This is a genomic window from Candidatus Borreliella tachyglossi, assembly GCF_003076595.1.
Lineage (GTDB): Bacteria > Spirochaetota > Spirochaetia > Borreliales > Borreliaceae > Borrelia > Borrelia tachyglossi.
Window position 1 is genome coordinate 350,482 of the sequence record NZ_CP025785.1, and the last position, 51,906, is coordinate 402,387.

At 30.5% G+C, this 51,906-nt stretch carries 48 protein-coding genes; 18 read left to right on the forward strand and 30 right to left on the reverse strand.

Annotated elements, in window-relative coordinates:
• Nucleotides 1–132 precede the first annotated feature (132 nt).
• The 4 genes from CR532_RS01710 to CR532_RS01725 are packed head-to-tail and all read left to right on the forward strand — an operon-like array spanning nucleotide 133 to nucleotide 3,979.
• Nucleotides 133–1,053, forward strand: coding sequence for an ABC transporter permease (locus CR532_RS01710; RefSeq protein ID WP_108729117.1), 921 nt, complete (start codon nucleotides 133–135; stop codon nucleotides 1,051–1,053).
• A 12-nt stretch (nucleotides 1,054–1,065) separates the two neighbouring features.
• Nucleotides 1,066–2,118 carry an ABC transporter permease gene (locus CR532_RS01715; RefSeq protein WP_108729118.1) on the forward strand — a complete coding sequence of 351 codons (1,053 nt, stop codon included), beginning with the start codon at nucleotides 1,066–1,068 and terminating at the stop codon, nucleotides 2,116–2,118.
• Between the two features lie 10 nt (nucleotides 2,119–2,128).
• Complete coding sequence (locus CR532_RS01720; protein ID WP_108729119.1) at nucleotides 2,129–3,001, forward strand: ABC transporter ATP-binding protein; 873 nt, start codon at nucleotides 2,129–2,131, stop codon at nucleotides 2,999–3,001.
• A complete protein-coding gene (locus tag CR532_RS01725; RefSeq protein WP_108729120.1) occupies nucleotides 3,002–3,979 on the forward strand; it encodes an ABC transporter ATP-binding protein in 978 nt (325 codons plus the stop codon).
• Between the two features lie 35 nt (nucleotides 3,980–4,014).
• Here the strand turns inward: CR532_RS01725 and CR532_RS01730 are convergent, their stop codons facing one another.
• Nucleotides 4,015–4,776 carry an early set domain-containing protein gene (locus CR532_RS01730; protein WP_108729121.1) on the reverse strand — a complete coding sequence of 254 codons (762 nt, stop codon included), beginning with the start codon at nucleotides 4,774–4,776 and terminating at the stop codon, nucleotides 4,015–4,017.
• Nucleotides 4,777–4,899: 123 nt separating this feature from the next.
• Between CR532_RS01730 and eno the strand changes: the two genes are divergently transcribed.
• Nucleotides 4,900–6,201: a phosphopyruvate hydratase gene (gene eno, locus CR532_RS01735; protein WP_108729122.1), complete on the forward strand. Its 1,302-nt coding sequence runs from the start codon at nucleotides 4,900–4,902 to the stop codon at nucleotides 6,199–6,201.
• 46 nt (nucleotides 6,202–6,247) lie between these two features.
• On the opposite strand, the gene rpsI is transcribed toward eno, so the two are convergent.
• The 9 genes from rpsI to CR532_RS01780 all read right to left on the reverse strand — a co-directional run bounded on the left by rpsI (nucleotide 6,248) and on the right by CR532_RS01780 (nucleotide 15,125).
• On the reverse strand, nucleotides 6,248–6,658 hold the full coding sequence (gene rpsI / locus CR532_RS01740) for a 30S ribosomal protein S9 (RefSeq protein WP_108729123.1): 411 nt from the start codon (nucleotides 6,656–6,658) through the stop codon (nucleotides 6,248–6,250).
• Nucleotides 6,655–7,119, reverse strand: a complete 465-nt coding sequence (rplM, locus tag CR532_RS01745) for a 50S ribosomal protein L13 (RefSeq protein WP_108729124.1) — start codon at nucleotides 7,117–7,119, stop codon at nucleotides 6,655–6,657. The genes rpsI and rplM overlap by 4 nt, the downstream gene beginning before the upstream one ends.
• Nucleotides 7,120–7,200: 81 nt before the next feature.
• Nucleotides 7,201–7,986: a hypothetical protein gene (locus CR532_RS01750; RefSeq protein ID WP_108729125.1), complete on the reverse strand. Its 786-nt coding sequence runs from the start codon at nucleotides 7,984–7,986 to the stop codon at nucleotides 7,201–7,203.
• Complete coding sequence (gene gatB / locus CR532_RS01755; RefSeq protein ID WP_108729126.1) at nucleotides 7,979–9,439, reverse strand: Asp-tRNA(Asn)/Glu-tRNA(Gln) amidotransferase subunit GatB; 1,461 nt, start codon at nucleotides 9,437–9,439, stop codon at nucleotides 7,979–7,981. The genes CR532_RS01750 and gatB overlap by 8 nt, the downstream gene beginning before the upstream one ends.
• Entirely contained in the window at nucleotides 9,429–10,874 is a 1,446-nt protein-coding gene (gatA, locus tag CR532_RS01760; RefSeq protein ID WP_108729127.1) for an Asp-tRNA(Asn)/Glu-tRNA(Gln) amidotransferase subunit GatA, read from the reverse strand. Before gatA ends, gatB begins: the two co-directional genes overlap by 11 nt.
• An 11-nt stretch (nucleotides 10,875–10,885) precedes the next feature.
• Nucleotides 10,886–11,161, reverse strand: coding sequence for an Asp-tRNA(Asn)/Glu-tRNA(Gln) amidotransferase subunit GatC (gatC, locus tag CR532_RS01765; RefSeq protein WP_108729128.1), 276 nt, complete (start codon nucleotides 11,159–11,161; stop codon nucleotides 10,886–10,888).
• 9 nt (nucleotides 11,162–11,170) lie between these two features.
• Nucleotides 11,171–13,264 carry an ATP-dependent helicase gene (locus tag CR532_RS01770; RefSeq protein WP_108729129.1) on the reverse strand — a complete coding sequence of 698 codons (2,094 nt, stop codon included), beginning with the start codon at nucleotides 13,262–13,264 and terminating at the stop codon, nucleotides 11,171–11,173.
• Nucleotides 13,264–14,463: a helix-turn-helix domain-containing protein gene (locus CR532_RS01775; protein ID WP_108729130.1), complete on the reverse strand. Its 1,200-nt coding sequence runs from the start codon at nucleotides 14,461–14,463 to the stop codon at nucleotides 13,264–13,266. Before CR532_RS01775 ends, CR532_RS01770 begins: the two co-directional genes overlap by 1 nt.
• A gap of 11 nt (nucleotides 14,464–14,474) precedes the next feature.
• Nucleotides 14,475–15,125: a LolA family protein gene (locus CR532_RS01780; RefSeq protein WP_108729131.1), complete on the reverse strand. Its 651-nt coding sequence runs from the start codon at nucleotides 15,123–15,125 to the stop codon at nucleotides 14,475–14,477.
• 165 nt (nucleotides 15,126–15,290) lie between these two features.
• Here CR532_RS01780 and CR532_RS01785 point away from each other — a divergent pair, with 165 nt between their 5' ends.
• From CR532_RS01785 to amrB, 3 genes are all read left to right on the forward strand, one after another.
• Entirely contained in the window at nucleotides 15,291–16,733 is a 1,443-nt protein-coding gene (locus CR532_RS01785) for an NFACT RNA binding domain-containing protein (protein WP_108729132.1), read from the forward strand.
• Nucleotides 16,734–16,809: 76 nt separating this feature from the next.
• Nucleotides 16,810–18,243 (forward strand): pyruvate kinase, encoded by a 1,434-nt coding sequence (gene pyk, locus CR532_RS01790; protein ID WP_108729133.1) that lies wholly within the window; start codon nucleotides 16,810–16,812, stop codon nucleotides 18,241–18,243.
• 17 nt (nucleotides 18,244–18,260) lie between these two features.
• Nucleotides 18,261–19,001, forward strand: a complete 741-nt coding sequence (amrB, locus tag CR532_RS01795) for an AmmeMemoRadiSam system protein B (protein WP_108729134.1) — start codon at nucleotides 18,261–18,263, stop codon at nucleotides 18,999–19,001.
• Between the two features lie 10 nt (nucleotides 19,002–19,011).
• On the opposite strand, the gene rpmB is transcribed toward amrB, so the two are convergent.
• Both rpmB and CR532_RS01805 read right to left on the reverse strand, forming a co-directional pair.
• Nucleotides 19,012–19,290: a 50S ribosomal protein L28 gene (gene rpmB / locus CR532_RS01800; protein WP_108729135.1), complete on the reverse strand. Its 279-nt coding sequence runs from the start codon at nucleotides 19,288–19,290 to the stop codon at nucleotides 19,012–19,014.
• Nucleotides 19,291–19,299: 9 nt separating this feature from the next.
• Entirely contained in the window at nucleotides 19,300–20,859 is a 1,560-nt protein-coding gene (locus CR532_RS01805; RefSeq protein WP_511261631.1) for a DUF5312 family protein, read from the reverse strand.
• 138 nt (nucleotides 20,860–20,997) lie between these two features.
• Here CR532_RS01805 and CR532_RS01810 point away from each other — a divergent pair, with 138 nt between their 5' ends.
• On the forward strand, nucleotides 20,998–22,113 hold the full coding sequence (locus tag CR532_RS01810; protein ID WP_108729136.1) for a hypothetical protein: 1,116 nt from the start codon (nucleotides 20,998–21,000) through the stop codon (nucleotides 22,111–22,113).
• Nucleotides 22,114–22,115: 2 nt separating this feature from the next.
• Here CR532_RS01810 and CR532_RS01815 read toward each other — a convergent pair whose 3' ends face one another.
• Genes CR532_RS01815 through CR532_RS01840 form a run of 6 tightly spaced genes read right to left on the reverse strand, consistent with a single transcriptional unit; the run spans nucleotide 22,116 to nucleotide 28,171 of the window.
• Nucleotides 22,116–23,909, reverse strand: coding sequence for a hypothetical protein (locus CR532_RS01815; RefSeq protein ID WP_108729137.1), 1,794 nt, complete (start codon nucleotides 23,907–23,909; stop codon nucleotides 22,116–22,118).
• Between the two features lie 18 nt (nucleotides 23,910–23,927).
• Nucleotides 23,928–24,869: a hypothetical protein gene (locus CR532_RS01820; RefSeq protein ID WP_108729138.1), complete on the reverse strand. Its 942-nt coding sequence runs from the start codon at nucleotides 24,867–24,869 to the stop codon at nucleotides 23,928–23,930.
• Nucleotides 24,870–24,898: 29 nt separating this feature from the next.
• On the reverse strand, nucleotides 24,899–25,384 hold the full coding sequence (locus tag CR532_RS01825; RefSeq protein ID WP_108729139.1) for a CarD family transcriptional regulator: 486 nt from the start codon (nucleotides 25,382–25,384) through the stop codon (nucleotides 24,899–24,901).
• Between the two features lie 48 nt (nucleotides 25,385–25,432).
• Nucleotides 25,433–26,026, reverse strand: a complete 594-nt coding sequence (locus CR532_RS01830; RefSeq protein WP_108729140.1) for a hypothetical protein — start codon at nucleotides 26,024–26,026, stop codon at nucleotides 25,433–25,435.
• Nucleotides 26,019–26,747 (reverse strand): 16S rRNA (uracil(1498)-N(3))-methyltransferase, encoded by a 729-nt coding sequence (locus CR532_RS01835; RefSeq protein ID WP_108729141.1) that lies wholly within the window; start codon nucleotides 26,745–26,747, stop codon nucleotides 26,019–26,021. The genes CR532_RS01830 and CR532_RS01835 overlap by 8 nt, the downstream gene beginning before the upstream one ends.
• A complete protein-coding gene (locus CR532_RS01840) occupies nucleotides 26,744–28,171 on the reverse strand; it encodes a S41 family peptidase (protein ID WP_108729142.1) in 1,428 nt (475 codons plus the stop codon). Before CR532_RS01840 ends, CR532_RS01835 begins: the two co-directional genes overlap by 4 nt.
• A 504-nt stretch (nucleotides 28,172–28,675) precedes the next feature.
• Here CR532_RS01840 and CR532_RS01850 point away from each other — a divergent pair.
• Genes CR532_RS01850 through CR532_RS01860 form a run of 3 tightly spaced genes read left to right on the forward strand, consistent with a single transcriptional unit; the run spans nucleotide 28,676 to nucleotide 32,823 of the window.
• Nucleotides 28,676–29,809 carry a P-loop NTPase gene (locus tag CR532_RS01850; protein WP_108729144.1) on the forward strand — a complete coding sequence of 378 codons (1,134 nt, stop codon included), beginning with the start codon at nucleotides 28,676–28,678 and terminating at the stop codon, nucleotides 29,807–29,809.
• Between the two features lie 10 nt (nucleotides 29,810–29,819).
• Complete coding sequence (lgt, locus tag CR532_RS01855) at nucleotides 29,820–30,779, forward strand: prolipoprotein diacylglyceryl transferase (protein WP_108729145.1); 960 nt, start codon at nucleotides 29,820–29,822, stop codon at nucleotides 30,777–30,779.
• 52 nt (nucleotides 30,780–30,831) lie between these two features.
• A complete protein-coding gene (locus tag CR532_RS01860; RefSeq protein ID WP_108729146.1) occupies nucleotides 30,832–32,823 on the forward strand; it encodes an EAL domain-containing protein in 1,992 nt (663 codons plus the stop codon).
• Nucleotides 32,824–33,118: 295 nt separating this feature from the next.
• Here CR532_RS01860 and CR532_RS01865 read toward each other — a convergent pair whose 3' ends face one another.
• On the reverse strand, nucleotides 33,119–33,721 hold the full coding sequence (locus tag CR532_RS01865) for an LA7/P22 family lipoprotein (RefSeq protein ID WP_108729147.1): 603 nt from the start codon (nucleotides 33,719–33,721) through the stop codon (nucleotides 33,119–33,121).
• Nucleotides 33,722–33,834: 113 nt separating this feature from the next.
• On the opposite strand from CR532_RS01865, the gene CR532_RS01870 reads away from it, so the two are divergent.
• Both CR532_RS01870 and CR532_RS01875 read left to right on the forward strand, forming a co-directional pair.
• Complete coding sequence (locus CR532_RS01870; RefSeq protein WP_108729148.1) at nucleotides 33,835–35,211, forward strand: aminopeptidase; 1,377 nt, start codon at nucleotides 33,835–33,837, stop codon at nucleotides 35,209–35,211.
• A gap of 6 nt (nucleotides 35,212–35,217) precedes the next feature.
• Nucleotides 35,218–35,511, forward strand: a complete 294-nt coding sequence (locus CR532_RS01875) for a PTS sugar transporter subunit IIB (protein ID WP_108729149.1) — start codon at nucleotides 35,218–35,220, stop codon at nucleotides 35,509–35,511.
• Here the strand turns inward: CR532_RS01875 and CR532_RS01880 are convergent.
• Genes CR532_RS01880 through CR532_RS01905 form a run of 6 tightly spaced genes read right to left on the reverse strand, consistent with a single transcriptional unit; the run spans nucleotide 35,508 to nucleotide 43,701 of the window.
• A complete protein-coding gene (locus CR532_RS01880) occupies nucleotides 35,508–36,554 on the reverse strand; it encodes an NAD(P)H-dependent glycerol-3-phosphate dehydrogenase (RefSeq protein WP_108729150.1) in 1,047 nt (348 codons plus the stop codon). The genes CR532_RS01875 and CR532_RS01880 overlap by 4 nt on opposite strands.
• Before the next feature lie 16 nt (nucleotides 36,555–36,570).
• Nucleotides 36,571–38,856, reverse strand: coding sequence for an AAA family ATPase (locus tag CR532_RS01885; protein WP_108729151.1), 2,286 nt, complete (start codon nucleotides 38,854–38,856; stop codon nucleotides 36,571–36,573).
• Between the two features lie 11 nt (nucleotides 38,857–38,867).
• A complete protein-coding gene (gene tyrS / locus CR532_RS01890; protein WP_108729152.1) occupies nucleotides 38,868–40,085 on the reverse strand; it encodes a tyrosine--tRNA ligase in 1,218 nt (405 codons plus the stop codon).
• On the reverse strand, nucleotides 40,082–41,419 hold the full coding sequence (locus CR532_RS01895) for a glycine--tRNA ligase (RefSeq protein WP_108729153.1): 1,338 nt from the start codon (nucleotides 41,417–41,419) through the stop codon (nucleotides 40,082–40,084). Before CR532_RS01895 ends, tyrS begins: the two co-directional genes overlap by 4 nt.
• A gap of 29 nt (nucleotides 41,420–41,448) precedes the next feature.
• Nucleotides 41,449–42,921, reverse strand: a complete 1,473-nt coding sequence (gene gltX / locus CR532_RS01900) for a glutamate--tRNA ligase (protein ID WP_108729154.1) — start codon at nucleotides 42,919–42,921, stop codon at nucleotides 41,449–41,451.
• 12 nt (nucleotides 42,922–42,933) lie between these two features.
• Nucleotides 42,934–43,701, reverse strand: a complete 768-nt coding sequence (locus CR532_RS01905; protein ID WP_108729155.1) for a hypothetical protein — start codon at nucleotides 43,699–43,701, stop codon at nucleotides 42,934–42,936.
• A gap of 127 nt (nucleotides 43,702–43,828) precedes the next feature.
• Between CR532_RS01905 and CR532_RS01910 the strand changes: the two genes are divergently transcribed.
• The 4 genes from CR532_RS01910 to CR532_RS01925 are packed head-to-tail and all read left to right on the forward strand — an operon-like array spanning nucleotide 43,829 to nucleotide 47,348.
• Complete coding sequence (locus CR532_RS01910) at nucleotides 43,829–44,968, forward strand: HD-GYP domain-containing protein (RefSeq protein WP_108729156.1); 1,140 nt, start codon at nucleotides 43,829–43,831, stop codon at nucleotides 44,966–44,968.
• An 11-nt stretch (nucleotides 44,969–44,979) separates the two neighbouring features.
• Complete coding sequence (locus tag CR532_RS01915) at nucleotides 44,980–45,693, forward strand: 5'-methylthioadenosine/adenosylhomocysteine nucleosidase (RefSeq protein WP_108729157.1); 714 nt, start codon at nucleotides 44,980–44,982, stop codon at nucleotides 45,691–45,693.
• Nucleotides 45,694–45,705: 12 nt separating this feature from the next.
• Nucleotides 45,706–46,878, forward strand: coding sequence for a methionine adenosyltransferase (metK, locus tag CR532_RS01920; RefSeq protein WP_108729158.1), 1,173 nt, complete (start codon nucleotides 45,706–45,708; stop codon nucleotides 46,876–46,878).
• Nucleotides 46,875–47,348 (forward strand): S-ribosylhomocysteine lyase, encoded by a 474-nt coding sequence (locus CR532_RS01925; protein WP_108729159.1) that lies wholly within the window; start codon nucleotides 46,875–46,877, stop codon nucleotides 47,346–47,348. The genes metK and CR532_RS01925 overlap by 4 nt, the downstream gene beginning before the upstream one ends.
• Here the strand turns inward: CR532_RS01925 and CR532_RS01930 are convergent.
• From CR532_RS01930 to CR532_RS05420, 5 genes are all read right to left on the reverse strand, one after another.
• Nucleotides 47,345–48,004 (reverse strand): hypothetical protein, encoded by a 660-nt coding sequence (locus CR532_RS01930; protein WP_108729160.1) that lies wholly within the window; start codon nucleotides 48,002–48,004, stop codon nucleotides 47,345–47,347. The genes CR532_RS01925 and CR532_RS01930 overlap by 4 nt on opposite strands.
• A gap of 27 nt (nucleotides 48,005–48,031) precedes the next feature.
• Nucleotides 48,032–48,451 (reverse strand): HIT family protein, encoded by a 420-nt coding sequence (locus CR532_RS01935; protein ID WP_199911299.1) that lies wholly within the window; start codon nucleotides 48,449–48,451, stop codon nucleotides 48,032–48,034.
• Nucleotides 48,452–48,488: 37 nt separating this feature from the next.
• A complete protein-coding gene (mgtE, locus tag CR532_RS01940; protein WP_108729162.1) occupies nucleotides 48,489–49,850 on the reverse strand; it encodes a magnesium transporter in 1,362 nt (453 codons plus the stop codon).
• A gap of 51 nt (nucleotides 49,851–49,901) precedes the next feature.
• Nucleotides 49,902–51,326, reverse strand: coding sequence for an MGH1-like glycoside hydrolase domain-containing protein (locus CR532_RS01945; protein WP_108729163.1), 1,425 nt, complete (start codon nucleotides 51,324–51,326; stop codon nucleotides 49,902–49,904).
• A gap of 306 nt (nucleotides 51,327–51,632) precedes the next feature.
• On the reverse strand, nucleotides 51,633–51,906 hold a 274-nt coding region (locus CR532_RS05420; protein WP_234416409.1), incomplete at its 5' end, for a BMP family ABC transporter substrate-binding protein.

Consider the following 51,906-nt stretch of genomic DNA (forward strand, 5'->3'; position numbering starts at 1 on the left):
GAGAAATTATTAATTTTAACTTGCAAAATAACACATTATATTTAATAATATTCAACATTATTAAATATAATGTGTTAAAATAATCAATTATATAGGTTTGAAAAACCTATATAATTGATATAAGGAGCAATTATGTTAAGGTTTACCGTGCAAAAATTACTAGAAACAATCCCAACTTTAATCGCAATAACATTTTTATGCTTTTTGATAATGAGACTTGCTCCCGGAAATCCATTTGATTCTGAGAAACCTATTGATCCTCAAGTAAAAGAAAAACTCATGCAAAAATACCATCTTGATAAACCTTTTTATATTCAAGCTTACTATTACATCACTGGTGTTTTAAGGGGAGACCTTGGGCCATCATTGAAGAAGAAAGACTTAACTGTCAATCAATACATAACATTAGGATTCCCTAAATCACTGACAATCGGAATAGTAAGCTTAATAATCTCACTAATGCTTGGAACTCTGTTAGGTACATTAGCGGCAATTAAAAAAAACACTCGTACCGATTATATAATAAGAATAGTAGCAATATTCGGAATTTCTGTACCAACCTTCGTAACTGGTCCTATTTTGCAATATTTTCTATCTGTAAAGTTAGGATTATTTTATACTTCTGGGTGGATTTCAGAACGCGGTGGTCTTTCAAATTTAGTTATGCCTATATTAACAATGAGTTTGCCGTATACAGCCATTTTTACACGAATACTTAGAGGTTCTATGTTGGAAATATTAAAAAGCGACTTTGTAAGGACAGCAAGGGCTAAAGGCCTAAGTTTTCATGTAATAATCAGAAAGCACGTGTTGGTAGGCGCAATACTTCCTCTAGTGAGCTATATAGGTCCTGCATTTGCTGGCATAATTTCTGGTAGCATGGTTATCGAACAAATATTTAGAATTGCTGGGATGGGTATGTTTACAGTAGAAGCATCCTTAAACAGGGATTATCCACTATTAATGGGTTCAATTTTAGTATACTCAACATTATTACTTATTTCTATTTTAGCATCTGATATTACTTATAAAAGACTTGACCCAAGGACATAGGAGAATAATAAAATGAGTGAATATGAAAAAAAAGACCTCTCATGTGAATTACATACATCTCGCAAAAGAGCTTGGTTAAGGTTTAAGGAAAACAAACTTGCATTTATGAGCATATTTGTAATTGGTTTTTACGTACTCATTGCAATATTTCAACCAATACTGCCAATACACAAATACTATACGCAAGTAGTAGAACATGCTGATTTACCTCCATCTTTTAGACATGCTGGAGAGCTTTGGTATGAAAAGGAACTTTATTTTATAAAAAAATTATCAGAAAAAGAAAAACGAGGAATAAATGAAGAAGAACAGGCAAAGCTAAACGAAATAAAAAGAAAGATAGAAACTGAAGTCCAACAAATTGACGGAAAAGAAGTTCAAATACACAAAAGAGTATACTTACTAGGAACAGACAGTCTTGGACGAGACTTGCTTGCAAGAATAATACAGGGAAGTCAAATATCAATATCTGTAGGATTTATTGGAGCATTTATAGCAATGATAATAGGTTCCATAGTAGGTGCAATTGCAGGATTTTTTGGTGGAATCCTAGACAGAGTAATAACCAAAATAATAGAAGTTCTTTATATTTTACCCACTTTACTTGTCATAATCACATTAATGACTATTATGGAAAGGAATATTATAGGACTATTTATAGCAATCAGCATTATGTCATGGCTAATAATTGCTAGAGTCGTGAGAGGGCAAGTACAATCACTTGCAAAATCTGAATTTATACAAGTAGCTAGAACACTAGGCGCAACGAATAGAAGAATGATACTTAATCATTTAATTCCTAATAGCTTGGGTATGATAGTAATACTTACAACAATGAATGTACCATCATTTATCATGCTTGAATCATTCTTGTCATTTCTAGGTCTTGGAATATCAGCACCAATGACTAGCTGGGGAGAATTGGTAAAAAATGGAATTCCTACATTTGTTGAATACCCATGGAAAATTTTTATTCCAGCAACAGTCATGACAACATTCTTATTGTTTATGAACTTTTTAGGTGACGGATTAAGAGATGCATTTGATCCGAAAGACAACCTTTAGGAGCAATCAAATGAAAGAAGACTACATACTGGACATAAGAAATTTATCAGTTGAGTTTAAATTAAAGCATACGACAATATATCCTGTAAACAATATAAACTTAAAAATTAAAAAAGGCGAAATTAGGGCCATTGTTGGAGAATCTGGTAGTGGAAAATCTGTAACAAGCATGGCAATATTAAAACTATTACCTGAACTGACAACAATATACAAAAACGGAGAAATACTATTTGAAGATCAAGATTTGCTGAAGCTTAGCGAAAAAGAGCTTCAAAGTATTAGAGGTAATAAAATAGCAATGATATTCCAGGATCCAATGACTTCTTTAAATCCATATTTAAGAGTATCTACGCAAATTGAAGAGACAATAATGCTACATCAAAAATTAGATAAAAACACAGCAAAGAAAAAAGCAATAGAAATGCTAAAAACCGTTGGGGTTGTAAACGCAGAAGAAAGAATAGAGCATTACCCGCATCAATTCTCAGGGGGAATGAGACAAAGGGTTATGATTGCAATGGCTTTAAGTTGTCATCCATCACTATTAATCGCAGATGAACCTACTACAGCTCTTGACGTTACAATTCAGGAACAAATATTACTACTTATTAAAAGTTTATCTAAAAAGTTCAATACTTCAACAATACTAATAACTCATGACTTGGCTGTAGTTGCTGAAATTTGCGATACAGTATCTGTAATGTACCAAGGCAACTTTGTAGAAGAAGGCACAGTAGAAGCGATATTTAAAAACCCTCAACATCCATACACAATTGGTCTTTTAAAATCAATACTTACTCTAGACCAAAATCCAAATGAAAAACTTTATTCAATTAAAGAAAATCCTATTGAAATAACTACAAGTAACATTGAGGAGCATTAAATGAACAATGGACAAGATATAATTCTTAAAGTAGAAAACTTAGTACAAACATTCACAATTGGAGAAGACTTCTTATTTTGGAAAAATAAACGCAAGGTAAACGCTGTAAACGATATTAGTTTTGAAGTTGAACGCAATAAAACATTAGGTCTTGTTGGTGAGTCGGGATGTGGTAAATCAACAACTTTAAGATCCATAATGCAACTCTATACACCAACATCTGGGAGTATATATTTCAATGGTAAAGATATTACTCAACTTTCAAGAAGAGAACTTCTTAAAACAAAAAAAGACATGCAGATGGTATTTCAAGACCCACATACATCTCTTAATCCAAGAATGACAATAAGAGAAATAATAGCAGAACCATTAATTATATACAACGAAAATAAAATTCTTCCAAGGACAAAAAAAGAAATAGAAAAGAGAGTAGATGAACTGATGGACATTACTGAACTGGAAAAAAGTATGCTATCTAGGTATCCACACGAATTTTCAGGCGGTCAAAGACAGAGAATAGGAATAGCCAGAGCACTTGCTCTTAATCCTAAACTTTTACTTCTAGATGAAGCTGTATCTGCGTTAGATGTATCCATTCGAGCTCAAATTCTAAATCTACTTAAGGATTTACAAAAAGAATTAAATTTGTCTTATCTTTTTATCTCACACGACTTAGCAGTAGTAAAATACATGAGCGATAAAATTGCTGTAATGTATCTGGGAGTCATCTTAGAGATTGCGCCTAGAGAAATTTTATTTTCAAATCCTATACATCCATACACCAAAACATTAATAGCATCTATTCCCGAAATTGATCCTGAAAAAAGAAAAAACAAAACTATCAAACTTGATGAACCTTCTTTGGCAAACATGCGAAACACAACCTTAACAAAAAATGCACCACTTGAGGAATTGGAAAAGGATCATTTTGTGTCTAAGTATCTTTTTGATGAAATGCATAGCCTACTTAATACTTAGTTTTTGCTATTAAACATCAATTCTTATTTTGCTAATTATTTATTATCAAAATAAGAAACTTCGAAATCTATTTTGTTGTCGATACCTTGAACAAAATAAAGATTAATTCTATTAATATTATTCTTATCTATAACTTTATTTCCAGAATCAACAAAATAATAATAAATCCTACCTCTAGGAAGATCCTTAAGCTTAATAGTATACACTCCTTTATTATGTTCCTGCTCAATTAATCTATTTAAAAATGGATTAAAATTATTGAAGTTACCCGCTATTGTAACAATCTGACCAGGGCGCCCTATGTAAAAAATTTCAACTTCTCTACTGTCATAAGAACCAATTGGATTTCGTAAAGAAACATAACTAGATTTTATTCCTAAAATATCAATTATAGAAAATGGTATTAAATCTTTATCATAAACTACATTCTTATTATATTCATCATTTGTCCAAACACCATCTATAACAAGTCTATACTTGATTTTATCAAGTCCATGCGGAAGACTTACCTTTACAAAAAAAAGTCCATACTGATTCTTTTGAAATAAGTACTTTTTTGAATAGCCGTCAAAATCAAAAGCAGCGAAAATCTTAAGAATTCCCTTATCAGGCGGATAAAACATAATGACTCTCTTAGAGTCAACAACTGGAGTCAAATTATCCTGTCTTGTTGAAACCTCTAAAAATTCACTTAAAGATAAATCAAAATTTTTAACTACATAACTTTCTGAATAAACATTACTAATGCTTACAAAAGACAGTACGAAATAAAACAAATACCACAAAACTTTTTGCATAATTTAGCTGAAAAATCCAGTAAACAATTCTTTTATCAAGATACTACACATTTATTTTATTTATTATTATACTGAAAATATATATTAAAGTAAACATGGAAAAATTATATAAGGAGTTTTAAAATGGGCTTTCATATTTATGAAATAAAAGCTAGGCAAATCATTGATTCTAGAGGAAATCCAACTGTTGAAGCAGATGTAATACTTGAAGATGGTTCTTTAGGTAGAGCAGCCGTCCCATCAGGTGCGTCAACAGGAATAAATGAAGCTGTTGAATTAAGAGATGGCGATAACTCTGTTTATATGGGGAAAGGAGTGCTCAAAGCAGTTGAAAATATAATAAACATCATCTCCCCAGAACTTGAAGGAATGAATGCTTTAAATCAAGTCGAAATTGACAGAAAAATGCTTGAACTTGACGGAACATCTACTAAATCAAAACTTGGTGCTAATGCTATTCTTGCAGTTTCAATGGCTACGGCCAGAGCGGCAGCTGAATATCTTGGACTTAAAGTCTACCAATATCTTGGTGCTTACAAAGCTAATATTTTACCCACACCTATGTGTAACATTATAAACGGCGGGGCTCATTCTGACAACTCTGTTGATTTTCAAGAATTTATGATAATGCCGATTGGAGCAAAAACTTTTAGCGATGCAATAAGAATGGTTGCTGAAGTTTTTCACACTCTCAAGGGTATTTTAAGCAAAAAGGGTTATGCAACATCTGTTGGTGATGAGGGTGGATTTGCACCAAATCTAAAGTCAAACGAAGAAGCTTGTGAAGTTATTATGGAGGCCATAAAGAGTGCAGGATATAACCCTGGTACAGATATCTCAATTGCTCTTGACCCAGCAACATCTGAACTCTATGATCCAAAGACAAAAAAATATGTACTTCGATGGTCAACCAAGGAAGAACTAACTGCTGATGAAATGGTTGAATATTGGGCAAAATGGGTAGAAAAATATCCTATCATATCAATTGAAGATGGAATGGCTGAAGAAGACTGGGATGGATGGAAAAAACTTACAGACAAGCTCGGAGATAAAGTGCAACTTGTTGGTGACGATTTATTTGTAACAAATACATCATTCCTTAAAAAGGGAATTGAAATGGACGTCGCAAACGCAATTCTCATCAAAGTAAATCAAATTGGTACATTGACTGAAACTTTTGAAGCTGTTGAAATGGCAAAAAAAGCAGGATACACTGCAATAGTTTCACATCGTTCAGGAGAGACAGAGGATACAACAATTGCTGATCTTGTTGTTGCACTTGGAACAGGCCAAATTAAGACAGGCTCTTTATCAAGGACAGATAGAATAGCTAAATACAACCAACTCTTAAGGATAGAAGAAGAATTGGGAAATATTGCCGAATACCATGGAAGTAAAGTTTTTTATTCTATTAAGAACAAATAACTTAAGCCCTCGAAGGAGGGCTTTTCCATAAAATAGGTATAAATACTTATCTTTTTGAAAATTGGAAGCTCTTTCTAGCTTTCTTCCTACCAAACTTTTTACGCTCAACCTTTCTTGAATCTCGTGTCAAAAATCCATTAGATTTTAAAACCACCCTATGTCCTTCATCAAGATCATAAAGAGCTCTTGCAATGCCATGCCTAATAGCACCAGCCTGACCTGAAATGCCACCCCCATAAATGTTAATATAAAGATTATATTTTCCAAGAGTATTTGTTAAAACCAATGGAGACAAAGCAATTGTCCTTAAATTTTCAAGTTGAATATAAGACCCAAAATCTCTACTATTAATCTTAATCTCACCCTTACCGTCTCTAATATAAACCCTAGCAACAGAAGACTTTCTCCTTCCTGTACCCATTGCTAAATTAATACCCTTAACATTTGACTTTGTCATCTTTCCTCTCTATAATGTGATTCTAATTTACAAGGAGTTTGAGCTTTAAGAGTGTGCTCAGAACCAGCAAAAACTCTAAGATTTCTAAAAAGCTCACGTCCCAAAGGCCCCTTTGGCAACATACCCTTAACAGCTATTTCAAGGGGTGCAGTCGGCTTCCTCTCAGATAATGTTCTAAAAGTGTCAGAATAAAGACCCCCAGGATATCTCGAATGCCTATAATAAATTTTCTGAGAATATTTCTTACCTGTAAGTCTAATCTTTGAAGCATTAATAATTATAACATTATCACCCAAATCTTGGTGTGGTGTATAATAAGGTTTATGTTTACCTCTCAAAATTCTAACAGCTTCTGTAGCAATTCTACCAAGGACCTTATCAGCCGCATCAATTACATACCATTTTTTCTCTATATACTTTGGCTTAATCCATATTGTCTTATTATTCGTTACCCTATTCATAATAATATATATAGCCCCCACTTAGATATTCTACAAAATCATACTTTCTTATTGTATTATTTGTAAGCTACCCTGTCAATACTAACAACTAAATTTATCCTGTAGCCTAAAAGAAACTTTTCGAAACCCATCTAAGTCTCCTTTAGAAAATTTTAAAGGAACAAGTGAAGGATTTCCAAAATTAGGATTAATTAAATATCTATTCTTTAAATACTCATTATAAATCTCAGTATGATGCTCAGATTTATAGAGCGGTAACATATATCTATCAATTACTCTAAACATAGGTGTAGCAAAAATATCAAAATTAATTTTTACGCTCTTTTCGTAAGCCAAAACTTTAGCAAGCATATGTCTAGCAACTGCTAAAGTTAAGGCATCGAAACTATCTCTAAATTCTATTTTTTTAGATAAATTATCTACTATAACAATACTAATAGACATACATCCAGGCATTGGAATATTTACAAGCATAGGATACCTAAAGTTACTAAATCCAACCTTAAATTCATATATCCCCTGCTTTTCTTCCCAAGGATTGCTAAAATACTGCTGACCTGTTAGAGACAATAAAAATTCTCTAGCATCTCTTTCAAACTTAAAAATATACACAGATCCTGCTTCTTTAAAAAACGCAAAAAGAACATTTTCAAATTGTTTTCTAAACACAGAAGGATAAGAAGCTGTAAGACCTCTTGAAAAAGTCTGCTTAAGAATAAGATTTAAACCTTGAATTCTATATCCTAAAAAGCTATTTCCTCCATTTAAGTATAAATCCAAATATCTATTACCATTAATATCATAAAGATAAAAAAATCTTGCCCTTTTAATTATTGGAAAGCAACTCGCCAAAGATTCACTACACATCCCTTAATTTGCCCATTAAAATCTCATTTGTAAGAACAGGATTAACCTTGCCAGAAGTTTTCTGCATAACTTGCCCCATCATAAACTTAAGTGCATGACTTTTACCCTTTCTGTAAAGTTCAACTGATTTAGGATTTTCATTTAAAACTTCAAGCACAACTGATTCAATCAAAGATTTATCACTTATCTGTTCTAAACTTTTCTCACTAACTACGACAGCAGAGGAAACATTTCTCTCAAGCATTTCTAAAAATACTTCTTTTGCAATCTTACCACTAATCTTGCCACTAACAATCAATTCAACAAGTTCTCTAACATATGATGGCGGTAAATCAAACTCAAGTATACTTATTGCCCTCTCATTAAGTACACCTAACACTTCAGATAATATCCAATTCGCTACCCTCTTAGGCTCACTTGCCCCTACTGCTGCATCTTCAAAATATTTAACCAAGTGCTTATCAGTAGCTAAAGTAACAATATCAAAATCACTAAGAGCATATTGCTCTTTCAATCTAATTCTTGTGTCAAAAGGTAACTCTACCAGTTTATCACTAGTTCTTATGTTTTCAATATATACATCATCCAGCTTCACTAAAGGTAAATCGGGGTCCTTAATATATCGATAATCTGCGACTGTTTCCTTGCTTCTTTGAAGCACTGTAATACCCCGCTTATCATCAAAACCTCTTGTATGTTTGCCTACACTTTCGAAAGTTTGCCTATAAAGCAACCATTCTTCTCTTTGTCTCGCCTCTTCATATTCAATTGCCAATTTTACGGATTTGAAAGAATTTAAATTCTTTATCTCAGCAATTGGAGTCTTATATTCAATACCATTCTCATTAATAAGTAAATTAATGTTAACATCGCAACGAAATGATCCATTTTCCATGCTACAATCAGATAACTCAAGATATCTAAAAATTTCCCTTAAAGAACTTAAGTAAGCCACAGCTTCATCACCACTATTAATGTCTGGACCTGAGACAATTTCTAGTAATGGTGCGCCTGAACGATTGAAATCAATATAACTTCGATTGTCATTCTCAAGTAAATGTAAACTCTTCCCAGAATCTTCTTCCATGTGTATTCTAACAATATTAATTTTTTTCAAACCCAAAGAAGCCTCAATAAAGATAAATCCATTCTCACAAATGGGTTCATCATTTTGAGATATCTGATAACCCTTGGGCAAATCAGGATAAGAATAATGCTTTCTATCAAACTTAACAATATTTCTTATTCGAGAATTTGTAGCATGTCCAGCTAAAATTGCACTATTAATCAGTTCTTTATTCACGCTAGGTAATGCTCCAGGAAGTCCAAGGCATGTTGGGCAAGTGCGAGAATTTGGAATCCCACCAAAATCATTCCTGCACGCACAAAAAGCCTTTGTCTGCAATCCTAATTGCACATGGACTTCTAAGCCAATGAGTAATCTATATTCCATTTAATCTTAATTCCTCTATTACATTTTTTGAAAAATTTAATAGCTCAAAATCTCTCTTAACTTGCCCAATTACCTGCATGCCAATGGGTAATTCTTTATTGTCTTTAGCGAAGGGGAGAGAAATTGCAGGAGAACCCACAAGATTTGCAATCACAGTACATACATCCGAATAATACATTTTCATGGGATTATCAAAATTCTCACCAATTTTAAAAGGCTTTACAAAACTTGTAGGCGTAATAATATATTCAAAATTATTAAAAACCTCATCAAACTTAGGAACTATTAAATTTTCAATAATTCTGCGAGCCTTTGCATAATATTTTAAATCATAACCTTCTGATAATAAATAATTCCCAAGCACAATACGCCTTTTTACCTCTTCTCTTAAAAACAAACTTCTATGCTTAAAATAAAACTCACTAAGACTCAAATCATCGTTTATCCGTTTCCCATAACGAAGCCCAGTATAGCGAGCAAGATTAGATGAAGCTTCAACCGGTGATACTGAATAGTAAAGAGAGAGTATATAACTAACTTCCTTTATTGAAACTTCCTGTATTTGGACACCTTTACTTAAAAGCCCAGCCTTAAATTTAGAAAACTCGCAGGCAATCTCTGCCTCCATTAAATCTTCACTAAGTTCCTTAATGACAGCTACTTTTGCGCCTCTTAAAGATTTATTCAACAATGGATAAGGATTTGTAAAAATATCTATGCTAGTAGCATCCAACCTATCAATACCACAAGTATGCTGTAATATTAAAGCTACATCATCAACAGAGTTAGCAAAAAATCCTATCTGATCAAGAGATGACGCATACGATACAAGTCCATAACGAGACAGACCTCCGTAAGAAGGCTTAAACCCAATTATGCCAGAAAAGGATGCAGGGAGCCTAACAGATCCTCCAGTATCGCTACCAAGTGAAAAAGGAGCCTGACATCCCGCAACAACAGCACTAGACCCACCAGAACTACCACCCACAACATAGTCCTTGTTTAAAGGGTTAAGAGTAGCCCCATAGCAAGAAAACTCACAAGAAGATCCCATTGCAAATTCATCCATATTAGTTCTACCAATCAAAATTGCACCATTATCTTTAAGCCTCTTAATAACAGTTGCATCATAAGGCGAAACATAACCTTGTAAAATTTCAGAAGCACAAGTTAAATTTTTATCTTTGATCGAAATATTATCCTTAACAGCAATAGGCATGCCAATTAAAGGCAGATTCCGTCCCTCACCCCTATCCAATAGAACATCATATTCTTTCGCTAATTCTAATGAATCATCGAAAAACTCAATATACCCATTCATATCCTTATTTGATTCATATTGTTCTCTGTAAGAGAGAACAATATCATAAATCTTACACTGACGTGTTAACACTAATTCCCTAATTTTGATTAAGTTTATATTTCTTAAATCCAAAACAATACTCCCTATTCAAGTACCTTAGGTGATGGGAAATATCCATCTAGAAATAAATTACTAAATTTTTTAATAGATTCAATCGTCAAAGAAGGTACACTCTCATCATTCCTTAAATCAGACATCTGGCATGTTTTCTCTTGCAAATCATTTCCTACATCGAGTTCAGATATCCTATTTAACATCTCAACTGTTTTTCTAAACTTTTCAACGAATTTCTGCTCTTCACTTTCACTTAAGCTTAATAAACTCAATTTCAAACTATTTTCTAAATGGATATCTTTCACATGTCACCTCTAAATTTTAGAAAGCCCCCTCATATAGGTTGAATTTAAAATAGCCTTCTTGCCATTCCTTAGACTAATTTTAATAAACGACTCATCATTTTGATACCATTTATCAATAATTACCCCATTTTCTCCATTATAAGTTATATAATCTCCAATATTAAAGCTCTTGCCAGAACTATGGGCAAAAAAATACTTAAAATTATCTCTTAAATATTCTGGAACAAAAATCATATCATAAGCATCTTTGCTGATATCTTGAAAAAACCCTGAAATAGCTGTGTTTCTGAGCATACCTCCAAAAAATCTCTGCAAACTAATTGTAATAATAAGCTCTACCTTAGCTCGAGTAATAGCCACATAAAAAAGTCTTCTCTCCTCTTCCTGCCTCTCATCAGTTAATTCTTCAATCTCAGAAGGCAACAATCCCTTCTCAAGTCCAGATATTATCACTCTATCAAACTCAAGACCTTTAACACCATGAATTGAAGATAGAAGTACGCTAGACTTAGAATCTCCGTGCATTAAAGGCGAAAGAAACGAATTTTCTAAAAATATTACAAGCCCTTCAAAGCTACCCGAATATTCAACACCACTTCCAATAAGTTCATCAATATTCCTAGATTTTTCATCCTTATCAAGTTTTTGATAATAATCCCAAAGTCCAAATTTAATTACAACATCTCTAATAAATGCAGATAAATTCACATAAACATCTCTTTGAATTCTTTGCCCTAGCTCATCATAAAGACTCAAGAAAGCAATAAGAGAATCTCTTGCCTTACCCTTAATACTATCAGCAACTTTTTTACTCGCAAGAATTAAATCAAGATTAACATCACCATCATTTAGCATTCCAATTACTTTATCTGTACTAGTTTTCCCAATGCCCCTAGCAGGTTTATTTATTACCCTTAAGAAAGAAACTCTATCTTTTTTATTTACAAAAAGTCTCAGTAGAGAAATTACATCCTTAACCTCTTCCCTTTCATAAAATCTAATTGAACCTAACACACTATATGGGATATTTTGTTTTAAGAAAGATTTTTCAAACTGAAAAGATTGATAATTAAATCTATAAAGAACTGCCGTCTCAAGTCTGTTCTCAATAAGGAAGCGAGAAAAATACTCAGCCTCTTCTGTAGGATTCTGAAAAACGAAAAATTTTATCTTATTGCCCTTCTGATTTTCTGTAGTTATTACTTTCTCATATCGATTTTTGTTTTTTGAAATAACAGCATTTGCAACATTTACAATACTTAAACTAGAACGATAATTTTGTACCAAATAATATTTAGACACATCATTAAATGTCTTCTCAAATTCAAGAATATTTTCTACCCTAGCACCTCTAAAAGAATATATAGACTGATCTTCATCTCCTACTACCATAAAATACATATCTTGGCAATAAAGCTCTTTTAAAAATAAAAACTGTGCATAATTAGTATCCTGATATTCATCCACAAGTATAGCCTTAAATCTCTTCTGAACCCGCATCCTTATATCATAAGACTCTCGCAACATCAAAGCAGACTTAAGGATAAGATCAGAAAAATCAAAAGCATTATTCCTAGATTTTTCTTGCTCGTAAGTTTTAATACACTTGTAAGTTTTTTCATCAAGACCAAAATAATCATCTAAAAAGCTAGTCTCTTTACCCTTGCTTATTAAAGACGAAACCTCCTTTGCAAGTTCAATGGTTGGAGCAAGTCCAATTTGCTTAACAAATCTAACAACATCATTAGTGTCCCAGATTGTAAAATTTGAATCATAATTCTTATCAAATTTTTTAAAATAAAGCCTTAAAAGCCAAGCACCAAAAGAATGAAAAGTTTGAATGTGTAAAGCCTTATCAAAATCAAAAAGATGATTTATCCTTTCATTCATCTCGCTTGCAGCTTTATTTGTAAATGTTAAAGCAAGGATCTCTTCTGGTCTTAATTTTTCAACCTTTATTAAATGAGCTATCTTAGCTGTTATAACCCTTGTTTTACCACTACCTGGACCCGCAAGAACGAGAAGAGGATTCTTAGTACCATCTAAAACAATTTTTCTCTGACCAGAATTCAAGCTAGAGAGGAACGCTTCTACCCTGTCCATTAATAAACTTCAGAAACCTTAAGATCAAATCCTACAGGAGTCTTTAACCAAAAAAACTGAACTGCCATTACCTCTCTTTCATAACTTTTCAAAAAGGAAGTAATATCTTTGCCTCGAAGAACAATATTAACATCAGAAAGTCTTGACAAAAATAATATTAAAGACTTTCGAAAACTTAAATTAAGAGGATCACCTTTGGATACAAATAAAGACTTGCCAGAGAGATTACTCTCATCAGAATATCTTAAAAATGTATCGTTCAAACAATCAACAATTAAATCAATTTTGACAACATTCTGAGCAGAATATAGAGTAGGATACTCGCTAACTATTCTACTCCTAGGTCCATTAACCTCAAATCCCCAATTTAAAATATTAAATCTATTAGAAAGATTGGTTTCAAGTACATATTCAATATTTAAAATAACAGATTCTAAACTTACATGGGCTCTCTTAATGTTACCATAAGAATAATTCTCGTAAATCATCTTAACTCTTATATTATCATCAAAATCTATTTCTCTAGATCTGCCCAATTTAAAAATATGCCTACTATTGTTTAAACCATTTGTAATAACCAGATCATCATTTATAAAAGAAACTCTATATTTCGAAACAACATCACCATACCTTAAATATAACAAATCACCATCTCCAAGTGAATCATTCCAAAAAGCTTCCCTATCAAAAAGAATTTCATGAATTTCTGGAGCTTTCCTTGCAGAATGCTTTGCTTTAAAAACTTTTCTTAAAAAGCTATCAATTTCCCTAAAATTTAAGCTCACAAATGCTAGCACTACAAGACTAATGATTCCTACTAATATTTTAATTATTTTAGAAGAATCAATCTTAGAAATACCTAAGTTCTTACCCGCAAATCTTCCTTCGCTTGCAAAATTTGAACCAATATTTTTCTCCTCAATCCTAATTCCAATATAGCTATCATTAAGTCTTCTCTTATATTCCTTAAAAAGAGATGACATATGCCAAACATCAATATCTAAATATTCGCTATAAGTTCTTAAAAACCCCACAGCTAAAACTTCATTTGGAAACAATTCAATATTAGAATCTTCAAGGGCTTTAAGATATTTAACAGAAATTTTAATCTCATCAGCTATAACCTCTAGAGTTAAACCCTTGTCAACTCTAGACTTTTTTAAAAAATCTCCAAACTTAACGAAATCATTTTCTTCCATAGTTCAACACCTCAAGTTTTTTTAACGTCATACAAAAAATTATCCACCTTGTTTGAAGTTTTTGGCGGGTCATACTTAAATTTACTTTCAGGAATTCCAACATTAAACTTCACAGATAAAAGATCAATAACTATCTCTCTACCACTTCCTGTAGGATAAGCAACAATTTTTCTAATTACGCCACTTTGAGCAAAAGCAATCATAAAAGAATCAATTGTAGCAGCTCCCTTATAGAGTCGCCGTGAAAAAGTCAATTTTATAAAATTCTCAGAGCTCCCTCCAGATTCGTCAAGAGGTTCCAAATTGGGAGAATTAGTATAAGATACACTATATTCAGTATTTAAAATCTGCATAAAACCACTCTTACCTTTCCCACCAACTAATTGTTGCCTAAAAGAAGTACCAAGCGATGGAACATAAACAGTCAAAAGTTCCCCATCACTCGCAAAAACCTGACTATTTGAATCTAGATTAACAATAAACTTATCTGGAAACTTATAAAGCAGAGTCCCCGTTTGCTTTAGTCCCTTTATATTAAGACTAATCTTAGCCTGCATATCTTCTACGTTTTGATACCTAGAATAAATATCCTCAAAATATTGATTGGCAGACACTTGAGCGAAAATAAAACACGGATATAAAATTAATATTATTCTCTTCATTATAACAACTCTTCAACATTAAGCTCAATTCAATAGCAAAATATATTACATACTTTATACTTAATATCCATACTACAACTTATTAAAACAATAAGCTATTATTCATAATATACCATTTTGCACATTAATAATAAACATATTTAGCAAAAGATTACAGAGGTTAAAATGTCATTAAATTACAATGAAATAAACATCCTACTTAAGGAACTTCCTTTGAAAAATTCATTTTTCAAAAAAATTAAACAGCCCAACCATAAAACTTTAGTGATCGAACTTTACAACATAGAAGAGAATGAAAAAAATTTTAATATATTAATCTCATTAGGCTCAAAAACGACTAGAATTCACAAGACAAGCAAAAAATTTGAAAATATTAAACCCCCCTTAAGATTTTTTGAATTTTTAAAATCAAAAATTCAAAACGGTAAAATACTTGAAGCTTATCAAATAAAAAATGAAAGAATAATTTTCATTGAAGTGATAAAAGGTGAAAGAATATTCTTCCTCTTCGTAAAATTATGGCCATCATCTCCTAACATAATTGCCACAGATACAAATTTTAAAATCCTTGATGCATATTATAGAAGACCAAACTCAAAAGAAATTACAGGTGAAATATTTAAAAAAGCCAAAGAGCTTATTGAAAATAATAATACAATCCAAAAAAAGTCAGTCACATTAAAGGATGGCTACAATAGTCAATTATCTTATTCAGAATTTATTGAAAATTACTATGATAACTTAGAAACAATAGAAACTAAAACACACAACAGAGAACTACTTATAAAGAAATATGAACAAGCAAAAACAAATTTAAAAAAAAGAATATGTTCTTTAGAAAAACAAATAGATTCAATTAAAACAATCGAGAATAAAAAAGAAAAAGGCGAAATGATATTATCAAATATCCATATAATAAAAAAAGGGATGGACGCTATCCTTCTAAAGAACAGCAAAGGAGAAGAAACTACAATAGTCCTAGATAAGACATTGCTCCCTAAAGACAATGCTTTAAAGTATTTTAAAGAATACAAAAAAAGCAAAAATTCCTTGGATCTTATAACAGAACAATTACAATACGCAAGAGAAGAATATGATAAATTAATGCTAAAGATAACCTGCATAGATGAGGAAGAATTAATTGAATCTGCAAATGAAAGAACACAAAGACAAAAACTTCCAAAAAAGCCATCTATTGGCATTCATCTAATTTCTTGTGGATTTGAAATCGTTGTAGGAAGAAATGCAAAGGAAAACGATGAACTTTTAAGAAGCTGGGCAAAGGGAAATGACTACTGGCTGCATACAAGAGATTATCCTGGCGCGTATGTATTTATTAGAAATAAGAAAGACAAAACACCTCCTCTTGAAGTCTTGCTAGATGCTGGCAATTTATGTGTTTTTTATACAAAGCCTGCAAGAAAATCGGGTGAAGCTGATCTTTATTACACCCATGTTAAATACTTAAGAAGGGTAAAGGGAGGAAAAACAGGGCTTGTAATACCCAACATGGAGAAAAATTTAAATATTAAATTAGATCTTAAAATACTAGAAAAACTAAAAACAAAAAATAATTTTATAAATTATTTTCATTTGAACTTAAAATAAAATGGCAAGTTCTTGGAAAATATTGTTATTACAACTTAAAAAGCATAAAATTTAAATACTTTAAGGAGAAAAACAAATGATCAATAAATTAACAAAAATAGTAGCAACAATATCTGACCTTAGATGTGACCCAGAACACATAAAAGATTTATATGATGCAGGAGTAAATGTAATAAGACTTAATACTGCTCATCAATCTCACGAAGACGCAATTAAAGTAATCAACAATGTTAGACAAGTTTCAAATAAAATAGCTCTAATGATTGATACAAAAGGACCAGAAGTTAGAACAGCGAATATTGAAAATCCTATTCCCGTTAAGATAGGAGATAAAGTAATAATTTCAACATCCCCTATTAATGATCCTAATACATTGCAAACCAATTATGATGGATTTGTGAATGAAGTTCCAAATGGATCTAAAGTTTTAATTGACGATGGTGAACTTGAAATGGTTGTTATTGAAAAGCTTGCAGACAGATTAGTCTGCGAGGTTCAAAATGACGGGCAAATTAAAAATAAAAAATCAATCAATACACCAGGAGTTTCACTTAAACTACAATCTGTAACTGAAAAGGATAAAGGATTTATTGAACTTGCAGCAAAACAAAATATTGATTTTATTGCTCACTCATTTGTAAGACATGCAAAAGATATTCAAGATGTTAAAGATATATTAAGTGCTGCTGGCAATTCTGATGTAAAAATTATTTCCAAAGTTGAAAATCAAGAAGGAATTGATAATATTGAAGAGATTGCAAAGAATTCTTATGGAATTATGGTCGCAAGAGGAGATATGGGGGTTGAAATACCTGCTGAGGATGTCCCCCTAGCCCAAATTAAAATAACACAAACCTGTATTAAGTACGGAGTACCTGTAATTACCGCAACACAAATGCTGCACACAATGATTGAAAATCCGAGACCTACAAGAGCAGAAGTTTCCGATGTTGCTAATGCTATTTTAAATGGTACAGATGCTATAATGCTATCTGGTGAAACAGCTTACGGTAAATATCCAGTTGAAGCTGTTAAGATGATGACCAGAATTGCTAGAGAAGTTGAAAAACATAGGGAAAAAACATTATTTAGAGATGAAATTTTCTGTAGCAAAAAAGTTATCAGAAACTACATTATTAAATGTGCAATGGATGCAACAAAACTAATGCCCATTAAAGCTATTATTGTTGACTCACTAAAGGGAAGGACTGCAAGAATAATGGCAACGTACAGAGCAAGTGTCCCTCTATTTATTACAACGAATAACGAAAGAATAGCAAGAGAATTATCACTCTCTTATGGAGTTTATTCCAATCTTGTTGATAGTAACTTTAAGAGAACGACTGAATTCGTAATAACTTCTCTTGAGATGCTAAAGAAACAAGGAATAGTTAAAGATTCAGATACTGTAGTTATTACCTCTGGAAATCCAAATAGGGACGCTCAGAAAGGCACAGAGTTCGTAGAGATAAATACAGTAGAAGATGCAATTAAAGGGCGAAACATATAAACAAAATAAGAAATAGTTTGGTTGATAATATATTTTACTCAACTAATAAATTTAACCTAGAATTATCAAACCTAAATAAAATAAAAACTCATAAAGCACTGTTAATTAGTTATGGAGCTTATGAGTTTTTCTTAAAAAATATTAACCTATTTCAAAAGGTAATTACAGAGAATACAAAAAATGTGTTTATATTCTCCCAAACAAAAGACAATTCGAGTGTCAATATTTCAACTCATAAAGCTTGGAAATTATTAGACGAAACTATTGATGTCAATCTAGATATCATAGATCTAATAAAAAATTTTGAATTTACAAGCATAGAAGATATAATAATAGAAAACGATCACAAGATTGAAATTGTAGTAAATTTTATTAAAGACATAACAAAAGAGATAAAAATAATTCCTATCATTCTGGGTAATCTTAAAAATCAAACTTTAAGAGAATTTTGCTCATTCCTAAAGCCATTTACAAGCAAAGAAGAAAACTCCTTTTTATTCCTTTCTCACTTTATTTCACACTCTACAAACTTAGCAAAAGCTATCAAACTAGCAACAACATTAAAGAAACTCTTGATTGCAGATAACTTAGATTCTTCATGTATTCTAGAATATTACAATGCACGTAAAATATTCCCTGAGAACATAAATGCAATTATAATAATTCATAAAATTTTTAAAAAGTTCGAATTCATACATTACAAGACTACCAGTAACAATAACGAATATTCAGTAATAGAAAATATACTAATAAGTTAAAAATAAACTTTTAAATGAAGTTTTCTATTCTCTTATGATTCTTTTTCAAAAAACCATCAAGACCAACTTTTGAAATACTCCTTAAAGCATTCGCAGAAACCTTAATATTAACACTTCTTCCAAGCTCAGGAACAAAAAACTTCTTATTTATTAAATTTACTTTAAAAACTCTTTTAGTCTTAACACCAATATGTTGCCCTGCACCGCCCTTCTTCTTAGCAAGCCCCTTCCTTGGAACATTATTTCCAAATATCGTCTTCTTTCCTGTTATTGCACATTCTCTTCCCATATAAAACTCCTAAACCGTATGTTTCCTCTCTAAATATAAATCCATTAACCTTAAAAATAAACTTAAGTTACCCACTATATTTTTAATCATACTACCAAAGCTTACATTATTTCCATAGCTCTTTGCAAGATCAGTATCAAGCTCTTTCCAGTTGTAAATAAGTTCCCTTTCTGAAGAAGATTTCATATAATCCTCTAAGCAATCTTTCAAGCGTTGTTCCATAGAATAAATTCTTGAATAATACTCATTTAACAAGACAAAAGCCTTCTTATTAATATCTGCTATTATATTTAACAACAATTTCTCTGATGACTTATCTCCAACAGAAGCTCTATGCAAAAGAGCATTAATTCTATTTCCATAATTACCATGATCACCAAGATTATTATCGAAATCAATAAGACTTGAATAAGTACTAATTAAAGAATGCATATCATTAGACATATTTCTAGAGATCTCCATAACCTTCCATTGCCCCTTAATAATAAGGATATTGATAATATCATTGAGATCCTTTTTCACAAAATTAATTGCATAGGTTTTCAAATATCCCAAAAGCTCATAATAAACATATCCAGCAGTGCTCACAATTTTAGATGTAATCTTAGTATTCATCCTTTCACTATAATTATCTAAACTTAAAGGAGTAACTCCAGGAAACAATTTCTCAGCTATGATCTTAGATTTGCTATTTTTTTGAAAAACCTTAATTTTTTCTATCTCATTTGCAACATGTTTAGTCAAGTCATTAAAAAATGTTCTCGCCATCGGCTTTGACTTCTTAGTATTAGATATGGGAAAATAATCAGGATCTCCACTAACATACCTTATAAGATACAAAATCTCTTTATTTTTATTTATCTCAACAATAGAAGTTAACATCTTCAGCCAAATATTTGGCTTAATGGGAAAATTACCCTTATCTCCATATACTTCTAAAAGGATATCATAAAGATTTTTCCAAATAGCAAAATCTCTAACAGAATATATACATTCCAAAAAGTCCTTAAGCTCATCAAGAATTAAACCACAACCAACGGCACTAAATCTCGGCTTATATGCAAGATCATCTTCTGGTAATAAATTATCAAAATTCTTAATGATCGAATAATACGGATAGGATACTAATTCAAAAAAGATATCCAAAGCTCCACAAGTCTCATCTATTAACTTGATTTGCTCCTGAGTTATGTTTTTAAATAAATAACTCAAATTATTATTCAAATTCTTAGGAACATCCGGTGTAAAACTCACCACATCACTAGCTGAGAAAGAATAAATGTAATCCAAAGCTCTCCTTTGACTCTCATTTAAATATTTCTCAACAACAAATTGAATTATTTTATTTGAATTTTTATACCGCTGTACAAAGAACTTCAAAGGAGCAAAGGTTTTGTAAAAACCATAAATAAATTTAGCAAACTGTGGCAAAGCTTGAATTTTTGAAGCATTAAAAAAATTATTTATCCTGCCTAAATTGCTCTTTACTTCTCTAAGTCTTTTTTGCCTCACTTGTTCAGGAGTAAGCTCTCTATTAAACATAGAAACTAAAAAATTCAATAAACCCAAATTTGCTACTCTCCCCGCAAAACATTAAGTTCCAAAACTAACAATCTTTAAAATATTTAAAATCAAAAATATCAGAATAACTATAAAAATTATACATAATTTATTGTAAAATGAAAGGAAATAAAAGAAATAATTTTTATGCGCATAAATAAATCAATCTTAGTCATAGTTTTTACTTTAATTTTTAGTTGCTCAGGAGATGGTACTATCATCATATTGACCGACAACAAAATCATTCCATTTTATATAAATCAATTTAATATCGAAAATAAAGCAAGCTTTATTGTTAAATACAAAGATCATATTAATATACAAACAATTAACAACGAGGATGCTCAAATAGTTATTTCAAAAAATATAGACAATATAAATATAATAAAAAACTTTAAAAATATTCATAAGTATTATTGCCCAGATTATCCAATATTAAAGAATATATCTGAGAAGTTTACATATAGAATTATTCCCTTAAGCTTTGATATTCCCATCTTGATATATAAAAACGATTATAATATAAAAAAATACATTGACTTAGAAAATATTAAAGAGATATATAAAAGCTTCCAAAAAAATAAAAAACTTTTTATTTCTCCCTATATCTCTGAAAGTCTATTTTACATACTATCTGAAATAAATGACATAAACTTTTATTTTGGAAATAACAAACCAGAATATTATGAGGAAAAAATGTCAGATATGGTCAATCACTTTAAGTCTTTTATAGACGCAAATGAACTTGAACTGCAAAAAAAATTCACAGAGAAATATAAATATCTACATTTAGAAAAAATATTACTTGAAAAAAACACTCTTTTAATTGCAGGATTAACTGACTTGGCGTATTATAATGGTTTAAATAAAGACGTTAAATCCAAAATCAATTTTTCATATTTAACTAATAGTGAAAAAAATTCATCAGCATCCAATATAACTTTTATGGGCGTTAAAGAGTTATCAAGACCTATAGAGAGATTTATTAAATGGATACTAAATCAAGAGGTGCAAAGGAATCTTATCGAAATGAAAGACAGAGCTCAATTTAATGAACATTTTGGATTCGTAAGTGGATTTACACCTTATAAAAGTTTGAACCTAAAATTAAAGCATATAACAAAACACATACCTTCATTTATTATTGATGAAAATCATATAAATAAAAATTCATATATATTAAATAAACAACAAATAGAGAAAGAAAATCAAATGATTAATGAATTATTTTTATCTAATATAACAAATAAAAACCTTGAATAAATCTATGATTCCCTATAACTAACTAGTATTAAATGAAAAACAATAAACAGTAGGGCAGAAAAAATAAAAAAGAAAGAGATATATATATTAATGAATATTTGGATCAAGAGTGCTATTAAAATAAATAACAAGTAATTGACAATAAGTGAAATGATACCTGCGAAAATAGCTATTATTAAGGATATTAAAAATATTATAAGTTTTGACTCAAATTCAAAACTTACTTTAGAAGATACAGACATAAATAAAACCCCCAAAAGAACCAATAAGATAGGATTTATCAATAAAAAAAGGCTCGAAGAGAATATACTTATTAACCTTAAATTAAGCATTCCAATTTGATTAAAAGCATTTGGTAGATCTTGAATAGGTAAAAATACACTATCTCTACTAGAATTTGAAAATAAATGTAAATTGTTAACATCTTTATTAATATTAATAACGTTTGATTCACTTAACTCAAAGCCTCTAGGTGATACCATAACAGTAGTAGCAGTAATTCTGTTATCTTCATTGTCCTTATCTAAAACATTCTGATAAACCTGATTACCCTTAAGAGTAGCAAATGGTACTTTAACATGTAATATAACACTCCCCAACTTATTAAACCTAATAAGTTCAAAATTTTTAACCATCTTTATATAAGAAACGCTATTTACAACCTTTTGCATATAGATATAATCATATGTTCCATTAGTAGAATCGGGTTGAAATAAAAATACATCGTTTATACCGTAATATTCATAATATTTTTCAATCTCATCGAAGAAAAGATATTCACCTCGAAGTTTTTCCAAAGATTTATTCTTATAGCTCAAGATCTCATTATCATTTGGAAATAACTTATGAAGCTTTAAGAATCCATAATATGCAGGTTTAAATTTTTCTGTATTAAGATATAAAAAATTTTTTTGCTTCTCTTCAAAAACTGAATACCTCTTTTCAATCTCGATATTCTTATATTCACTTAAAGCCTTAAAAGTTAAATTCAAAAGAACAGCAAGTTCATCGTCTCTAGTAGAAGCAAATCCTATGTAAGCAAAGTAGTTGGCTGTAGAATAATCACCTTTATCAATAAATTCATTAACAATATTTTTAAAATCATCTTTTGTAAGATTTTTAAGTAAATACATCTTAATATTTTTCCTAACCTTTTCTAAATCAACATCATAAATAGGCATCCTGTCATATTCCGACTTCACCAAGTAATAATTAGTTGAAAGTTCATCATTAGAATAATCAATAAGTCTCATCTTATTATATATTCTAAGTAACTCTTCAAGATGTTTTCTTTTTTGATTCATTGCACCAAGTAAATCATCCGCATCTAAAATCTTATTTGCAGATAAATTTATATCTATGTCTTTAACTTTGATAATTATTTCATTTGCTTGACTGTCAAGGAAATTATATCTCTCATAGCTATACTTATACTCACTTCTTTGAGTATGAACGTGAGGCAAAATCAAGTTGAAAACAAGCGTCAAAACAATCCCTACTATAAAAAATAAAAATATGAACGGGTAAAACCTACTAAATAAATATCCTCTATATTCTTTCAGATAAAGTCGTGTTTCATATTTACTTAAAAAAATAAAGTAAATACAAATAAAAAAAATAAAAAATCCATTAAAATAATTGTAAATACTTATAATAACATCAAAAAATGTGGCGATTAACCTATATCTCTCTAAATAATCCGCCCCTAAGAAATATGTATAACTAAAAACCAAAACAATAAATAAAAATAAAAAACTAATAAAATTACTTAAAAAGGCATACAATTCTTTTTTCATAAATTCTACAAAGTTATCCTAACGCAAGCTATTTTCAAATTCTTCACCAAGCCTAACATATTCAGAAATAAACCCAAACAAATAACTAGAAAAGAAGGTTAGAACACAGAAAATAAAAGGTATATAATCAGAAATTACATTTCTTCCCATAATCAAATTAAAATTTTTAGGAAACTCAATTGCATAAAGATTGTAAATTTTAAAAAATAGTATAACAAATATAGGATAAAGGAACAAAGAAAAACTACTTGAAAATATAAGATTAAACACATAAGAGAATGAAAACAAAAGCAAAGTAAACCCCAATATATTAAACATCAAGCCAAAGTATCCTAAAGAAAGTAAAAAAGTATTCAAAGTGTCTAAATCATTAAAAATAACACTCATACATTTACGATGTGTTCTCTGAGCCAAAATTTTATCTTCACTAGAATCAATAACATTAAATTTAGAAAAATTTGGTCTATATATAAACCCCTTAAAATCTGATTCATCAAGATCATTGTGCTCAACTCTCAGCAGACCTTTAAATCCAAAAAATCTAGCATCTTTGCTATAAAGCGTTATCTTGTCATCAAAAAAATGTACTACCCCATCCTTAATAATTTTATCATCTCTTTCCTGGAAACCCACAAAGATAGAATTAAAATTAATGGCTGCTAAGAATCCAAAGTAAGATAACAATAATATAAAAACAAAAATGATAAAATATAAAGATCTGGAAGCTCCTAAAAGTTCTACATCCATAGGATAAGAAACCCTCATAAAAGTAATAACAAGAGCTAAAGGAAAGACATAAAGATAAGCATTATAATAAAGATCGTAACTAAAAATGGAAAAATTTACATATAGGAACTTATATCTTAAATAAAATATGCAAATAAAAATTAAAGACAAAAGAAAAAATACAAAAATAAATCTATAAGCTATTAAAAAAATAAACCTCAAAACATTTAACATAACAAATTCCCAAAAGTCAAAAAGATACTTTAAGACTTTTTAACAGGCAGAACATCTCTAATTTTCTGCTTAGCCTCTTCAAAGCTAATTTGCAAGGCCAAACTAATTTCATGTTCCAAAATTAACTCAAAATCATTTAAAATCCTTTTCTCATAGAAGGGCAATTCTTTTTGAGTAGACTTTGTATATAAGAATTTATATAATTTAGCAGTATTTAATATATCACTTTGCTTATAAAAATCATGGCTACCATCTTTAATTTTTTTCTGGTCTATTTGGCCTTCAAATTCTTTAATAACATCAAAGACCTCTACTATCTTTTCTTTACTAACCAAAGCTCTAATCCCAAGATCATCAGCTCTAGAAACTGGTACCATAAAAGTCATCTCATTGAACGGAAAATATATCTCATAATAATCAATAAATTCACCATTAAATTCTTTATTTTGAATAGTTTTTATTTTACCTATTCCTTGCATTGGATAAACTACAGGTTGATCTAATACAAATGCCATTTTTTACCTCGTATAACAAATTTTCACTAATACTTAAATTAAAAGAAGTCATAAAAACACACTTAGATTAGTTCTAATACCAAACTTATTTACATGAAATAAACTTTCAAGATAATCATTGCTACAAAAACTTATTATCATGCTAGGGGTAAGCTTGTTAATATTTGCAAAAAACATTTCCTTGTTTCTCTTAACAGCTTTCAAATCATAATAGCCAATAAAGTTAATCTCTTTATGTGATTCTTTTAATCTTAAAAATTTTTTTTTAGAAATTATCTTATCCTTGTCAATAATATAGCATGTTTTATACGTATTTTCTAGTATACTCATTAAAACAAGTAAAATTGAATTAGAATCGTAATAACCAATATCAACCTTTGTAAAAAATTTGCATAGAAATCTTAATAACTTAGAATTTGAAAAAACAAGTGACGAGTCCTTAACAAGGTTTCTAAATCTTTTAAACATCAAAAATTTTAACAAACCCTTACAATCAATAAAAATAACTATTGAATGATATGGATGAGATAAAAGATACCCAAATCGACTTATCAATTTATTGTTATCCTTAAATGCATCTATTGGAACTCCACAAAAATAAATCCTATCGGGTTTTGAATATATATCTTTTAAATTAGCCATTATTACCCTCTAATAATACTTTAAAATAAGCAAGCGAATAAACAATAGCTGTGTCCGCTCTCAAAATTGGGGTATTAAACCTTACAAATTTAAAATCTAATTCTTTAAAAAAGTTAATTTCTGACTTTGAAAAACAACCCTCAGGTCCTATTAAAATTCCAATCTTCCCCAAATTACTAATATCATCACCACAGCTTAGCAAAACACCTTCCTGATGAGCAACATAATAATTAACAAATGATGAATAAGGAATGCTAAAAAAATCTTTATAAAAATTAACACTCGGAGCCTGAGTATTGCCACTCTGCTTCAAAGCTTCATCAATTACTTTTGAAAATCTTAAACTCTTAAACTCCAAATCATCCATGTTTATTTTAGAAACAGAATGATCAGCATTAACAATATTTACCCGGTCTACTCCAATTTCAACAATTTGCCTTAAACTTAAATCTAATTTTCTACCCTTAAGACTAGAGATAAACATATCTATTTCAAAATCACGCTCTTTTATTTGATCTATTCTTAAAGTAGAAAGCTTAATGAGTTTATTATCTATAGCTACAATCTCGACAAATCTCACTTCTTTCCCTTTTAAGAGAACACTTAATGTATCCCCCACCTGCATCCGCTTCACATCGACAAGATAATGATAAATCTTAATATCATCAATAACAATATCATTCCCAAATAAACAGCTATCGTCTAAGACTATTTGCTTCACAGATTATTTTTAGCTCCCCCTAAAAGATATTCATAAGCAGCCCTTAACGCCTTATCATAATGCAGATTATAAATTGGCACTTCTTGATTTGTATTTTGATAAAACTTAGCAAGCACATACTGACCTAAAAAGTCTCTATCTATGGCATAGTTTGCATGCTCATGATCAAGATTATCCATAAAAGCATCTATTTCGCTCTCAGTAATAGATTTTTTGCCCTTCAAAAAGTCTTCTACCAAGCGCTTATCGAAAATTTCCTTATATACTAAAGCTTCAGCCTCAGAAAGATCTTGTACAACAATCTCTAAATCGGGCTTAATTCCAATATTATGAATACTTTGACCAGATGGAGTATAGTACTTTGAATTTGTAATCTTAAACCCTCCAGTATGGAAAGGCACTACATTCTGAATTACTCCCTTACCATAGGACTTTTCTCCTATAACATAAGCTCTCTTATTATCTTTTAAAGCTCCCACTAAAACTTCCGATGCTGATGCTGAATTTTTATCGATCAAAGCAACAATTTTCATATCCAAAGGTACTAAATGGTTAGAACTGGCTTTATACTCAAAAGGCGCCTTTGAATCTCTTGCCTTTGTTGAGACAATGATCCCTTTCTCCAAAATATCATCAGCTATTTCTATTGCATCTTTCAGAAAACCTCCTGTATTAAGCCTTAAGTCTAGAATCAAAGATTTGATATTTTGAGACTTAAGTTTGTCTAAAGCTTTTCTAAAATAGATGTTAGTATTTGGATTAAAACTTAGTATTCTAATATACCCAACATCTTGCTTAATAACATCGTACTTAATAGTCTGTATATCTAATTTCTCTCTTGCAAGTTCAAATTCCAACTTTAAATCTTTTCCTCTTAAAATAGAAACTTTAACTTTTGTACCCACTTTACCTCTTAAAAGCTCAACAATTTGTTCTACTGTCATTGAAGTAGCACTCTTACCATCAACAGCCACAATGTAATCGCCAGGCCTAATTCCAGCCTTATAAGCAGGCCCCTCTTCAAAAGAAGTAGCAATCATAACATAAGATGCACCAGGCTCAAGATTCTCGGTCTTCTGAGAATCATTCTTCTTAACAATAGCTACACCAATGCCGACATAATTCCCTTCCGTAGTTTTTGAAATTTCTTCTAAATCTTTTTTTGTCAAATATTGAGAATATGGATCCCCCAAGGCCTGAAACATACCTTTCAATGCTCCTTCAAAAATAGCCTCATCATTAACAGGTTCAACATAGTTCCTTTTAATAAAATCAAAAGCTTCCATCATCATCTGACCATAATTTGATGCGGATAACCTAGCCTTAGAAGAATCTGCTTGCGCAAAGATAGACTCTACAATAACTAAAGAACTGATACTGAAAGCCAATAAAGAGTATGCAAATATTAAAAACTTCTTTTTCATTCAATTAATTCCTACACAAATAAAACTTGATTTTATCTTCATAATATAATATCATAACATAATATTTTAAGATTATGCTGAAGACAAGTATCCCACAAACAAAAATAAGAATTACGGGATCCATTATTGTTTTACAAGTACTTGAGAGCGTGTTAATACTGGCAAAACTGTATGGGTTCATTGATAACTTGTTATTTGTAACCAGCTCTTCTATGAAGTTCATGTTATCATTTATTATATTCTCACCGGAGTTATGTTTCGCAATTATCACAGTACAGTATCTATTGCATGCACAATTTAAAATCCTCCACAACCTAGTTGTCACAACAAAAGGCTTTCAAGTATTACTAAGTGTTTTACTGATTGCATTGGGCTTAGGTCTTCACTTATATGTATATCAAAGGTCGCTTTTCCACCTTTTAGGAATAATAATGATTTATATTATATTTAATTCAGTGATTCTAATTTTAATCAAAATAAAGGATAAAATAACGGAGTAAAGGTTTGGTTATCATCCCTGTAGCTAGCGGAAAAGGGGGCGTTGGAAAATCTCTTTTTTCAACAAATATTGCAATTTGCCTTGCAAATGAAGGGAAAAAGGTATTACTTACTGACCTTGATCTTGGAGGTTCTAACCTACATTCCATGTTAAATATAGTGCCTAACAAGAGTATTGGAACCTTCCTTAAAACAAAAATTTACTTTAAAGACATTATCGTCGAATCAGGCATAAAAAACTTAAGCTTTATTGCAGGAGACTCCGGCATCCCAGAGCTTGCAAATATTGCTATTTTTCAAAAGAGAAGGATAATTAATAACTTAAAAGCCCTAAGCTACGACTACTTAATAATTGACCTTGGCGCTGGGACAACATTTAATACCATAGATTTTTTTCTAATGTCAAACCGTGGAGTAATAGTAACGATCCCAACAGTAACAGCAACAATGAATTCCTATTTATTTTTAAAGAATGCAATCTTTAGACTTATATCAAAAGTATTTACAAAAGAAACAAAAGCATATGAAATAATTTCTGGAATCAAAAAGGACTCTAGCAATTTGCAAAAAATATATATACCAAATTTATTACTTAAAGTAGAAACTTATGATCCTGAAAATCATGCTAAATTCATGAAAATATTTTCACAATTTAGCCCGTTTATAGTATTTAATATGTTAAACACACCTGATGATATAATTAAAACCGAGAGGATAATAAAATCTGCAAAGGATTATTTAAATATAAACCTGCAAAGCATAGGTTCAATTTACAAAGACGAACTTATTGATAAAGCATTAAATCATAAAATACCAATAACGCTTTATAAACCAACAAGTTTAACTTCTAAAAGCATTAAAAAAATATCAAAAAAATTAATTGAACTTGAAAACTTCACACATGATGCAGAACTCTTAATTGATAAAGATCTAGACGAAAGCTATAATTTTGTCTTAAAAGAAGCACAAGATGAATATTTAGAAAAAGCTGCATACCTTGAATCATTATTAATGACTAAAACAATAGACAATAATGCAATTATTGATATAATAAAATCCCAACAAAGGGAAATCACAGCATTGAGGAAACAAAACATGATGTTTAAAAAAAAGTTATTTGAACAACTAAAAAAACACTAAGGAGAAAAAAATGCCGAATTATATAAATTATCCCAGTTGGTTACATCCTGAAATAATCAAAGGTATTCCAATTACATGGTATAGCCTATCCTACATTATTGTAATAATGGTGTGTTTTAAATTCATTTGGTATCAGATAAAAATTGATAACTTAAACATAAAAAGAGATGATTATGACAAACTCATGTTTTCAATTGTGCTGGGGGCCATACTTGGTGCAAGGCTGGCATCTACCTTAATTTATGATCAAAGTGGATTTTATTATCAACACCCTTGGTTGATCTTTTTGCCATTTGATCAACATTGGAACTTAATAGGATTCAGAGGCATGGCAATACACGGGGGATTTGTGGGTGTTATTGTTGCACCACTAATAATGATAAATACCAAACTTAAAAATACAAATGTGAGTAAATATTTTATAAAGATAACAGATTACGGATCAATAGCTTTCTCTTCAGGGTATATACTCGGAAGACTTGCTAACTTTGCAAATGCAGAGCTTTATGGAAGACCCATGAGAGGAGGAATAATATTTCCCAACGCAGAACCTTTTAGAGTAAGTCAGAAAGGCGTAAAGGAGTTTGCAGAATCAATTGGACTTGAAGTATCGCCTCATGATTTATTTATCAATCTGCCAAGAATTCCATCACAACTCATTGAAGGATTCTTTGAAGGTACTGTAACCTTTTTATTACTATGGTTTGTATTTAGAAAAATAAAAAAATATGATGGTTTTATATTTGGGGTCTACATAATTCTTTACGGCTTTTTTAGATTCTTAATTGAGTATTTAAGAGAACCTGATAAAGAAATAGGATTTGTGATAACTTACAAATCTCCTGAAAGCTTGCTAGACTTCTCATTCTTAAATATATCAATGGGACAAATACTTTCATTATCTTTAATGTTAGCAGGAGTAATCTGGCTAGCATGGGCTAAGAGGAGATCATTAAAAATGAATAAATAAATCACAAAAATATAGATTTATACCAAAATCACTATAAATTTATTTAAATAATATGAAGACTACAAATACAATTATAATATCTGAGAACAAACTTAATGATGATGATATTACAAAGCTCAAAGCTACTTTCAACCTCTTACAGGTAGTAAACTCTAGAAAAAATATCTCTAGTGAATACATTAAGCAAAACAATGTTCAGTTTGCTATTATCTACAACTATACAAGACCAATAGATTTTTCAATCAACATTGCAAATAACTTAAAAAGCATCAATAAAGTTTACTCTATAATCATAAACAACAAGCCTATAGATGAAAGGAATTACAAATTCAATTATATAGAAATATTAAACGATATCAATGAATTAATCTATAAACAAAACCTTATAGAGAAGAAAAAAAAATTCCATGATAATAATAATGCAAACCTTGATTTTTTCTTAAATTTATCTGAGCTTATTAAAGAAATCGTAATAATTACAAACACTGAAAATGATATTATTTATATTAACGAGAAAGGTCGCAAAGAACTTGCACTCCCAATAAAAATTAGAAACAAAGCAAATAAAATAACTGACATCAATATTATAGATTTAGAAAAAGGAAACAAAATCGATTTAAGTTATAACATAAATGATATTCCTGAATTCAAAAATATATTGATAACTGATTGCCTTTTGATAATCAAACATAACAAAAAATTAATTGTAGACTTATTCATTAGCACAATTGCCCAAAATAATATTGATAAATTAATAACAATAAAAGATATGTCATATTTAAAATCCAAAGATGACACGAGGGATCTTGAAATTATTGACACCCAAACAGATCTTTATAACATTAAAGGTCTTGAAAAGCTTTTAATAAACCAAATTGAATCTTCTTATAAAAAAATATATTTATTTAACCTAGACTTACACATAAATACAGAATATGAATATAAAGGAAAGAAAGAAAACTTAGATTCAAAGATACTCAAAAAAATCGCCTCTAAAATAATGTCATTTTACTCAGAATATATATTTAGAATGAAGGACAATAATTTAATAGTCATTATATCCACAAGTGTCGGTGAGAGAAGACTAATTTCACTTGCAGAAGAAATCAAGCAAACCATCTCTAGAGAACTTAAAAAAGAAGGATTTATAGTATTTAAATTCAATATAGGAATAGTAGAAGTAAATTTACAAGAAGACATAGAAACAAAAATTTCAAAATTAAAAATAGCAACAAAAATATCCGATGAATATAAAGATTCTATGCCTATTTTATACAAAGACAACTTACCAGAGGCAATACTTATTAAAAATCAAAACAAAATATTTGAATACATATTAAAAGCAATAAAAAATGACTTTTTTAGTTTATATTATCAAAAAATAACTCCTCTTAAAAAAAACCTAAAACCTAAAATTGAAATACTAACAAGACTTTTTGACTACACAGGAACTCCTATTTCAACTACCAAAGTTTTTAGTTTAATAGACAAATATAATCTAACTGTTGAAGTGGATCAATTAGTAGTTACTAAAGCCTTAAGAGAATATACAAATTTTGTGGCTAAACATGGTGTTCATATTTTTTCAATAAACATTTCACCTCACTCATTAAAATCTAAAAATTTCAGAATGTTTTTGCGGGAAACACTTCTTACAAGTCATGTTCCACTTCAAAATATATGTTTAGAAATAACAGAAACTGGTATTTTGGAAAATTTTGAATTAATCAATCAATATTTCAAAGAGCTTAAAAGCTTTGGAGTTAAACTCGCACTTGATGATTTTGGAAGCGGACATACTTCGCTCTCATATATTAAAATACTGCCGATAGATATAATAAAAATAGATGGCTCTTTTATTAAAGTAATAAATTCTAGTCAAACAGACCTTATAATAATAAAATCAATAAAAGAAATTGCCGACACAAAAAGAATAAAAATCATAGCTGAATTTGTATCTAGCGAAGAAATACTTAAAGAAATAAATGAAATTGGAATAGATTATGGCCAAGGATTCCTATGGCACAAACCAGAACCAATTTAGAATAAATATATAAAAGTATTCCTTAATACTAGACATGGTCAAGATACCCTAAAAAAGAGCCTCCTCATCGGCAATACACCGAAAATATCTAACTGTATGTTTTTAAAAAAGATGTGCTAACAAATATACCACAGGAACCCAACATATCTGCTTTTGCCTATTATAAATGTGCATCAAATACTAAATACTTGAAACCAATATAAAACACAATCTTGGACCCTAAAAATTTAAAAATAGCCCTTAAAATAATCAAGGTCCAAAATTTATACATCAATCAAACATCATATCCTAATATTCAATTCATCAACATTGCAGCCTTTTCAACACTACCGATTATAAAGTTAATAGTAGATAATATAGTTTTAGTATCCTCATCATTCTTATCAACTGTAACGTTTAATTTACCATCAATAATATCAATCCCCTTAAAAGCCTTTATAAACTCCCTTGCAGGATCATTCTTAACCCCATGAAAATTCATGTCCATAATCTTTTTAAAACCTGAACCTAAACCAACAAAAACATAAGAATCATTTACCTTGCTCCCAGAAATACTAATCGGAGCCTCTCCCACATAAGCATTTCCACATACATAAACTGCTATCTTTGCATTAGTCATTGAATCAACCTTACTTAAGGTTCCATTATTTACGTCAAAATACATAACCTTAACATCTTTTACTAATTTAGATTGAACTTCCCTAGGAACTCCCATAGCATGAAAGACATGCCCCAAGGTATGAGCATCTATAGCTTCACCTGATTCAGCCACAGAATGACTATGATCATGACTCTTGGACTCTTCTGATGTCTCCTTAGACTCACATGCAACTAGAACAAATGACAAAAGAAATACAGTAATTAATAAAACCGTTTTCAAAAAATTATTTCGATACATAAATATTCTCCTCCAATTTCTTATTGTCTTAAAAAAATGATAATAAATCAATTACTTCGTATAGATTTTATCAATAATTAGAGTGTTATAATAAATCAATAGGAGGAATTTTAATGAAAAATAAAAACCCATGGACTTCTTTAAGCGAAAAAGATAAAAACATCATTTTAGAATTCTCTAAAGACTACAAAAAATTCTTAAGCACAGTTAAAACCGAACGAGAGGCTACCAATTATGCTATAAAAAGAGCCAAGGAAAAAGGTTTCATTAGTTCATACGAAAAACAAGAACTAAAGGCTGGAGACAAAATATTTTACACATGCCGAAATAAAAACATCGCTCTTGTATTTATTGGCAAAGAACCTATTGAAGATGGAATGCATTTTATTGTATCACACACAGACTCTCCGAGACTTGATGCAAAACCATCACCAATTGCTGAAGAGAGTGAATTTGCATTGCTTAAGACAAATTATTACGGTGGCATCAAAAAATATCAATGGTTATCCCTTCCTTTATCAATACGAGGAATAGTATTTTTAAAAAACGAAGAAAAAGTAGAGATCAATATAGGCGATGATAAGAATGATCCTGTATTTGTAATTCCTGATATTTTGCCACACCTTGACAAAAAAGTACAAAGAAACAAAAAATCTGAAGAAATTATCGAGGGTGAGAATTTACAAATCATAATTGGGAGTCTACCCATTGATACTAAAGAAAAAGACAAGGTAAAATTTGCTACCCTTAAGCTCTTAAAAGAAAAATATAAAATAGAAGAAGAAGATTTCATCTCAGCAGAAATAGAAATAGTGCCAGCAGGAGAAGCAAAGGATGTGGGTTTTGACAGTGCGTTGATTGGTGCTTATGGTCAAGATGACAAGGTTTGTGCTTACACCTCACTAGAGGCCATCCTAAATTTAGAAGAAACTCCAAACAAAACAGCTATATGCTTTTTAGTTGACAAGGAAGAGATTGGATCAACTGGATCAACTGGTCTAAACTCAAGATACCTTGAATACTTTGTATCAGATATTGTATCTAAACTTGAGAGGGAGAATTACAACGACCTTCTTGTTCAAAAAGCTTTATGGAATTCAAAAAGTATATCAGCTGATGTTTGTGCTGCAATAAATCCCTTATTTAAATCTGTTCATGATGAACAAAACGCACCTAAACTGGGATATGGAATACCCGTAATAAAATATACAGGGCATGGGGGTAAATACATGGCTAGTGACGCGGATGCTGAACTTGTATCTTATATTAGAAATTTGCTAAATAAAAATAAAATAGCTTGGCAAATAGCTACACTTGGAAAGGTAGAAGAAGGTGGTGGGGGAACTGTTGCAAAATTCTTAGCACATTATGGTATAAGAACAATAGACATGGGCCCTGGAGTACTTAGCATGCACTCTCCATTTGAATTAACTTCTAAATTTGATATATATACTTCTTACATAGCTTATAAGGCATTTTTTAAAGGATAAATAAATATGAACAAAGAGGCACAAGACACATCGGAACACATTATAGAATGCTTTGGAGGTATTGCAAATTTCAAAGAAATATATAAAGATGTTACTAGAATAAGAATATTAGTTGATAGCAATTCTTTAGTTAAGAGAGAAAATTTAACAGAAAACAAACACATCATAGGAACAATAAAATCAAACGAATTTACAGAAATTGTAATGAATTTTGAAATAATTGAAGATGTTTACAATAGCATCCTGTATATGATGAATAATCAAACAGAAAAGGAGGATCCAATTGGATCCTCCTTTTAATAATGCGTTATATAATCAATGACAGCCTCATGGGATGACTCTTTATTTAAAATGCTATATACAATATTTACTAAATTGTGATATTTTTCATTAATGCCTAAAATTTTTACAAGTGAAGATACTTCCTTAGCCGCAATTACTCCCTCTGGCAGGTAACCAATTTTATGGATATTACTTATTAAATCATCTATATCTAGAAAATCATCTAAAATATTTTTACTAACAATTTCACGTCCAAATCGTCTATTTCTTCCAAAAATGCTTCGACAAGTAACATCCAAATCTCCAGAGCCAGCTAAAAATAAAAATGTCTCCACATTGCAAGCACCTAGTTTGAATGCCAAATTTTTAATGTCATTCAAAGAAACCGAAAATAAAAAAGATTCTGTATTATTTCCTATTGAATTTGGATTTTTCATTTTATACTCATCTAAAATTCCAAATGCAATTGCACATACATTTTTTAAAGCTGAAGCTATCTGCACACCAAGTACATCATCACTATAAAATACAGCAATAGAAGTACCACTAAATAAATTAATAAAATCACAAGCATTTAGCTTGTTCTTACTAGCAGCCATAAGTCCCGTAATCACACCCAGTCCAACTTCCTCAGCATGGCTTGGTCCAGCAATATAAGTAATGTCATCTTTATATCCATTTAAAACACTCTCTGCAACCTCTACAATTGGACAAGGCTTCTCATCAATTGTTATAAAACCTTTAGTGAGTATTGCTAACTTTGGTTTCTTAGCCTCCAAAATACTTTTCAAACTCTTAAAAGTTCCCAAAGTAAATAATGAAGGAGTTGCAATAAAAACATATTCAGATTGACCTACAATATCAAGCAAATCAGAACTTGCCACCAAATTATCTGGCAATTTAATGTCTTTTAAATACTTGACATTTTCATGATCATTATTAATACTATCTTTAACAGCCTCTTCAAAAGACCATATTAAAACATTATCTTCAAACTTATCAGCCAAAACCTTAGCAACAGATGTCCCCCAAGCCCCAGCTCCAATTATCGATATTTTCATAATGCCCCCTTAATAGCTATAATAACTCATATTTTATTGTATCCTCTACGTAAATCCTAATCTTAGTATTTTCGTTATTTTTTTTTAAAATCATTTCATTAACTAATAAACTTCCAATCTCTTTGACTACAATCTTCCCCACACTCTTAATGCCAAATCCACTTCTATAGGTCTTACTCTTAAAATAATCTAAAATATTTTCTTCAAAAAAAACATCAACCTTTTCATTTCTTAAGATCTTAGCAACACTATTAATTTCTTTGAGAATAACCTTTTCAAAATCACTCTCGCTCACAGGTCTAAAGAAAAAAACATGATCTACCAAATCCAAAAATTGAGGAGAAAAACGATTCTCTATCAAACTTCTGCTATCTACTGTCTCAGATTTAAATCCAATACTACTCAGTTCTCTATGCTCTATATTAATATCTATTATTATTATGCTATCTGTTAAACTAACACTTCTGCCAAGATTATCATAGAGTTTGCCCGTGTTAAATCCCTCACAAAAAAAATCTATAACCTTTTTGGGTGATTTATCAAAATCTGAGAGAAAGATAATTGAACTTGAAGATTTGCTCAAGAATTTAAAAAATTTGGTAGGCTCATCATAAGATTCATAGCTATAAATAGGCCCTATTAATCTATTAACGCCATCAAAATCGCCATACTCACTAATTCCTAAAGTAAATTTAGGAATTTTAAGCTCTTCTGACAAAATACATAAAAGTTTATGCTTATCAATATTAGAAGAACTTAAAAAAACAAAAATCCCAAGAGTGTCCTTTTTAAAAAGAAACTTAATTCTTAAAAGCCTTATATTCAATATCAGATCAGACAAAACATTCTCATCAATTATCATAGTCTCTCTTATTTTATGCTCTAGATTAACTAGTAAACTATCATCATTTTCATCAATATTAAAAATATTAGAACCAACCAAAGATTTAACAAAATCTCTTACATCATTTTCAGTTATAATTTTCTTGTTATTCTCAAGCTTAAAATTAGCCCCAAGCTCATCTAAAAGGTCAAACGCCTTATCGGGAAGAAATCGATCCTTAATGTACTTACAAGACATAGAAATGAAAGCTCGTATTGCCTCATCTGTGTACTCTACATTATGATGTTTCTCATATTGTTTCTTAGCTCCTTTTAAAATAAGATAAGTATCCTTAAAACTCGGTTCCCTAACCTCTATACTATGAAACCTTCTTATTAACGCTTTATCTCTTAAGAAAAATTTTTTATATTCATACTCAGTAGTAGCACCAATAAACTTCACTTTTCCTAAAGTTAGAATAGGTTTTAACAAATTTGAAATATCAATACTACTAGAAGATGTAGCCCCAGCACCAACTATCATGTGAATTTCGTCTATAAAGAGAATCACCTTCTTTTTTAAATATAAGAAGTCTAGCAGTTTATTTACCCTATCCTCAAGATCTCCCCTATATCTAGTACCAGATATAAGTCTGCCAATATCAAGAGAATAAACCTCATAGTCTATTAACTCCTTAGGTGTTTTACCTGTTTTTATCATATAGGCAAGGCCATAAATTAATATCGTTTTTCCAACTCCAGGTTCTCCAAATAAAATAGGGTTACTTTTATGCTTGCGAAGCATTACTTGAATTAATTTACACAATTCCTTTTCTCGACCAATTAAGGGATTCTGTTTTAAATTTGGATCTAGGTTGTCGATAACATTTACTAAAAATTCTTCAACAAGATTTTTATCATCTAATGAGTCATGCTTATGTTCTAATTTAAAATAATCTTCTTCAAAAATCCCAAAACCTCCATCTACTCCATTATAAGAATTACAATTAGAAACTAATTTCTTATTTTCAATTAAACCCAAACTTAAATCTGAACCTAAGTAATCATAAACTCCAATCATCTTGTCAAAGATAGCTAAATTAAAACCCGATTTTAGCAAAGCATCTAAAATTGTATTTTGTCTTTTCCTAATTAATACCCATAATAAATCTTTTTCTTGTAATCTATAAGGTTTTTTATAATGAAAAATTGTATCAATTATTTCTTGATACAATTCATTTATCTTAAAAACATAATCTGAGATATTAGAATCCCTTAAGGGTAGCTTTTTGAAAAACTCCTCTAATATTTTATCAAACCTATAAAAATCAAGTGTACATAAATCAAGTAATTCTCTAATCTTTTCATCATCGATTAAACTATAAAAAATATGCTCTTCTGTAAAAACAAGATGCTGTCGTCCCATAAAAAACAGAAATGACTTAAAGAATAAGTTATTTAAAGCTCTTCTGTTATACATAGAAACACCAACTACAAAATAATTCTTAAAACTTTTTTCTTACCAACTCTAAGTTCAATCTCATCATTAGTAAAATTATCCTTAGTAAGGTAATAATCCTGCTCTCCTATTCTCACTTTATCTATATAAACTCCACCTGAATTAATTAATCGCCTAGCTTCTGATTTACTAGATACAACTTTTGAAAGAGTCATTAAATCAATCAATAAAATTCCTGGATCTAGACTAGCTAATCCCAATTCAAAAAAAGGAATGTCAGCTCTATCACCATCCCCCTTAAAAGCTGCCGAGGCTGCCGAGGCTGCCCTTAAGGCTGAATCCTCTCCATGGACAATCTTTGTTATCTCATAAGCTAAAATTTCTTTTGCTTTGTTTAATAAATTTCCTTTAAAGCTTGAAATATTCTCAATCTCATAATCCTCTAAAAAAGTAAATAGATACAAAAATCTCTTAACATCACAATCTGAAACATTTCTAAAATATTGGTAAAAATCATAAACACTGTAAATCTTTGAATCAAGATAAACAGCTCCCTGTTCTGATTTGCCCATCTTTTTCCCATCACTTCTTTCAATAAGGGGAAACGTTAGTCCAAAAACCTCTTCTCCCAATTTCCTCCTAACTAAATTAACCCCAGATACAATATTACCCCATTGGTCATCACCCCCAATTTGAAGACTACAATTCTTGGTCTTACTCAGAATATAAAAATCATACGATTGTAAAAGCTGATAATTAAATTCAATAAATGAAAGACCAGTATCAAGTCTTCTTTTATAGGTCTCAAAACTTAGCATACGATTAACAGAAAAATGTACTCCAACATCCCTTAGAAACTCAATGTAATTAATATTATCAATCCACTCTGCATTATTAAGAACATACCCATGGCTAAAATCTACTATTCTTAACAATTGCCTTTTTATTGCCTTAACATTTTGTTCTATATCTTCTTTTGATAAAATCTTTCTCATTTCACTCTTACCTGAAGGATCGCCTATTTTTGTAGTTCCACCTCCAACTAAAGCAACTGGAATATGTCCTTGTCTTTGTAGGTGCACCATTGCCATAAAAGGGATCAAATGTCCAATATGAAGAGACCCAGAAGTAGCATCAACACCTACGTAGAAAACTATTTTTTTTCTCTGCATTAAAGCACTTAAAGCTTCTAAATTCGTGCACTGCTTTAAAAATCCCCTTTTCTTTAAAATATCTAAGGCAAGATTCATTTATTTAAAGCTCTTTTATAATTTAAAATTTCCGTTCTAATATATGAATATAATTCATCAAGAGAAATCCTTACCTGAGCCATATTGTCTCTATCTCTTAAAGTAACTGTCCTATTCTCAATGGTGTCATAATCTATTGTTACACAATAAGGTGTCCCAATCTCGTCCTGACGTCTATATCTCTTGCCTATCGTGCCACTGTCATCATAAAACATATGAAAATCATCACTAAGCTCCATAAAGACTCTTCTCGCAAGCTCAGAGAGTCCGTCTTTCTTTACGAGAGGGAGTATCGCAACCTTATAAGGAGCGAGTTTGGGATGCAAACGAAGAACTATTCGCTTATCCCCTCCCTCAAGCTCTTCATGAACATAAGAATCACAAAGAGTCATTAAGACACTCCTTGTAAGCCCAAGAGACGTCTCAATAATATAGGGAACATACTTCTCACCACTTATTAAATCATGATATTCAAATAACTTGGGCTTACCACAAAACTTTGCATGCTGAGATAAATCATAATTACCTCTATTATGAATTCCCTCAAGCTCTTGAAACCCGAACGGAAATTCATACTCAATATCAACTGCAGCCTTGGCATAATGAGCAAGCTCATCTCCTTTATGATCTTTAAACCGTAACCTATCAGATTTTATTCCAAGAACTTCCACCAAAAAATTCATTCTATTTTGCTTCCAATAATAATACCAATCATCCATCTGCTTGGGATGTACAAAAAATTGCATCTCCATTTGTTCAAACTCGCAAGTTCTAAATATAAAATTTTTTGTTACTATCTCATTTCTAAATGCCTTACCGATCTGAGCTATACCAAAAGGAATCTTAAGCCTCGTAGAATCTAATACATTGCGAAAGTTAACAAAAATACCTTGAGCGGTTTCTGGTCTTAAATAAATTTCACTAGCACTATCTTCTGTAGCTCCAATATTAGTTTTAAACATTAAATTAAAATTTCGGGGAGCTGTAAAAGTGCCCATCTCATTACAACTAGGACAACTCCTAGACAAATCAACCAGATCTGCTCTAAATCTATTCTTGCAATTTTTACAATCAACCAATGGATCTGAAAAGCTCTCAACATGCCCTGAAGCTACCCAAACTTCAGGTCGCATAAAAATAGCACTATCCAAGCCTACCACATTTTCATGTAAGTACACCATATTTTTCCACCATTCGTTTTGTATATTTTTCTTAAGCTCAACCCCCAAAGGTCCATAATCCCACACCCCTGAAAGGCCTCCATAAACTTCTGATGATTGAAATACAAAACCTTTTCTCTTAGCGAGTGAAATAACATCTTCTATTCTAATCATATCAATATCCTTAAAACTTATTACTTATATTATTCATGTCTTTTCAAAAATTCCTGTGCTAAATTTATTCTATTAAAAACCTTAAGTTTCCCGAGCAATTTCAAAGACTCAAAAAGAGGTGGCGATACCTTACTACCAAGAACGGCAATCCTAATTGGAAGCAAAACTTCACCTATTTTTAGATTATTCTCATTAGCAAAATCATGAAAACTTTCTTCGTTCTCAGATAATACTTTTGTTTCAAACCCTTCTAATACTGGTTTAATCTTTTCTAAAATTAAATAAATATCAGTTACTGTTTTCTTTTTACCTAAAAATTCATCTAAATTCCACGTTTGAATATCTTCATAAAAAAACTTAAGCATAGTTACAGCTTCACTAAGCTTTCTAATTCTCGTCTTTATGAGAGGAATTAAAAGCATTAATTGTTTCTCATCATCAGAATTAATATTCTCTTTAATGTAACCTGCCCTTTGCAAAAATGGAACCAAAAGCCCAGCTAATTCATAATCTTCCTTTTCTCTAATATAATGACTATTAAAAAAATCCAATTTACGATAATCAAAAATAGCAGGAGATTTATTTATGTTCTCAATACAGAACAATCTTCGAAGTTCATTTTTTGTAAAAAACTCCTTCTTGTCATCATAAGACCATCCAAGTAAAGTAATATAATTAATAATAGCTTCGGGAAGATATCCATCATCAATAAATTGTCTTAAAGCTGTAGAACCATGCCTCTTACTCAATTTTTGCCCATCGCTACCCATTACCATTGGAAGATGGCAATAAATAGGAGGTATCCATCCAAAAGCGTTATAAAGAAGCACATGAAGAGGACCTGAAGCAACCCACTCCTGAGCCCGCAAAACATGCGAAACTCTCATTAAATGATCATCAACAACATTTGCAAGATGATAAGTTGGGAGTCCATCGGATTTCACAATAACAGGATCCGGATTAATATCCTTATTTGGCCATGTTACTCTGCCAAGCAATATATCACTAAAACTAGTCTCCCCGTCAAGAGGTATTTTAAATCTAATAACAGGAATGATTCCTAAGCTTACAGCATCCTTAACTTCATTCTCACTTAAATTTCTACAATGCCGATCATATCCTGTTGCCATCTTGTTAACAGTTTGAATCTTTCTAATCCGATCTAGTCTCTCAGGTGTACAATAACAATAATAAGCATCCCCCGATTCAACTAATTTTTTAGCATATTCATTGTATATCGCGGTTCTCTTTGACTGAATATAAGGTGCATAAGGTCCACCACAAGTAGGTCCCTCATCAAAATCAATGCCAAGCCATTCCAAGCTCCGATAAAGATCATCTTCTGCTTCTTTAAAATATCTATTCTGATCTGTGTCCTCTACTCTAAGCAAGAATTTTCCGCCACAGGATTTGGCAAAGAAATAATTAAATAAAGCTGTTCTAATTCCTCCAATGTGCTGCAAACCCGTAGGAGAGGGTGCATATCTAACTCTTATATTCAAACCTAACCTCTTTTAACAAAAAATATCCTTTCTTGAACTATCATAAATATAATAAAAAACTACAAAAAATAAATTTGAATTAAGCAATTTCACATGCTTAATATTTAATCTATTTTTATGTTTAAAATACTGACTTCTAATGTCAAGTCTAGTCTGCTCAATTAAATGGGAATCTAAATTCGATCTTTGTAAAAGATAATAATAATACATTTTGTAAATAGGATCCCTTGAAAAATATCCTTTTAGGTAATCTATTTCCCTGCTCAATTTTTCATACTCTTTAAAGGAAATCATACTAAGCGCCACACAATATCTCAACCACATATTTTTGCTATTTGTATACTTGAAAATCAAACTAGCCGCTTTCTCTTTTTCTCTAAAACTAATAAGCACAGAATAAAGTTCTACTATCGTCTTATTACTAATTTTATTATCTTTTAGATAAAAATAAATCTCATCAAGACTCTTTTTATCTTGCTTGAGTAAAACTATCTTTAGCAAAACAGAGATGTCAAATACACTCTTAAGTCGTTTTCTCATTAACTTAAGTTTTAAAAAAATATAGGTATCCTCTACACCATTTAATACAAAATATAATCTTGAGTAAAGGAATCTAGAATAAAAAATATTAAAAACAAATACAAAAAAAATAAAAGTTAAAATAATATGAGCATGCAAGTGAAGAAAGTCTATCACACTTGAGAATTTTAAAATTTCTAGCAAATAAATAAAACATCCAAAAAACATAATATTAAAAATTAAAAGTATTCTATCTATCATTAAAAATCTCTTCTTTAAAGTTTAATTCCAAAATTGAGCTATATAGTTTTATTATACTAAATAGATAGACAATATATAAATAATATGTTATACATGTTTATTAATAAGTTTACACCTAAGAGGAAATATGCAAAGCCTGGACAACTTGGCAAAAGATATAAAACGCTTTTCATATACAATAGATAAAGGATTTCTGGTATGGCCTGAAAATTCTCTTGTAAGACCTAAAAATATCGAACTCATCGAAAAATGGGATTTAAAAGATGAACTTAATACAGAAATGAACTTCTTTAATGATTCCCTAGTAGATAGAGGATACAAGCTAGCTAACTTAGATTATAATGATGAGGCTATTTCTAGCTATCACATACTAGTGAGCAATTTAGAAGAGATATATGAAAGTTGCAAGAGAAATAAAAAAATTTATTACCAAGATGTTCTTCCAACTGCAAAAAAAGTAATCGACTTTTATAAAAAAAATCAAAAAACATTTATAAAATATATGAAAATTCCTAAATTATTATCCGATTACCATATTGTTCACTCAATAAACACCGCAATATTAACAGTCGCACTTGGCAATGAGATGAATCTAAACAATTATAAAACAGTTGAACTCTGTACTGTAGCTCTTCTTCACAAAATAGGGTTTTTATTTATACCTTTAAAGATAAGCGGGAAAAGTGACAAATTAAGTGATGAAGAGTTTGAACTAATTAAAAAGTATCCCATACTTAGCTATAAAATCATCTCGGCAACCAATTTTTCAAAAACCATTTGCTCAACTCTCTTGGCTCACAAAGAAAATTTAGATGGCTCGGGATATCCTAAAAAAATTAAAAGTGAGCATATTAGCATTGAGGCAAATATAATTGGTGCCGCTAGTGCGTACAGCGCTATTATTCTAGATAGAGCCTATAAAAAATCCCTAAATTCTGGAGCATCTCTTATTGAGCTCATACAAGATGCTGATAAAAAATTTGACAAAAGGGTTCTAAAGTTAATAATCAAGGTGCTCTCTCAATGTCCTCTAGACTTTATTGTTGAACTTAATGATAAATCAATTGCTAAAATAATAAAAATTAATGAAGAGAATCTTAATTTTCCATATATAAGATACATCATAAAAGATGACAAAGTTATACCTTCAAGCAACAATCAACATTGTATCAAGTCCATACCTCAAACAGAAACGGGAATTAAAAAAATACTCGGACAACACGAAATAGACTCTCTTGTAAAAAAATACTCTTTAAAAGAAATATAAAAGGAGAAGGTATGATTTTAATAGTATCTGCAATGAATGAAGAATCATCGGAAATAAATAAAATCATTGAAAACAGAGAAGAAATTATATTAAATGACTATTTAGGTGAGAAGAAAATTTATAAGGGAAAAATTACAGGTCATGAAGTACTCTCTTTAACTACTGGTATTGGGAAAGTAAACGCTGCCACTTGGTGTAGCTATATTATATCAAAATATAAGATCTCTCACATAATCAACTCAGGCACTGCTGGTGGGATAAGTACATCTGCTAATCTTAAAATAGCAGACATCATAGTATCATCAGAGATAGCATTTCATGATTTTAACTTAACTAAATTTGGACATAAAATAGGACAAGCACCAGGATTTCCACAAAAATTTAAAGCAGATAAAGAATTGTTAAAAAAAGTAGTTAGAGTTATAGAAGATAAAATTACGAATATTAATGTTCATATTGGTTTAATACTTACAGGAGATCAATTTATTGGGGATCAAAACCACCTAGAAGAAATTAAGAACAATTTTGCAGATGCTTTAGCTGTAGAGATGGAAGGTGCTGCAATTGCCCAAGTTGCACATATATTTGGAATACCTTTTATTATTACACGGTCTGTATCTGACTTACCAAATACCAAAGATAATCACATCGACTTTAATAAATTCTTGGCAATCGCATCCATGAATTCGGCTCAGATGGTAAAGGAGCTTATTGGACTAATATAAAAGAGGGGAAAGATGATAAATAAAAAGAATCAAACATCAACTTCCGAAGCTGTATCTGAAGGTCATCCTGATAAGATTGCAGATCAAATTTCTGATGCCATACTTGATGAAATACTAAAAAGAGATAAACTGGCAAAAGTTGCGTGTGAAACTTTAATCTCGCAAAATTTAGTAGTCATAGCAGGAGAAATAAATAGTGCAGCAAAAAAAGGCATAGATATCAGAGAGATTGTCAAACAAATAATAAAAAATATTGGATATACAGACATAGAATATGGCCTTGATTACAAATCTGTTACAATAATTGATATTATTGGACCTCAGTCAATAGATATTACAAATGCTGTTGAAAAAAAAGATAAAGGAGATATTGGCGCTGGAGACCAAGGAATAATTTTTGGTTATGCATGCAATGAAACTGAAAATTTCCTACCCATAGCATACGAATTATCTAACTTAATCTTAAAAAAGGCTAGCATGCTTAGAAAATCAGGAGAGATTAAATGGCTACGCCCTGATGCAAAATCTCAAGTTACTATTGAATATAACTCTAATAATCATCCTAGTAGAATCAGCAATATTGTTGTATCTCATCAACATGACCCTGACATCCCTCAAAATATTATAAGAAAAACAATCATTGAAGAGATTATAAAACCTACTCTTAAAAATAAATCAATATTTGATGAGAATATCAAATACTATATCAATCCTTCAGGTAATTTTGTCATTGGTGGGCCTACTGGAGATACAGGTCTTACAGGAAGAAAGATTATTGCCGACAGTTATGGTGGATTTGCAAGACATGGCGGGGGTGCCTTTAGTGGAAAAGATGCCACTAAAGTTGACAGGTCAGCGGCCTATATGGCAAGATATATTTCTAAGAATATGGTAGCAGCTGGAATTTCTAATGAATTTGAGATACAGCTTGCTTATGCTATTGGAATTGCTAAACCAGTATCTATTAAAATAACTATGGGAATAAATGATGCTGAGTATGAAAATAAAATATTAAATTTTATCATAAATAATTTTGACTTAACTCTCAATGGTATAATTGAAAAATTAAAATTAAGAGAACCTATTTACTTGAAAACGTGTACATATGGTCACTTTGGAAAAAACGAATTCGAATGGGAAAAACTAGATTTTGTAGATAAAATAAAAGAAGAGCTTATGAGATGAATCAAATAACAAGTTTTACAATCGATCACACAAAGCTAAAACCTGGCATATATATCTCAAGAAAGGATATATTTAATAACTCAACATTCACTACAGTGGATATTAGGATGAAAGCTCCTAATATCGAGCCTGTAATAAACACTGCGGAAATACACACAATCGAACATATAGGTGCAACACTACTTAGAAATAATAAGGTTTGGAAAGAAAAAACATTATATTTTGGTCCAATGGGTTGCAGAACTGGATTTTATCTAATCCTTGCAGGCGATTATGAGAGCAGGGATCTTATTGATTTAATATCTTGGCTTTTCTCTGAGATTGCAAACTTCAACGGAGATGTTGCAGGTGCAACTGAAAAGGAATGTGGAAATTATCAAGATCACAGCCTAAGTATGGCAAAATACGAGTCTAATCGATACTTAAAAATACTATCAAATATAAAAGAAGAAAATCTAGTATATCCTTAGTAATAAGGATACATGGAGTTTATATTATATTGATAAATAAATCCTATAGATACTTTATGCATTTGATTAAATAGCAAAGATTTATTATAAAAAAGTGGTGAGATGACATATTCCAAGAAAACAAATCCTAAATTAATTCTTGTTCCCACATCAAATCCTAAATTAAAAGAGTTTTTTCTCACTATAGAATCTAAATAATCATTAGGATAACTCACAAAACCCATATATCCAAATTTAATACCTGAGAAAACAATCCAGCTAAACAATGCTATATCGGGCATAAAGAAACAATTAAAATATACTCTAAATGACACTGACATATCACGTAGTTCAAAACTATCAGAATATCCTACCAAGTCTCCTATAGCATGTCCTCTTGCTAACATAGAAACAAAATTCCTAGAATAGGATGTATAACCTGATAAAAATCTTGCATCCAAAGAAACTTCCCCGCCAAGAGCCAAATGATCTAAAACAACAACCCCGCTACCACTAAAAACCTGATATTTAAGTCTCTCATAAAAATATAAATCTCTAGAAAAATTATCAGCACCTATTCCGATACCACCATAAAAATTAGTATCTCTTGGAAAGAAAGAATAAACCTTAAACGCACTAAATATAAAAATAACTAATCCACAAAAAAATTTATTCATTAATATCCCTTTCTTTAAGAAAAAATTTCAAATATTTTGACTTATCTTTTTAGACAAGTCCAAAAGTTCATCTCCTAAAAGACTAATATTAGCCCCTCTTTTAAAACCAAAATTATCCCCCTGAAACCTTGGTAATACATGAAAATGTGTATGAAAAATAACTTGTCCCGCATCAGAACCAACTGCAGTATAAATATTCACTCCGCTACAAATACAGGATCCCAATTTTTTTAAAGAGAGCGCTATCTTCTTACAGATTTCTAACATTCGAGCATTAAGCTCATCACTCATATCCAAAGCATCAGTACTATGTTGTTTTGGTATAACAAGAGTATGGCCAATGTTTAAAGGGTTAATGTCAAGGAAAGCAAGTACTAAATCATCTTCATATACCTTATAACAAGACACCTCATTTTGTACTATCTTGCAAAAAATACAATCACTCAAAATTCCTCCAATGTAATATTACCCAAAAACAGATTCCTTAAAAATAATTAGTTAATACTAATTTTGCTATATTAAAATAAGCAATTAAGGTAATAACATCCGCAATAGTAGTAATTAAAGGTCCCGCCATTAAGGCTGGATCTAGTTTTAAAATCTTGGCAAAAATAGGTAACAATCCTCCCAATACTTTTGCTACCATTAAACCTATCATCAAACATGCAGAAACAACAAAAGCTATTCTAAACCTCTCATCATGCTCAGGGATCACAAACAGTATAACTCTTAAAAAATTAATACTAGCAAGAATTGTCCCAACTAAAACACTGACACACACTTCTTTAAGTAGTACACGAAAAAAATCCTTTATCTTAAGAGTTCCAAGAGCAAGTTCACGAATTATCAAAGCAGATGCTTGAGAGCCTGCATTCCCTGAAGTATCCATCAAAAGTGGAATAAAGCTAGTTAAAATGACTAAAGATAACACCAAATTCTGATAATTTGTAATTATAGTGGCCGTCAAAGTAGAAGATATCATAAGAATCAAGAGCCAAATTATCCTATTTTTTGTCATGTCAAAAATAGAAGTATCAAGATAAGATTTACCTAAAGGAGTAACTGCAGCCATTATATGAAAATCTTCAGTATTTAAACTCTGAATAACTTCAAGAATATCGTCAATAATGATTATTCCTATCATTCTCCCCTCATTGTCAACAACAGGCACACTTGAAATATCATGATTCTGAAATAAAAGCGCAACATCTTCCTTCCCATCACTAACTTTAACAATATAAAATCCGCTACTCTTCATTATTGAAGAAATAAGAACATCATCCCTAGACAACATCAAATCTTCAATTTTGACAACTCCTTTTAATCGCTTCTCTTCATCTGTGATATAGTAAGTATAAACATCCTCTTTAGTTTTTGCCACCTTTCTAATATAATCAAGAGCCTCTCGGACAGAGAAATACTCCTTAAGCTCAATATATTCTATTATTACAATTGAACCAGCAGAATCATCACTGTAGGACAAGAATTTATTAATAATTTCTCTATTTTCCTCCGTAGAACTTGCTAAAAACCTTTGTACAACATTTGCTGGCACTTCCTCAACAAGATCAATAACATCATCAAGATTCAGTTCATCTATCATTTCACTTATTTCTTTGTTTGTAAAAGAATTAGCCAATTTATTTTTCGTAATCTGATCAAAGTTAGAAAAAGCCTCAACAGCAACCTTTTTAGGAAGAAACCTATAAAGCAAAATTAAATCAGATCCATTAAGTTTTTTAAGAGTTTCGCTAATATCAAAAGCATCGTATTTTAAAAGCTCTTCCTTGATTTCAGAATATTTTTTCTCTTCAAGCAAGGTTTTTAAAAGCACAATATCTATCATATTATGACCTCCAAGATTCTAACTTTTATAAATATAAAGTAAATTCATTAACTAAAGCTTATCTAAAAGCATAGAACACCTACCAGATGGTATAGGTAAAGTTTTTTCCTTTTTATTTAATATATTTATGGTAAAGTAATAAAGCTTCTCAGACTCCATTTTAATCTCCCATCCTCTCTTACCCTTATTGCAAATAATTGTGGTTTGATTTTTTTTAAGAGATAAACTCTCTATTCCCATAATTTCAAGAGCAGGAATATTCCAATAAACTGTTTTATCGGGCAAACTAATGGTTAATCCAATAATATTTTCTATCATCAAACTAATGCTAAAAAGTGAAAGATAGCAAATAATATCTTTTTCTGGGAGAATCTTTTTCTCAGCATCAAAATATGCAGGACCCTCTTTCATTGGCTTATAAGCTTCCCAAACGTGCCCCTTAACTTTGCCATCAGGAAGTAGAGTATCTAATATATAGTATAAATGTCTGATGGTAAATTCTCTTGCAATATTTGCACGCCTACAATATTCAAGACCCTTAATAACAAAAAAATTCATATAAGTATAAACAGACCCATAATACCCATTCCCATTCAAGCTAAATCTAGGATCATGAGCTGAAAGAGTAGGAAAAGGATTTGGAGTTCCAAAGTGTTTATGGCTTTTTAAATAAAAAATCATTCTCTCTATTCTATCCTCACTTGGAATTTCAGAAAGCAAGGGTAAAAACCCTGCTATTGTCTTGCATCTAATAATATTCTCATCAATATCAAGATCATAATAAAATCCATCCCTTTCATCCCACATTAAAGAATTAATTTTAGCCTTAAGAGAGAAAAACCTCTTTTTATACTCAAGTGATAAATTTTTATCGTTTAATATGTCTGCTAATTTTGAAATACAATACGCACTGTGCACCTGAAATGAATTAAAATCTATCGGATAATAAGCATTCTCTCTGGGAGAATTTTTATAAAAGATTTTATCCATATTAATTGAATAAAGACCATTTACTTTTAAAAATTTTTTCTCTATCCACCGATAGTATTTATCAAGAATTGGTAAAACATCAGAAATACGTCTTTTATTGCCTGTTTTATGATATAAATTATATTCAGCCCAAGCAAAAATTGGCAGTCCAATACCCTCATCATTCCCTTCCATATAAACAACATTATTACTGTGGTCATAACGAGATCTGATCGCACCAGATGCCTCCTGAAGTTGATAAAATTTATCAATAGTAGCTGTAGGAGAATACTCCCCATTACTGTAAACAAGAAAAAAGCTTGAAAGACAAGCTTGCATTTGATCTATAAAATTAAGATTTTCAGAATAATAATTTTTTTCTTTTTTACCCTTCTCTAAAGTTTGAGGAAAAACAATTTTGTCCTGAATCCAGGAAAGACTTTTATTATAAATATCAATAAAATCCTGATCGTAATAGTAAATTATTGGAAATATTCTCTTATTCAATGCTCAAACCTCTGATATAATAAATATAAATAAACTTTTATTTATTATATCATTATTATAATATCAAAATGAGACTTACCCTTAAAAATGTTAACATTAGACACAATTCTCTACAGGTAAAAATACTTAATAAAAATAAATTAATCTAACCTTGAAAATTGCAATCAAACAGATTGCTACTTTAAAAATCAAAAAGCTTAGGCATAAATAAACACCAAAGCCTTATTTAACAATTTAAAAACCATGTAAACATCTTCTTGAATATTTAGTATATGCTACTTAAGAAAGATAATCTAAGAATATATTTTAAGCTTTTTCCGTACTTGGAGCATAATCTTCATTGCTTATTTCCTCAATAACTCCAAATCCTGATAACCCTGCTGCTGGAAATATGATATCTACTCCATCTGCATACATCTTACTTGCCATACTCCTTCCAGTCTCAGCATCAGCAAAACTTCCAATATATCCGCTATTTACTATAATATCCCTTCTAGCATACTTAGCACCTGCTTCATACCCATACCTAAACGAATTAATTATTACACCCTCTATCCCACCTAAAAATCCAATCTTACCT

What these genes read in the sequence shown, in the direction of transcription:
- CR532_RS01710 (WP_108729117.1), top strand. Translation starts at nt 133, where the DNA reads ATGTTAAGGTTTACCGTGCAAAAATTACTAGAAACAATCCCAACTTTA.
- CR532_RS01860 (WP_108729146.1), top strand. Translation starts at nt 30,832, where the DNA reads ATGAAGACTACAAATACAATTATAATATCTGAGAACAAACTTAATGAT.
- CR532_RS01750 (WP_108729125.1), bottom strand. Translation starts at nt 7,986, where the DNA reads ATGTGTAGTGAATCTTTGGCGAGTTGCTTTCCAATAATTAAAAGGGCA.
- CR532_RS01785 (WP_108729132.1), top strand. Translation starts at nt 15,291, where the DNA reads ATGTCATTAAATTACAATGAAATAAACATCCTACTTAAGGAACTTCCT.
- rpmB (WP_108729135.1), bottom strand. Translation starts at nt 19,290, where the DNA reads ATGGGAAGAGAATGTGCAATAACAGGAAAGAAGACGATATTTGGAAAT.
- CR532_RS01875 (WP_108729149.1), top strand. Translation starts at nt 35,218, where the DNA reads ATGAACAAAGAGGCACAAGACACATCGGAACACATTATAGAATGCTTT.
- eno (WP_108729122.1), top strand. Translation starts at nt 4,900, where the DNA reads ATGGGCTTTCATATTTATGAAATAAAAGCTAGGCAAATCATTGATTCT.
- CR532_RS01885 (WP_108729151.1), bottom strand. Translation starts at nt 38,856, where the DNA reads ATGTATAACAGAAGAGCTTTAAATAACTTATTCTTTAAGTCATTTCTG.
- gatB (WP_108729126.1), bottom strand. Translation starts at nt 9,439, where the DNA reads ATGGAATATAGATTACTCATTGGCTTAGAAGTCCATGTGCAATTAGGA.
- metK (WP_108729158.1), top strand. Translation starts at nt 45,706, where the DNA reads ATGATAAATAAAAAGAATCAAACATCAACTTCCGAAGCTGTATCTGAA.
- CR532_RS01820 (WP_108729138.1), bottom strand. Translation starts at nt 24,869, where the DNA reads ATGTTAAATGTTTTGAGGTTTATTTTTTTAATAGCTTATAGATTTATT.
- CR532_RS01840 (WP_108729142.1), bottom strand. Translation starts at nt 28,171, where the DNA reads ATGAAAAAGAAGTTTTTAATATTTGCATACTCTTTATTGGCTTTCAGT.
- CR532_RS01720 (WP_108729119.1), top strand. Translation starts at nt 2,129, where the DNA reads ATGAAAGAAGACTACATACTGGACATAAGAAATTTATCAGTTGAGTTT.
- CR532_RS01895 (WP_108729153.1), bottom strand. Translation starts at nt 41,419, where the DNA reads ATGATTAGAATAGAAGATGTTATTTCACTCGCTAAGAGAAAAGGTTTT.
- CR532_RS01825 (WP_108729139.1), bottom strand. Translation starts at nt 25,384, where the DNA reads ATGGCATTTGTATTAGATCAACCTGTAGTTTATCCAATGCAAGGAATA.
- CR532_RS01810 (WP_108729136.1), top strand. Translation starts at nt 20,998, where the DNA reads ATGCGCATAAATAAATCAATCTTAGTCATAGTTTTTACTTTAATTTTT.
- CR532_RS01930 (WP_108729160.1), bottom strand. Translation starts at nt 48,004, where the DNA reads ATGAATAAATTTTTTTGTGGATTAGTTATTTTTATATTTAGTGCGTTT.
- CR532_RS01865 (WP_108729147.1), bottom strand. Translation starts at nt 33,721, where the DNA reads ATGTATCGAAATAATTTTTTGAAAACGGTTTTATTAATTACTGTATTT.
- CR532_RS01880 (WP_108729150.1), bottom strand. Translation starts at nt 36,554, where the DNA reads ATGAAAATATCGATAATTGGAGCTGGGGCTTGGGGGACATCTGTTGCT.
- rpsI (WP_108729123.1), bottom strand. Translation starts at nt 6,658, where the DNA reads ATGACAAAGTCAAATGTTAAGGGTATTAATTTAGCAATGGGTACAGGA.
- CR532_RS01905 (WP_108729155.1), bottom strand. Translation starts at nt 43,701, where the DNA reads ATGATAGATAGAATACTTTTAATTTTTAATATTATGTTTTTTGGATGT.
- pyk (WP_108729133.1), top strand. Translation starts at nt 16,810, where the DNA reads ATGATCAATAAATTAACAAAAATAGTAGCAACAATATCTGACCTTAGA.
- rplM (WP_108729124.1), bottom strand. Translation starts at nt 7,119, where the DNA reads ATGAATAGGGTAACGAATAATAAGACAATATGGATTAAGCCAAAGTAT.
- CR532_RS01775 (WP_108729130.1), bottom strand. Translation starts at nt 14,463, where the DNA reads ATGGAAGAAAATGATTTCGTTAAGTTTGGAGATTTTTTAAAAAAGTCT.
- CR532_RS01815 (WP_108729137.1), bottom strand. Translation starts at nt 23,909, where the DNA reads ATGAAAAAAGAATTGTATGCCTTTTTAAGTAATTTTATTAGTTTTTTA.
- CR532_RS01910 (WP_108729156.1), top strand. Translation starts at nt 43,829, where the DNA reads ATGCAAAGCCTGGACAACTTGGCAAAAGATATAAAACGCTTTTCATAT.
- CR532_RS01830 (WP_108729140.1), bottom strand. Translation starts at nt 26,026, where the DNA reads ATGGCTAATTTAAAAGATATATATTCAAAACCCGATAGGATTTATTTT.
- tyrS (WP_108729152.1), bottom strand. Translation starts at nt 40,085, where the DNA reads ATGAATCTTGCCTTAGATATTTTAAAGAAAAGGGGATTTTTAAAGCAG.
- CR532_RS01915 (WP_108729157.1), top strand. Translation starts at nt 44,980, where the DNA reads ATGATTTTAATAGTATCTGCAATGAATGAAGAATCATCGGAAATAAAT.
- mgtE (WP_108729162.1), bottom strand. Translation starts at nt 49,850, where the DNA reads ATGATAGATATTGTGCTTTTAAAAACCTTGCTTGAAGAGAAAAAATAT.
- CR532_RS01770 (WP_108729129.1), bottom strand. Translation starts at nt 13,264, where the DNA reads ATGGACAGGGTAGAAGCGTTCCTCTCTAGCTTGAATTCTGGTCAGAGA.
- lgt (WP_108729145.1), top strand. Translation starts at nt 29,820, where the DNA reads ATGCCGAATTATATAAATTATCCCAGTTGGTTACATCCTGAAATAATC.
- CR532_RS01780 (WP_108729131.1), bottom strand. Translation starts at nt 15,125, where the DNA reads ATGAAGAGAATAATATTAATTTTATATCCGTGTTTTATTTTCGCTCAA.
- CR532_RS01730 (WP_108729121.1), bottom strand. Translation starts at nt 4,776, where the DNA reads ATGCAAAAAGTTTTGTGGTATTTGTTTTATTTCGTACTGTCTTTTGTA.
- CR532_RS01715 (WP_108729118.1), top strand. Translation starts at nt 1,066, where the DNA reads ATGAGTGAATATGAAAAAAAAGACCTCTCATGTGAATTACATACATCT.
- CR532_RS01870 (WP_108729148.1), top strand. Translation starts at nt 33,835, where the DNA reads ATGAAAAATAAAAACCCATGGACTTCTTTAAGCGAAAAAGATAAAAAC.
- CR532_RS01925 (WP_108729159.1), top strand. Translation starts at nt 46,875, where the DNA reads ATGAATCAAATAACAAGTTTTACAATCGATCACACAAAGCTAAAACCT.
- CR532_RS01725 (WP_108729120.1), top strand. Translation starts at nt 3,002, where the DNA reads ATGAACAATGGACAAGATATAATTCTTAAAGTAGAAAACTTAGTACAA.